The organism is Enterobacter cloacae complex sp. IR5402 (assembly GCF_049238125.1).
Taxonomy (GTDB): domain Bacteria; phylum Pseudomonadota; class Gammaproteobacteria; order Enterobacterales; family Enterobacteriaceae; genus Enterobacter; species Enterobacter hormaechei_C.
The window spans coordinates 1-57,264 of record NZ_JBMKHO010000018.1; the positions used below are offsets into that span (position 1 = coordinate 1).

The following is a 57,264-nucleotide window of genomic DNA, read 5'->3' on the forward strand; positions in this document are numbered from 1 at the left end:
AGTATTCGGTGGAGCGGTAGTTCAGTCGGTTAGAATACCTGCCTGTCACGCAGGGGGTCGCGGGTTCGAGTCCCGTCCGTTCCGCCACTTATTAAGACATTAAGCCTGCCCTTTCGGCATGCTTAATGGCAAAAACTCTAGGGGCGTAGCTCAGTTGGTAGAGCACCGGTCTCCAAAACCGGGTGTCGCGAGTTCGAGTCTCTCCGCCCCTGCCATATAGAATCCTTTGCTTCGGCAAAGGATTTTTTTTTGCCTGCAAAACAGCTCAACACCTTCCTGAAGAATAAGCAGCCTGCGTTTCCGCAGGCTTTTGCGTTAATCCAGTATGCTGGTTTTTAACAGATCTTTTATCTGCGACTGCTTATCGCTGTTTTGCAGCCAAATGGCATACAGCGGCCTGGAGAGAGTTGTCGAATCGGTGACAACATGGAGTGCGGGTTTATTATCCGCCCAGCGAACAGGTAACCATGTACAGCCTTTCAATGCGGGAAGATGCTGGCATGCGATCTCCGCAGAGCTTGTCGTGAGTTGCGGGATATCATCGCTGGCAATTAACCCCGTCTCGTGCTGCTGAAAATCAGGCCCCCATTCCAGGCGTAAATAATTCAGGTCGGCCTTCATCATTGCAGGCTCGGATGCATAGAGCGCCAGGCTAAACTGTCCAACAATCTGGCTGCTAAATTCGTCCATCTTGGGCGCTTCTGTGGTGATCAGGAGATCAAGCTGCCGCTCGTGGAGTTGCTTAACCAGCGACTGGCGTTGCGCAATCCTCGCCTCAAATTGCAGATGGTTGTGTGAGCGATATAGCCGCATAAGCCACTGGCTGAGCATGCATTCCCATAGTGAAGCGCTGGCACCGATTGAGAATTCATTATGCCGGGAGGTGTGCGCAACCTCCTTCCGCGCTGCCTGCCAGGTATTCATCAGGGTTTCTGCATAAGGCAATAGCTTTTCACCGGCCGGGGTTAAACGAATATTGTTGCGATGGCGGGTAAAAAGGTTCACACCCAGTTGATTTTCCAGCTGTCGAATACGAAAACTGACTGCTGACTGCGTCAGGTAGAGGGCTTCAGCTGCTCGCCCAAAGTGTCGCGTTCTGCTCACTTCGAGGAAAGTTTTTAGCAATTCCGTATCCACATCTTTCTCCGCAAAATTATTTGTCGTTATGATTTAAATGTTTTGTTTTACACTCTGTCAAGCGTAACTAATACTCCGCGCCATAAATAGCTCGGCCAAAGAATTAGGAGCGTGTAGGATGGCGGAAAGCTTTACGACGACTAATCGTTTTTTCGACAATAAACATTATCCGCGCGGGTTCTCTCGTCACGGCGATTTCACTATCAAAGAAGCTCAACTTCTTGAGCGCCATGGTTATGCCTTTAACGAGCTGGATCTGGGTAAACGTGAACCGGCAACCGAAGATGAAAAACAGTTTGTCTCTGTTTGCCGTGGTGAGCGTGAGCCGCAGTCTGATGCAGAACGTGTATGGATCAAGTATATGGCTCGCATTAAGCGTCCTAAGCGTTTCCATACGCTGTCTGGCGGCAAGCCGCAGATGGAAGGTGCAGAAGACTACACCGAGTCTGACGATTAAGAAGAGAAGGGGCTACGGCCCCTTTTTTTTACGCCAGCATTTTTTGCAGATGCAACAGCAGCCGATCGATCGCACGGTAACTTAATGCCTCCTGCAAATGCCGCCTCTCTATTCCGGGGCAGCCTTCCACGTCGGCGACCGTGCGCGCAACTTTCAACAAACGCTGCCACGCGCGAATGGATAGCCCAAACCGCGTCAGTGTCTCTTCCAGCCAGCCCGCATCTTCAGCGTTGAGAGAACAAAACTGTCGGATCCCGCTGTTATCCAGCCGGGCATTCAGCCTGTTCTGACGAACATACTGCCGCGCCTGCGCCGCAATAACCCGTTCACGCACAGCTGCTGAGCTTTCGCCTTTGATACCGGTTTGCCTCAGCAGACCGGGCGGGGGCAGGGGGATCTCGAGAGATAAATCAAAACGGTCGAGGAAGGGGCCGGACAGCTTACTTAGATAGCGCAGCGTCTGCTCCGGCGTACAGCGGTTATGATTGCCCTGATAATGACCCGTAGGGCTAGGGTTCATCGCGGCGACCAGCTGAAACTGCGCAGGGTAGCTTAATTTGGCCCGTGTACGAGACAAATGGATTTCGCCGGATTCAATCGGCTCCCGCAATGCATCCAGCACGCGGCGTTCAAACTCTGGCAATTCATCCAGAAACAGAATGCCGTTGTGCGCCAGTGAGATTTCACCCGGCCCGGGGATCGAACCCCCGCCCACCATCGCGGTAAGAGACGCACTGTGGTGTGGAGAGCGGAAGGGACGGCGGCGCCACTGTTTATGCAGCGACGTAGAACTGACCAGGCTAAATATCGCGGCGCTTTCCAGCGCTTCGTGATTATTGAGGGGTGGCAACAGGCCGCTCAATCTGCTCGCCAGCATCGTTTTCCCCGTGCCTGGCGGACCTATCAGTAACAGGTTATGCCCACCCGCGGCCGTTATCTCTAACGCTCGTTTACCCTGTTCCTGACCCATAATATCGCTGAGATCCTCGGGCGAATCTGGCGCCACCTCGTCATTCTCCTGCGGCTCGGCAAGCTCGTGTCGGCCTTCCAGCCAGGCGCAAACCTCCTGCAAATGTCCCGCGACAAGACATCCCTTTTCGGCGATAAGGCTTACTTCAGAGGCATTTTCATTGGCCACAATGATTTGTCTTCCCGCGCGTATGGCTTCAAGCGCACCCGAGATTGCTCCGGGAACGCCTCTTAACGCGCCTGTAAGCGCTAATTCACCCACGAACTCGCACGAGCTTAGCCCTGGCGTATTGAGCTGTTCAGAAGCCGCGAGAAGCGCTATAGCAATAGGTAAATCATATCGCCCTCCCTCCTTTGGCAAATCGGCGGGCGCAAGGTTGATGGTGATCTTCTTCGCCGGAAAAGCATAACCGCTATTAATAATTGCGCTGCGCACGCGATCCCTCGCCTCTTTAACGGTCGTTTCTGGTAAGCCGACCAGCGTCAGTCCGGGCAGTCCATTACTTAAATGAACCTCTACAGAAATAAGCGGTGCCTTCACGCCGATGGCCGCGCGTGTATAAACAACTGACAGTGACATAAGCCCTCCTTGGCGGTGACTATGCCAGCATCATTTTTTCCTGTTTAGCGCTAATTCACTGAATTACGGCGCTCGTTCCAGCCTTTTAGCGCCTAAATGTAATCATTACATGTCGGTGGAATCGGCCTCGCAGAAAAGGAATCATGCGCGCCTTGCCTGATGAAACAGGACAAAAAAAATGAAAAATCTTCATTTCTATTTTTTCCCTATATAAAACAACGATTTTGAAAGAAATAGTTCGCCTGCTACAGAAACAGGTCATAAAAAAATCTTGTGTCAGATGAAATATCTGTGGTAACTCTTTAGGTATTCCTTCGAACAAGATGCAAAAAGAACTGAAAATGACAGCCCTTCTACGAGTGATTAGCCTGGTCGTGATTAGCGTGGTGGTGATTATTATCCCACCGTGCGGGGCTGCACTTGGACGAGGAAAGGCTTAGAAATCAAGCCTTAACGAACTAAGACCCCCGCACCGAAAGGTCCGGGGGTTTTTTTATGACTAAAAAACGGAAATGAGGAGCAGAGAATGACAAGTAGCACAAAATTCTGTTTCTCCCGATTTATGACGGGGAACTAACTATGAATGGGGCACAGTGGGTAGTACATGCGTTGCGCGCGCAGGGAGTCGAGACAGTATTCGGTTATCCGGGTGGCGCAATTATGCCGATTTACGATGCACTGTATGACGGCGGCGTGGAGCACCTGTTGTGCCGACACGAGCAGGGCGCAGCGATGGCCGCCATCGGTTATGCCCGTGCCACCGGTAAAACCGGTGTCTGTATGGCGACCTCAGGTCCGGGCGCAACGAACCTGATCACCGGTCTGGCTGATGCACTGCTGGATTCTGTTCCCGTTGTTGCCATCACCGGACAGGTTGCCTCTCCGTTCATCGGCACCGATGCCTTCCAGGAAGTGGATGTGCTCGGTTTATCGCTGGCCTGCACCAAACACAGCTTCCTCGTTCAGTCTCTCGAAGAGCTGCCGCGGGTGATGGCCGAAGCGTTCGAGGTTGCCAGCTCTGGCCGTCCTGGCCCGGTTCTGGTTGATATCCCGAAAGATATCCAGGTTGCACTCGGCGATCTGGAACCGCATTTCTCTACCGTGAAAAGCGATGATGCGTTCCCGCATGCACAGGTGGAAGAGGCGCGTCAGATGATGGTGCAGGCCAAACAACCGATGCTGTACGTTGGTGGTGGCGTAGGTATGGCGCAGGCGGTTCCTGCCCTGCGCGAATTTATCGCGGCAACGCAAATGCCTGCCACCTGCACGCTGAAAGGGTTGGGTGCGGTAGATGCTGATTACCCCTACTATCTGGGCATGCTGGGGATGCATGGTACCAAAGCGGCAAACCTGGCGGTGCAGGAGTGTGACCTGCTCATCGCCGTCGGCGCCCGTTTTGACGACCGCGTCACCGGCAAGCTGAACACCTTCGCGCCAAACGCCAAAGTGATCCATATGGACATCGACCCGGCGGAGATGAACAAACTGCGTCAGGCGCATGTCGCGTTGCAGGGCGATCTTAACGCGCTGTTACCGGCCCTGGAGCAGCCGCTGGATATTAACCCATGGCGTCAGCACACCGCCGATATGCGCGCTGAACACGCCTGGCGTTACGACCACCCCGGCGAGGCCATCTACGCGCCGCTGCTGTTGAAGCAGTTGTCCGACCGTAAGCCCGCCGACAGCGTGGTGACGACCGATGTCGGCCAGCATCAGATGTGGTCTGCCCAGCACATGACCTACACCCGTCCGGAAAACTTCATCACGTCCAGCGGGTTAGGGACGATGGGCTTCGGTCTGCCAGCCGCCGTTGGTGCACAGGTTGCCCGCCCGAACGATACCGTTATCTGTATCTCCGGTGACGGCTCCTTCATGATGAACGTTCAGGAGCTCGGCACCGTGAAGCGCAAGCAGTTACCGTTGAAGATCGTGTTGCTCGATAACCAGCGTTTAGGGATGGTTCGCCAGTGGCAACAGCTGTTCTTCCAGGAACGTTACAGTGAAACCACCCTGACCGATAACCCCGATTTCCTCACCCTGGCCAGCGCCTTCGGCATTCCTGGCCAGCACATCACCCGTAAAGACCAGGTTGAAGCGGCACTCGACACCATGCTGTCAAGCGAAGGCCCATACCTGCTTCATGTCTCAATCGATGAGCTTGAGAACGTCTGGCCGTTGGTACCGCCCGGTGCCAGTAACTCACAAATGCTGGAGAAATTATCATGATGCAACATCAGGTCGCCGTGCAGGCTCGCTTCAACCCGGAAACATTAGAACGCGTTTTGCGTGTGGTGCGTCATCGTGGTTTTCAGATTTGCTCTATGAATATGGAAACGGCCACCGACGCGCAAAACATCAGTATCGAATTAACCGTTGCCAGCCCGCGGCCGGTCGACTTACTGTTTAGTCAGTTATCAAAACTGGTAGACGTTGCCCATGTTGCCATCTGCCAGAGCACAACCACATCACAACAAATCCGCGCTTAAGCGTGACAGGACGAAAAAATGACGACAAAAAAAGCTGATTACATTTGGTTCAATGGTGAGATGGTTCGCTGGGAAGACGCGAAAGTTCACGTGATGTCCCACGCGCTGCACTACGGCACCTCCGTGTTTGAAGGGATCCGTTGCTACGACTCTCACAAAGGACCAGTGGTGTTCCGCCACCGTGAACACATGCAGCGTCTGCATGACTCAGCCAAAATTTATCGTTTCCCGGTCTCCCAAAGCGTTGATGAGTTGATGGAAGCCTGCCGCGAGGTGATTCGCCAGAACAAACTGACCAGCGCCTATATTCGTCCGCTGGTCTTCGTGGGTGATGTCGGCATGGGCGTCAACCCGCCCGCTGGCTATAACACCGATGTGATTATTGCTGCGTTCCCGTGGGGCGCCTACCTGGGCGCGGAAGCACTGGATCAGGGGATCGACGCAATGGTTTCTTCCTGGAACCGCGTGGCGCCAAACACTATCCCGACTGCGGCTAAAGCGGGCGGTAACTACCTGTCCTCACTGCTGGTCGGCAGCGAAGCGCGCCGTCACGGTTACCAGGAAGGTATCGCGCTGGATGTGAATGGCTACATCTCCGAAGGTGCGGGCGAAAACCTGTTTGAAGTAAAAGACGGCATTCTGTTCACCCCGCCGTTTACCTCGTCCGCGCTGCCAGGCATCACCCGTGACGCCATCATCAAGCTGGCAAAAGATCTGGGTATCGAAGTGCGCGAGCAGGTGCTGTCCCGCGAATCCCTGTACCTGGCTGACGAAGTGTTTATGTCCGGTACCGCGGCTGAAATTACGCCGGTGCGTAGCGTCGATGGCATTCAGGTGGGCGAAGGCCGCTGTGGCCCAGTGACCAAACGCATTCAGCAAGCGTTCTTTGGCCTCTTCACCGGCGAGACAGAAGATAAATACGGCTGGTTGGATCAGGTTAATCACTAAATATAAATTTGGGACGGCACGCACCGTCCCATTAAATAGTCAGACGGGAGTAAATAAAGCATGCCTAAGTATCGTTCAGCCACCACCACCCACGGCCGTAATATGGCGGGTGCCCGCGCACTGTGGCGCGCCACCGGAATGACCGACGCCGATTTCGGCAAGCCAATTATCGCCGTGGTGAACTCCTTCACCCAGTTTGTGCCGGGCCACGTGCACCTGCGCGATCTCGGTAAGCTGGTTGCCGAGCAAATCGAAGCCTCCGGCGGCGTGGCGAAAGAGTTCAACACCATTGCGGTGGATGACGGTATCGCAATGGGCCACGGGGGGATGCTCTATTCGCTGCCGTCGCGCGAGCTGATCGCCGACTCGGTGGAGTATATGGTTAACGCCCACTGCGCCGATGCGATGGTCTGTATCTCCAACTGCGACAAAATCACCCCGGGGATGCTGATGGCCTCCCTGCGTCTGAACATTCCGGTGATCTTCGTTTCCGGCGGCCCGATGGAAGCGGGGAAAACCAAGCTTTCCGACAAAATCATCAAGCTCGACCTGGTCGATGCGATGATCCAGGGCGCGGACCCGAAAGTCTCTGACGAGCAGAGCGACCAGGTGGAACGCTCCGCGTGCCCGACCTGCGGCTCCTGTTCCGGGATGTTCACCGCCAACTCCATGAACTGCCTGACCGAAGCGCTGGGCCTTTCTCAGCCGGGCAACGGCTCGCTGCTGGCGACCCACGCCGACCGTAAACAGCTGTTCCTTAACGCGGGCAAGCGCATCGTTGAGCTGACCAAACGCTACTACGAGCAGGACGATGCCAGCGCGCTGCCGCGCAACATCGCCAGTAAAGCGGCGTTCGAAAACGCCATGACGCTGGATATCGCCATGGGCGGCTCCACCAACACCGTTCTCCACCTGCTGGCCGCCGCGCAGGAAGCTGAAATCGACTTCACCATGAGCGACATCGACAAGCTCTCCCGCAAAGTGCCGCAGCTGTGTAAAGTCGCGCCGAGTACCCAGAAGTACCACATGGAAGATGTCCACCGTGCGGGTGGTGTGATTGGTATTCTCGGCGAGCTGGATCGCGCCGGGCTGCTTAACCGCGACGTGAAAAACGTGCTCGGCCTGACGCTGCCGGAGTCGCTGGAGCAGTACGACGTGATGCTGACCAAAGACGACGCGGTGAAAAACATGTATCGCGCCGGTCCGGCGGGCATCCGTACCACCCAGGCGTTCTCGCAGGATTGCCGTTGGGACACGCTTGATGACGATCGCGCCGAAGGCTGCATTCGCTCGCTGGAACATGCCTATAGCAAAGACGGCGGCCTGGCCGTGCTGTACGGTAACTTTGCGGAAAATGGCTGTATCGTGAAAACCGCTGGCGTGGACGACAGCATCCTGAAATTCACCGGTCCGGCAAAAGTGTATGAAAGCCAGGACGAAGCGGTAGACGCCATCCTCGGTGGCAAAGTGGTAGAAGGCGACGTGGTGGTCATTCGCTACGAAGGACCGAAAGGCGGTCCCGGCATGCAGGAGATGCTCTACCCGACCACCTTCCTGAAATCGATGGGCCTCGGCAAAGCCTGCGCGCTGATCACCGATGGTCGTTTCTCCGGCGGCACGTCTGGTCTCTCCATCGGCCACGTCTCCCCGGAAGCGGCAAGCGGCGGCAACATCGCGATCATCGAAGATGGCGACCTGATCGAAATCGACATTCCGAACCGCGGCATTCAGCTGAAGCTGAGTGACCAGGAGATTGCGGCCCGTCGTGAAGCGCAGGAAGCCCGCGGCGACAAAGCCTGGACGCCGAAAGATCGCCAGCGCGAAGTCTCCTTCGCCCTGCGCGCCTACGCGAGCCTTGCAACCAGTGCAGATAAAGGCGCGGTGCGCGATAAATCTAAACTGGGGGGCTAACGATGGCCGAGTCACAACCCTTATCCGCCGCCCCTGAGGGGGCGGAATACCTGAGAGCGGTGCTACGCGCGCCGGTCTATGAAGCCGTGCAGGTCACGCCCCTGCAAAAAATGGAAAAACTCTCTTCGCGTCTCGACAACGTCATTCTGGTGAAGCGTGAAGACAGGCAGCCGGTGCACAGCTTCAAGCTGCGCGGAGCCTACGCGATGATGGCCGGGCTGACGGACGAGCAGAAAGCGCGCGGGGTGATTACCGCGTCGGCGGGCAACCACGCGCAGGGCGTGGCGTTTTCCTCGGCGCGTCTGGGGCTGAAGGCGCTGATCGTGATGCCGGTTGCTACCGCAGACATCAAGGTCGACGCGGTGCGCGGTTTCGGCGGAGAAGTCTTGCTCCACGGGGCTAACTTTGACGAAGCCAAAGCCAAAGCGATTGAGCTGGCGCAGCAGCAGGGGTTCACCTGGGTGCCGCCGTTCGACCACCCGATGGTGATTGCCGGGCAGGGTACGCTGGCGCTGGAGCTGTTGCAGCAGGACGCCCATCTCGACCGCGTTTTCGTCCCGGTGGGCGGCGGCGGCTTAGCCGCTGGTGTGGCGGTGCTGATCAAACAGCTCATGCCGCAGATCAAAGTCATTGCCGTGGAAGCGGAAGACTCCGCCTGCCTGAAAGCGGCGCTGGATGCCGGGCATCCTGTGGATCTGCCGCGCGTCGGGCTGTTTGCCGAGGGCGTGGCGGTGAAGCGCATTGGCGACGAAACGTTCCGCCTGTGCCAGGAGTATCTCGACGATATCGTCACCGTCGACAGCGACGCTATCTGCGCGGCGATGAAAGATCTGTTCGAAGACGTGCGTGCGGTGGCGGAACCCTCCGGCGCGCTGGCGCTGGCGGGGATGAAGAAATACATCGCCCAGCACAATATCCGCGGCGAGCGTCTGGCGCACGTGCTTTCCGGTGCCAATGTGAACTTCCACGGCCTGCGTTACGTGTCCGAGCGCTGCGAGCTCGGCGAACAGCGTGAAGCCCTGCTGGCGGTGACCATTCCGGAAGAGAAGGGCAGCTTCCTGAAGTTCTGCCAGCTGCTGGGCGGCCGTTCGGTAACGGAGTTCAACTACCGCTTTGCCGACGCCAAAGATGCCTGCATTTTTGTCGGCGTGCGTCTGAGCCGTGGCGTGGAGGAGCGCAAAGAGATCCTCAGCCTGCTGCACGACGGCGGCTACAGCGTGGTCGATCTCTCTGACGATGAGATGGCGAAGCTGCACGTGCGTTACATGGTCGGCGGCCGTCCTTCCAAGCCGCTGAAGGAACGCCTGTTCAGCTTCGAGTTCCCGGAATCACCGGGCGCGCTGCTCAAGTTCCTGCACACGCTCGGCACGCACTGGAACATCTCCCTGTTCCACTACCGCAGCCACGGCACCGACTACGGGCGCGTGCTGGCGGCGTTCGAACTGGGCGAGCACGAGCCGGATTTCGAAACGCGCCTGAACGAACTGGGCTATGAATGTCATGACGAAACCCATAACCCGGCTTTCAGGTTCTTTCTGGCTGGTTAGTGGTTCGGCAATATCGTCCAGAACGCATCAATAAGCGGCTCATGCAGCCGCTTTTTTTGTGCGCACACGCCCAGCTCAAACGGCGTCTTCTCGTCGCTGCGCTCCAGAATCATCACGCGGTTGCGCACCGGTTCCGGGCTGTTTTCCAGCACCACTTCCGGCAGCAGCGCCACGCCGCAGCCAAGCGCCACCATCGACACCATCGCCTCATGGCCGCTGACGGTAGCGTAAATCGACGGGTTGCTGATTTTCTGACGGCGGAACCACAGCTCGATGCGGCGGCGCACCGGCCCCTGATCGGCCATGATAAACGGCACCGTCGACCAGTCCGGTTTCTCCACCGAGACCTGGTTGCGCACCGGGCAGGGCAGCGCCGGGGCAATCAGCACCACCGCCAGATTCTCCAGCATCGAGAACGCCACCGCCCCCGGCAGGGTTTCCGGTTTCCCGGCAATCGCGAGATCCGCTTCGCCCGTGACCACTTTTTCCATCGCGTCGGCGGCATCGCCGGTGGTGAGCTTAATTTCAACCGACGGATGTTCCGCGCGGAAGCGGTCAAGAATGGGGGGAAGATGGCTGTAGGCAGCGGTCACGGAACAGAAAATATGCAGCTCGCCGGAAAGCGACGGCCCCTGCTGGTCGATGGTGTGCCGCAGCTGCTGATACTGCAACAAGGTTTGCTGGGCAAAGATGCGCAGCTCTTCGCCGGCTTCCGTGAGGGTGACGGTGCGGTTATCGCGCACGAACAGCGGCTGGCCGAGGTCTTCCTCAAGGCGCTGGATCTGGCGCGAAAGCGTGGACGGGCTGACGTGCATCGCCCGGGCGCTGCGGCCAAAGTGACGGCTTTCCGCCAGGTGCAGGAACATTTTCAGATCGCGTAAATCCACCGATTCCACTCCCTCTTTTTACATTGCATAAATTGCAATGTGACGTTGTGAATATATCAATTTCCGCAATAAATTTCCTGTTGTAATGTGGGTACATTGTCGCTGAAAGGCGAACCGAACAATAAGACACACAACATCACGAGGTATCACCCATGGCTAACTACTTTAATACACTGAACTTGCGCCAGCAGCTGGCGCAGCTGGGCAAATGCCGCTTCATGGCGCGCGATGAATTTGCTGATGGCGCGAGCTACCTTCAGGGTAAAAAAGTGGTCATTGTCGGCTGTGGCGCACAGGGTCTGAACCAGGGCCTGAACATGCGTGACTCCGGGCTGGATATCTCCTACGCCCTGCGCAAAGAAGCGATTGCCGAGAAGCGCGCTTCATGGCGTAAAGCGACCGAAAACGGCTTCAAAGTAGGTACCTACGAAGAGCTGATCCCGCAGGCGGATCTGGTGGTGAACCTGACGCCGGACAAGCAGCACTCTGACGTTGTGCGTTCCGTACAGCCGCTGATGAAAGACGGCGCCGCGCTGGGTTACTCCCACGGCTTCAACATCGTTGAAGTGGGCGAGCAGATCCGTAAAGACATCACCGTGGTGATGGTGGCACCGAAGTGCCCGGGCACCGAAGTGCGTGAAGAGTACAAACGTGGCTTCGGCGTACCGACGCTGATCGCCGTTCACCCGGAAAACGATCCGAAAGGCGAAGGCATGGCGATTGCCAAAGCCTGGGCAGCGGCCACCGGCGGCCATCGTGCGGGCGTACTGGAATCTTCCTTCGTTGCGGAAGTGAAATCTGACCTGATGGGCGAGCAGACTATCCTGTGCGGCATGCTCCAGGCTGGCTCTCTGCTGTGCTTCGACAAGCTGGTGGAAGAAGGCACCGACCCGGCATACGCGGAAAAACTGATTCAGTTCGGCTGGGAAACCATCACCGAAGCGCTGAAGCAGGGCGGCATTACGCTGATGATGGACCGTCTGTCCAACCCGGCAAAACTGCGCGCGTTCGCACTCTCTGAACAGCTGAAAACCATCATGGCGCCACTGTTCCAGAAACATATGGACGACATCATCTCCGGCGAGTTCTCCTCCGGCATGATGGCAGACTGGGCGAACGACGATAAGAAACTGCTGACCTGGCGTGAAGAGACCGGTAAAACCGCGTTCGAAACCGCACCACAGTACGACGGCAAGATCACCGAGCAGGAGTACTTCGATAAAGGCGTCCTGATGATTGCGATGGTGAAAGCAGGCGTTGAGCTGGCGTTCGAAACCATGGTGGATTCCGGCATCATTGAAGAGTCTGCGTACTACGAATCGCTGCACGAGCTGCCGCTGATCGCAAACACCATCGCCCGTAAGCGTCTGTATGAGATGAACGTGGTGATCTCCGATACCGCCGAGTACGGTAACTACCTGTTCTCTTACGCCTGCGTACCGTTGCTGAAAGAGTTCATGACCACCCTGCAAGCGGGCGATCTGGGCCAGGCGATTGCGGAAGGTGCGGTTGATAACGCGCAGCTGCGTGACGTTAACGAAGCGATTCGCAGCCACGAAATCGAGAAAGTGGGCCAGAAACTGCGTGGCTACATGACCGATATGAAACGTATCGCGGTAGCAGGCTAAACACGATGAATCGGGTGGCGCAAGCCACCCGAACTGTTTTAGCTACGCAGTATCGCGCCGGGATAACCCAGCTGGCGCCACGCCTCATACACCACCACCGACACCGCATTCGACAGGTTCATGCTGCGGCTGTCCGGCATCATCGGAATACGAATTTTCTGCTCGGCTGGCAGGGCATCCAGAATGGTGGCCGGCAGGCCGCGGGTTTCCGGACCAAACATCAGATAATCCCCGTCCTGATAGCTTACGGCGCTGTGTGCTGGCGTGCCTTTGGTGGTCAGGGCGAACATGCGCTGCGGCTTCTCTGCGTCCAGAAACGCGGCGTAATCGTGATGACGAACGACGGCGGTAAACTCATGGTAGTCCAGCCCCGCGCGGCGCAGACGTTTGTCGTCCCACGTAAAGCCCATCGGCTCAATGATGTGCAGACGAAAACCGGTGTTGGCGCACAGGCGGATAATATTGCCGGTGTTCGGCGGAATTTCTGGTTCGAATAAGACGATGTTAAGCATGCTGCCCCCTTAATTGCGGGGGCAGAATAGCAGAAAAGAGAGGGACTAGGCGACGCCCGGCTCCTGCGCGCGGCTATACAGCATTTTGTAAACGGTTGCCGCCGCGGCCACGAGAGCAGGCACGCTGAGGATCATTAAAATACTGTCTGCCTGCCACTGCATGGAAAGAAGCTGGGCGCTGGTCATGGTGCCCGCCACGCCGCCGAAGCGGCCGATCCCCTGCATCCAGGCGATACCCGTCGCGCGGCACTCGGTAGGGTAAAAGGTGGCAGCCAGGGTCTGCATGCCCGACTGCGCGCCGTTCATCGCGATCCCCATCAGGAAAATTAACCCGCCAAACAGGGCGATATGGTTATGCTCAATGCCGAGTAAAAGAATCAGGCCCATCGTCAGCACGAAACCACACGCGACCACCTTGTGCGCTTCCCAGCGATCCATCATCCAGCCCGCGAGCAAAATGCCAGCGGTGCCGCCGAAGGTGAACAGCGAGGTGAGCCAGGCGGATTCCGCCAGCGCATACCCCATCCCCTGCATCAGCGTCGGCATCCAGCTCAGCAGGACGTAATAAATCACCAGTCCCATAAAGTAGGTGACCCACAGCATCAGGGTGCCGGGTAGCCAGGGCATGGAAAACAGCGGCGACACGCTGCCTTTTTTCGACGCGACTTTCTCCTCTGTCAGGAAAAAGCCCGTGACGCTATCCAGCGTGCTGCGGGCGAACCGGCTGGCGATGCGGCGAACCTGGGCGATGTCTTTCCCGCGCTGCACCAGAAACTTCACCGACTCCGGCAACAGCAGCGCCAGCAGCACCGTTAAAATCAGCGGCGCAATCGCGCCGGTCAGCAGCACGCTTCGCCAGCCATGGTGAGGGATAAGCCAGGACGAGATCGCCCCGCCGCCCGCCGCACCCAGCGGAAAGCCGCAGTACATGGTGTTAATTGCCATGGCGCGGCAGCGCTGGGGGGCAAACTCTGAGATCAGCGTGATGGCGTTAGGCATCGCGGCGCCCAGCCCGAGACCGGTCAGAAATCGCCATAGCGTCAGGGTATTCAGACTTTGCGCCCAGGCCGTGCCCAGGCTCGCCAGGCCGAAGAACAGACACGAAAAGACCAGCACGCGCTTGCGTCCCATCCGGTCCGATACCGGACCTGCAATCAGGGCTCCCAGCGACAGCCCCAGCAGCGCCGCACTCAGCACCGGCCCCAGATCCTGTTTATGTATTCCCCACTCCGTCGACAGCGTAGGCGCAATGTAACCCATCGCTGCGGTATCAAACCCATCGATCGCCAGCACCAGAAAGCCCAGCACAATAAGAAGCCAGTGAAACCCTGAAAAGGGACTTTCATCGATCACCTGCTGAATATCCACCCGACCTGAATACGTCATACGTTCCCCTCCGATGTGATGTTGTTTTTGTGTTCTTGTATTTGCTTGTCTATACAATTGCGGAGGGGCGGGGTGTGTCAAATTTTCTTATCAAGAATGTTACGAAGGTGTTATTTTCGACAAAAAAAGCGCCCGAGGGGAAAGTCGGGCGCGGAAGAAGGGGAGGCTAACCGGGGGAGATCAGGCCGCGTTTCCCTGAGAAAGAGGGGCCAGCGCCGCAGGCAGCTTACTGAGCTCCTGCACCAGCGAGTCTTTTTTGATTTCGCTAATCGACTTCGCCCCGGTCAGGGTCATCGCTACTTTCATCTCTTTCTCGATCAGGTTCAGCAGATTCGCCACGCCCGCCTGGCCGCTGGTGGCCAGCGCGTACAGGTAAGCACGGCCCAGCAGCACGCTGTCGGCGCCGAGCGCAATCATGCGCACCACGTCCAGCCCGTTACGGATGCCGCTATCGGCCAGGATCGCAATATCGCCTTTCACCGCATCGGCAATGGCCGGCAGGGCGCGGGCGGAGGAGAGCACCCCATCAAGCTGGCGGCCACCATGGTTAGAGACCACGATCCCATCGGCGCCAAAACGCACCGCGTCGCGGGCATCTTCCGGGTCGAGGATCCCTTTGATCACCATCGGGCCGTCCCAGAATTCGCGGATCCACTCCAGGTCTTTCCAGGAGATCGACGGATCGAAATTGTTCGCCAGCCAGCCAATGTAGTCCTCCAGCCCGGTCGGTTTACCCAGGTAGGCCGAAATATTGCCCAGATCGTGCGGACGGCCGTTCAACCCGACATCCCACGCCCACTGCGGGTGCGTCACCGCCTGCCAGTAACGGCGCAGGGCCGCGTTAGGGCCGCTCATGCCGGAGTGGGCGTCGCGGTAGCGCGCGCCGGGGGTCGGCATGTCGACGGTAAAGACCAGGGTTGAGCAGCCCGCCGCTTTGGCGCGCTCCAGCGCGTTGCGCATAAAACCGCGATCGCGCAGGACGTACAGCTGGAACCACATCGGGCGCTTGATGGTCGGGGCGACTTCTTCAATCGGGCAGACGGACACGGTGGAAAGGGTAAACGGAATGCCTTTGGCATCTGCGGCGGCGGCGGCCTGCACTTCACCGCGACGGGCATACATGCCACATAAACCGACAGGTGCGAGCGCTACCGGCATGGAGAGCGTCTCGTTAAACAGCTTCGTCTCAAGGCTCAGGTCAGACATATTTTTCAGCACGCGCTGGCGCAGGGCCACTTCCGACAGATCCTCCACGTTACGGCGCAGGGTATATTCGGCATACGCCCCGCCGTCGATATAGTGGAACAGGAACGGGGGCAAAATGCGCTGCGCCGCGGCGCGATAGTCACTGGCTGCTGAAATAATCATGCTTTGTTCTCCCTGGAAATATCACTCTCGTCAGGCAGACGGGTAATACGCGCCTGTCGGGCCTGATCTTCATCGAATCGTTTAATGGTGGTATGCACGAAGCCGAGATGCGCCATCATCGCCTTGCGCGCGGCTTCGGCATCTCCGGCCAGAATGGCGTTGAGCACCGCCTCGTGCTGTTCGGTCAGCTGGGCAAACACCGGCGGCACCAGATACATGCGCTGGCGGCTCTGCTTGACGGAGGATTGCAGCAGGTCGAAGAACCCGCGCATGGTTTGCAGCAGCACCACGTTGTGCGAGGCCTCGGCAATCGCCAGATGGAACCGCACGTCCGCCTGGGAGGCGATGTCCGGGTCGCTGCTTTGCGTGGCTTCAAAACAGGCTTTGAGCTTCTCTTTGTCGGCGTCGGTTGCCCGCATCGCCGCGTGCCACGCGGTGCTGGTTTCGATGGCGTGACGCGCTTCGAGGATGTCGAAGCTGTAGTCCGGGTCGTTTTCCATCAGCGTCTTCAGCGGCTGCACGATGTTTTGTTCGGACCAGTCGTCATGCTGCCAGCGCACGAAGGTGCCGCCGCCGCGACGGCTCAGCAGCACCCCTTCACTAACCAGCGTCGCCAGCGCCTCGCGCAGTGAGTTGCGCGACACGCCAAGCTGAGCGGCAAGCTGACGCTCGGCGGGCAATCTCATGCCCGCTTCCAGCTGTTGTTCTTCTATCAGCGCCCGTACGCGAGTGGCAATCTCGTCGGACAGGCGTCTGGGCATCACTATCATGGAATCATCCAGGTTAAGACATAGGCCTGCAATGTGGTGATCACACCCACCATGCAGGTAAATATCAGGCTGTGTTTAACGGTAAAGCGGAACAGATCCGACTCTTTGCCTACCAGCCCCACCGCAGCACAGGCAATGGCGATGGACTGCGGTGAGATCATCTTCCCGGTCACGCCGCCGGTGGTGTTCGCAGCGACCAGCAGCACGTCCGAGACGCCAATCTGCTGCGCGGCCGTGGCCTGTAGGGCAGCAAACAGGGCGTTAGATGACGTATCTGAACCGGTCAGGAACACCCCCAGCCAGCCGAGGAACGGCGAGAAGAAGGTAAACGCGTGGCCGGTATGCGCCAGCGCTAACGCCAGCGTCGACGACAGGCCGGAGTAATTCGAAATAAACGCGAACGCCAGCACCATGCCGATGGAGTAAATCGGCAGCATCAGCTCTTTAATCGTCGCCGCAAAGGTCTGTACCGCGGCGGCAGGCTTCATGCGCAGCCACACAACGGAAAGGATAGCGGCAAACAGGATGGCCGTACCGGTGGCTGAGAACCAGTCGAACTTAAACACTGCCGCATACGGCGTGGCGTCGTGCACCACCGGCGGCATACGGGCGACCATTTTGTCGAGGAACGGCACGGAGATATTAATCACCATGTCGTACAGCGCGCCGCCCGGGGCGAACAGGGCTTTAAACGGCGGAATGCTCCACAGCGTCACGGTGGCGGTCAGGAACAGGAACGGTGACCACGCGCGCACAATCTGTCCGGCGGTATAGCCGGTGCGCGCCAGCGTCTGATCCACGTGCGATGCGCCCATGTCAGCAAAGCGGAAGATACGTACCGGCTGCCAGCGTTTCAGGAACAGCGTCAGGCAGACCAGCGACACCAGGGAAGAGATGATGTCCGGCAGTTCCGGGCCGAGGAAGTTGGAGCTGAGATACTGGGCAATGGCGAACGAACCGCCCGCTACCATCACCGCAGGCCAGGTCTCCTTCACGCCGCGCCAGCCGTCCATAATCGCCATGATCCAGAACAGCACGATAATGGTCAGGAACGGCAGCTGGCGGCCCACCATCTGGCCGATCTCGAAGCTGTCCAGCCCGGTCACCTGGCCCGCCACCAGAATCGGAATGCCCATCGCGCCAAACGCCACCGGGGCGGTGTTCACAATCAGGCACAGGCCAGCGGCATACAGCGGATTAAAGCCCAGCCCGACCAGCAGAGCGGCGGTGATCGCCACCGGCGCGCCAAATCCTGCCGCCCCTTCAAGGAACGCCCCGAAGGAGAAACCGACAATCAGCATCTGTAAACGCTGGTCCGGTGTAATAGAGAGAATCGACGAGCGAATAATGTCGAACTGCCCGGTTTTCACCGAGATTTTGTAGACAAAGACGGCGGCGATGATGATCCACGCAATCGGCCACAGGCCGTAGAAGAAACCATACACCACGGAGGCCAGCGCGCGATCGACCGGCATTTTATAGAAGAACAGCGCCACCAGCAGGGCGATGGCAACGGTGTACGTTGCGGCAAGGTAGCCCTTCAGCTTGAGTTTTATCAGCGCAAAGAAGAAGAACAGGATCGGTAGCGATGCGATCAGGCTCGACAGCCAGATATTCCCGGCCGGATCGTAGTTTTGTTGCCAGAGGCTCATGCAGGTCTCCTGAGGACCACACGGGTGTTCGTCGGGTGAGTCTCTGCTCATCTCAGCGTCACACTTAGTGTAAAAGTGGTCCTTCCAATATTGTGATGTAGGGTTAATGGCAATAAATGGTTAACCAAGTGTTGCTATTCAGCAATGCTTTTGTGAAGTGGAGCATCGAAACTGTGAACGATGGATAGCTTTACGCATGATTGGTAGGACCAAAACCGCAAGTTCAACTCACCGCGTGCGTTGGGAGCGGTAGTCAGGTGGAGGGCATTACATTCGCCTTTTGAGCAGATACGGCGCGTAAAAGAGGTTGAATAAAATGGGTATGTGATAATATTGCGTGAATCAAATGAGGTTTGTTTGTTTTATTTATGTTTTTGAAAATCTGTATATGTGTGATCAGAGTGATATATTTCCAATAAATAAAAAATTTTTTTGGTTAAAAATGCGAAATCGAAGCTGTAGCAAAAAATTTTAATTAAGGTAAATTTCACATATAGATTTTAACAGTGTATTACAAACGATCAATTGCTGATCGATAAGGAAATATCCTGTTTAACCGTGATTTTTCAGGATAAAGTGAAAGAATTTTTTGCTGAAGTGACATTTTTTGGCTAATAATATTCTGAAATAAATTGATCAAACAATGATCAGTTAACTCTCTTGTAATTTAGTTGCGGTATTAAAAGCAGATTAATAATTATTAGGGCAATGGAAAGGGGTTAAATTTGTTAGCTGAGTGTTAATTTCAGAATGTTTACAAGCGCGGCGTATTACTTTTCAATACGTAGACGTTAAAAGGCATTTGATTTACTATTTATTCAGAAGCAACGTAACAGAAGATTTTAAATTTATTACTAACCACAACGTATTCAGTGTTATTTTCGGCCAGAAGTCATTCCTCAGTTGAAGGATATCTGTGTATGGCCTTCTGAAAATATACGGATTATCACCATGGGATGGACCCTGCTTTATTCTATAAGGTCGCGTCACCCATTCTGCTAAAACCCTTTCGGTGGCGTTTTTAAATCCTTATAGCGGTTATTGTACCTGGTACAACAAGTCTATATCTGTTTAATTTACAGAGGGGAAAGTGTTCCAAATGAAAATCAAAAATGTGGCGCTGGCGATTGCCGCGGCGGGGCTGCTGTTATCTTCTCAATCGGTACTGGCAAGCAGTGATTCTGGCGTTAATGCTTCTCTGGATACCGGTGCGGGTTCGCAAAGTACGGGCGGGGTGATCAATTTTACCGGGAAGATCACCCTTATTTCCTGTGATATTACTCCGGCCTCAAAAAACAAAACGGTAGACCTTGGGGCGTGGGCAAAAAGCTACTTTGACGATCACAACGAAACGACGCCGCGCGAGTTCAAAATCAACGTGGAAAACTGCCCGGATACGGTTGAATCGGTTGCGGTACTGTTTGACGGAACCAAAGATACGGTGAATGACACACTGCTACAGGTTACGCCAGGCGAGGGTATGGCGACGGGTGTCGGCGTGAAGCTTTATAACAGCGATCGCAGCACCGCGATTAAACCGGGTACGGTATCTGAAACAACCGCACCGGATGATGAAGGCAATGCTGAATTAACATTCTATGCCGCACTTGACAAAGATGGCACAGAAATCAACGCCGGCGATGTTAACGCCGTTTCTAACTTCCTGATGGTTTATAACTGATTTCACTGTCAGCCACCTCCAGAGATAATAATGATGAAACGTTTATCGTATATTATGCTCACTGCATTAATGGTTAGTTCTGCGTCAGTTTCCGCTGGCGTTGTAATGGGGGGAACACGGATCGTATACCCACAACACAGCAAGGAGGTGGCATTTTCTGTTTCTAATATGGAAAGTGCGGTTCCCTATCTTATTCAGTCGTGGGTTGAAGGCGATGGGCAGGGTAAAAATAACGCTGCGCCATTTATTGTCACGCCACCTCTGTTCAGACTTGATCCGGAGCAGAACAACACGCTGCGTATTCAATATACCGGCGCTCCGCTGCCCACAGATCGTGAATCTGTATTCTGGCTCGATATTAAAGCGATTGCGCCAAAGCCAAAAGAGAGCAGCAACGAATTACAAGTTAACGTTAAATCGAAATTTAAAATTTTCTATCGCCCGGACAATCTGAAAGGGGACGCTGCCACTGCCTGGCAGAAAATAACGTTTTCGCGGACGGGAAAAGGGCTTAAGGCCGCTAACCCGACGCCATACTACGTCTCTTTTTATCGGCTGACCGTTGGCGGGCATAAAATTGAGCAGCCGGGCATGATCGGTCCAGGGGAAACCCGTGAATGGCCTGTGTCCGCCTCCGGGGGCGTAAGCTGGTCGGCTATTAATGATTTTGGTGCCATCACCGCCACCCACACCCAGCCTCTTTAAGATCATGCCTTTTCGCCTGTTTCGTTACGCGCCGCTTTCAGTGTTGCTGCTTAGCTTCAGCCGTGCGGGGATGGCCGAGGATTACTTTGATCCCGCCGCGCTGGAGCTTTCCTCTACTGAACAGAAAACGGCGGATCTGCACTATTTCTCTGAAAAGGGCGGGCAGATGCCAGGCACCTGGCTCGTGACGCTGGAGATTAACGGACGCGAGGAGCGGCATCAGGAGATCACCTTCGTCAATGAGAAAGGCAGCCTGCAACCCGTTTTTAGCGTATCGCTGCTGGAAGCGCTTGGCGTAAATGTAGGGGCCATTCCTGCATTCTCCCGGTTGCAGGAGGGAGAAACGTTCACGCACCTCGAGGATTTTATTCCGGCAGCGCGAACCTCCTATGATTTCAACCAACAGCGCCTTTTTCTCAACCTGCCGCAGGCGGCGATGAAACACCGCAGCCGTGGCTACGTGCCGCAGTCGCAGTGGGACGATGGTATCCCGGCGGCATTTACTGATTACAGTCTGTCGGGCGGTCAGGCCCGTCATCAGAGCGGGGTCACGACATCCAGCTATCTGAGCCTGCGTAACGGCATCAATCTGGGGGCGTGGCGGTTGCGCAACACTTCGGCCTGGAGCCACAGCGACGCGGGCGGCAACCATTTTCAGTCGCAAAGTAGCTGGCTGAGCCGGGATATTCGCCGTCTTAACAGCCAGCTACGGATCGGCGATGCCTGGACCGCAGGCGACGTCTTCGATAGCGTGGCGTTTCGCGGGGTTCAGCTCTCGTCCAGCGAGAGCATGTTACCCGACAGCCAGCGCGGCTTCGCACCAACCATCCGCGGCGTTGCACACAGCTTCGCTAAAGTCTCCGTTTCGCAAAATGGCTATGTGATCTATGAAACCTGGGTGGCCGCCGGGCCATTTATCATTAACGATCTGTTCCCCGGCGCACAAAGCGGCGATCTACAGGTTACGGTCACGGAAAGTGACGGCTCAACGCGCGTCTTTACCCAACCCTATTCTGCGGTGCCGTTTATGCGACGCCAGGGCAGCCTGAAATACAGTCTCAACGCCGGACGATTTCACTCCGGCTCCGGCGATGCGCGTTCGCCTGAGTTTGTTGAAGGCGCTTTTTTCTACGGTCTGCTCTCCAGGATGACGGTGTATGGCGGCTTTCGTACGGCGAGCAACTACCAGGCCGGTGCAATTGGCATAGGCAGAGGGTTTGGCGCATTTGGCTCGCTGGGCATTGACGATACGCTGGCAAAAAGCCATTTACCCGACGGCAAAAACGCGATAGGGCAGGCGTGGCGCATTCAGTATCAGAAAGATTTCAGCGCTACCGGCACCGCCTTCAACCTGGCGAGTTATCGCTATGCCTCGCGCAATTACTATGAATTTAGTGAACTGAATCAGTCTGACAGCCAACAGCTGCAACTCAATAATCGCCGTAGCCGCTCGCAGGTCACCTTTTCACAGACGCTGGGTCAGTTCGGCAGCCTCAGCGTCTCGGCATGGATGCAGGATTACTGGCATACGTCCGGGCAGGATAAAACCATCCACATTGGCTGGTACACCAGCTGGCGGGGCATTTCCTGGGGCGCGGGATATGATTACACCGACTCAGCGCGTGAGCAGCATCCCGATCGCACCGTGTCGTTTAACGTCAATGTTCCGCTTGGCCACTGGTTACCGGACAGCTCGGTCAGTTACTTCATCAACCACAACAATCGTGGAATGACCACGCAGCAGATGTCTCTCAACGGCAGCGCGCTGGCGAATCGCAACCTTAATTACAGCGTTCAGCAGAGTAAGGCCAGCGAGGGACAAGCCGACAGTACCAGCCTGGCGCTGCAATACAACGGTGGCTACGGCAACGTCAGCCTCGGTTATGACCACAGCCGAAGCGGTAGCAACGCGAGCCTCGGACTCGCCGGAGGCGTTATCGCCACGCAGTATGGCGTCACGCTTAGCGAGCCGCTGGGCGATACCGTCGCCCTGCTGCGCGTGCCCGGTGCGGCGAACGTTGAGCCGGAGGGTTACAACGGGATCCATACCGACAGCCGCGGCTATGCGGTCATGCCAACGCTCTCGGCGTATCGCAAAAATACCGTCAGCCTTGATACGGCGACGCTGGGTGAGAACGTCGACGTTGAGCAGAGCGGTCTGACGCTCATTCCCACCAGCGGCGCGGTGGTGCTGGCCAATTACAAAACCCACATTGGTTATCGCGTTCTGTTTTCCCTGCGCTACCACGGTGAACCGTTGCCGTTTGGCTCGCAGGCTGAAGTGGTGGAGCAGAACCGCCATTCTGCAAACCGAAGCATGGTCGCTGACGGCGGTCAGGCCTACCTGAGCGGAGTACCCGAGCGCGGCACCCTGCGCGTCACCTGGTATGAAAACGGGGAGCAGCAGCAATGCCAGACACCTTTCAGACTGGGGAAAGCTCATATGGCCCCCGGCATCGCTACGCTGTCTCTTGAGTGCCACTAGAGGAATATCATGCGTCGTTTTATTCACTGGTTTTTCTATCTCAGTCTGCTTTCGCTTTTTGGCATGCTGAGTTTTCATGCCCATGCCCAGACTTCAACCTGCCGCACCACGCGCGATCAGTGGGTCGTTCAGGTGCCTTATGCCATTGGGTATGCGCCCGGCACGTCTGACTGGACGCCGATATCTGCGCCGATACAGTCTACCGGGGCGGATTTCTACAGCTGTGATGGCGGGAATGACGCCTGGCGTAGTATCGGCTTTGTCGACATGGATAACCCCGTCGGCACCGTGGTGGGGGAAGACGGCGCGTCACGTCACGTCTATAAAACTCAGATCGACGGCATCGGCTACGCGCTGGGGTTCCGGGAACAGCAGTACTGCGGCGCCGATGCGGTACGCTATATTGACGGCACAAGTCAGGTGAATGGCAAAGAGTCCCGGCGTATCTGCGATGCCTCACAGAATCCTGCCTTTGCCAGCGCCCCAACGTATAAATTGCAGTTCTGGGTGGTGTTTTACAAAATCCCGACGACCAGCCCCATGCCTGACGATAACGCCAACTCCCAGGAGCAAAATGTCGGATCGCTGATATTGCAGGCGGGAGAAAATCAAGCCAGCGCCACCAACGTGGCGACACCAGTACAGATTCATCTCGCCAGCTTCACCGTCAGGCGTACCAGCTGTTCAGTGGGCTCTCGCAGCATTCTTGTTCCCATGGGGAGCGTGAGCCAGCGTGAATTTCACGGCATCGGCTCCCGCGCCGGGGGCGGACGCTTCAGCATTCCGGTGACTTGCGAAAATAACACGGCGGTGAAGATGGGTTTCTTTGGCGATACCACGCCGGGCAACGATCGGGCGCTGGCGTTGACGAAGCAGGAGGATAGCGCCAGCGGTGTCGGGATCGAACTGCTTTACGGTGACAATACCGGTTCGGTTCAGGGGCAGGTGGTACCGTGGAACACCCCGCAGGTGTCAGCGCTTGGGCAAGTAGGGGATAACCAGACGCAAACCTTCTGGTTTGATGCGCATTACATTCAGACGGAAGCGAACGTGACGGCGGGAAAAGCGGATGCGATGGCCACGTTTAACCTGATTTACAACTGAGTTTCCCCTGCCGCAGCGGCAGGGGAGGACGATCAGAACGCGGTCTTACAAAAACCCGTCATCTCTTTCAGGCCCATTTCGCGACCAAGCTCAGTCATCGGGTGCACCACCACCAGGCCACGGACGCTTTTCTTCAGCTTGCCCATGTCGGCCTGCTCTTTTTTGGTGATCGCGCGGCGATGCGGCATGTTCATCAGCTTCTGCGCTTCTTTACTCAGCTTCTGGCCTTTCACTTCGCGCAGGCGTTCAATTTCCGCCTCCAGCTTCACGGACTCTTTTTCCAGCTCGGCATATTTCTCGGCGGAATCAACAAGGGAGAGGCCGGCCATCTGATGGCGGATCATATCCAGACGGTCGCTCAGGCGTTTAATTTCGTTCTTTTCGACTTCTTTCATGACAAATAACTCTGAAAACGGGGAATTTACAGGGAAGGATACACCAATGTGTGCGGGCTTACTTCTGAAACGCTTTTTTTAAGCTGATTTTAGAAATCAGCTCAGTCAGGGAAAGCACCATGGTGGAGCGGACAACCTGTTGATAACGCAGCTTTTGCATCGCATACAGCTCTGGGTCGCTGTTATCAAACTGAGGTGCGGGAGGGAGCGCGGATACGCAGTGCAGTTCGCCGAAGGGCCCCAGTATCTCATCATCGGTAAAGGTGTACTCATTGCCGTCATGATTGAGCTCTTCGCGCAGCGCCATTAACAGCTCGGCGTCTTCATACTCCTGACGGTTCAGCACGCCGAGACCGTAAATCAGCTTCAGCCGTACCGATAAATCGCCCAGCGGTCCGTCTCCGTCCAGTAACGGTTCTACAGCATACTTTACCGCGTAGTCGTCTTTGCGAAACACCTGAAGCACCAGAATGTTTACCGCCTCGGTTAACAGCTCGACAGCGGTAATCAGGAAACTTCGTACGGTTTTGCCAGCATTCAGACGCTCAAGCACACGATTTTCAAAGGCCTGGGTTTGTTCCATTATTGCCTGCATATCTGACAATCTGTTATTCGGGCGCAGGCTCACCTGCGCCGGACTCTGCATCATTTGGTTGCGTTGTATGCGCTGACCGCCTCCGCAACTACGTCACTGTTGGCATCCAGACCGGAGATCTGCGCCAGCGCAGCCTGCGCGCCTTTGTCATCAATCAGCTGAGCCAGCTCAATTGCCTGCGGGTCCTGCTCGCTGCGGTAGTGCATTGCGGCAGCGATTCCCTTCACCAGGTTAGCGTGCGGCAGGCCGTATTCCAGCGTGCCCAGCAGCGGTTTAATCAGGCGATCGCCCGCGCTCAGTTTACGCAGCGGCTGACGACCCACGCGCTCAACGTCATCTTTCAGATACGGGTTTTCAAAACGACCGAGGATTTTCTGGATGTATGCTGCGTGTTTATCAGCATCAAAACCGTAGCGTTTGATCAGCACCGCGCCGCTCTCTTCCATTGCCCCTTTGACCACCGCACGGATGTTCTCATCGAGGATCGCGTCACGAATGGTCTGATGACCGGCCAATTTTCCGAGGTACGCGGTTATAGCATGCCCGGTGTTCAGCGTGAAGAGTTTACGTTCGACAAATGCCATCAGGTTATCGGTTAATTCCATTCCCGGAATGGTCGGCAGCGCGCCCTTAAACTGGGTTTTATCAACGATCCACTCGCTGAAGGTTTCCACGGTCACTTCCAGCGGGTCGTTGGTGGCGGATGCTGACGGCGGAACGATGCGATCCACGGCGGAATCAACAAAACCTACGTGCGCTTCAACCCAGGCTTTATCTTCGTCGGCGACGGCCGCAAGAACGTGGCCTTTCAGCTGCGTGGTGCCGCGCACCATGTTTTCACAGGCGATGATGTTCAGCGGCGTTTCAACGCCCTGTGCTTTACGCTTCGCCAGGCCTTTCGCGACCGCCGGGGCGATACGCTCAAGCACCACCGGACCCACGGCTGTGGTGACCAGATCAACGCTGGCAATAAGATCGATAACATCGTCGCCAATGCTGCTTACCGCGTTGACGCCAGAGACCGTTTCAACCTGTTCGTTTTCACCCACCACGTGAACCTGATAGCTATGACGGGCATTCAGGGCATCCAGAATCACCTGATTCACATCGGCGAATGTCAGGGTAATGCCCGCGTCTGCCAGCAGTTTACCGATAAAGCCACGACCAATATTACCTGCGCCAAAATGTAATGCTTTCATAGTGTTAACCTTCATCAATGTTTTTACCCGAGAGGGCTGGGGTGAGGAACGTTTTCCCCTCACCCTAGCCCTCTCCCCGGGGGGAGAGGGAGGAGTACCGTTATTTGTTAAGCAGGGCCAGAACTTCTTCAACGCTGGTGGTGTTGGCCAGACGCTCAATAACCGTTTCGTCATCCAGCGCGTTGGTCAGGCTGGTAATCACCTGGATATGCTCGTTGTTGCGAGCGGCGATACCAATCACCAGACGGGCGATGTCGTCCTCTTCTTCACCGAAGCGCACGCCATCAGGATACTGACAGAACACCACGCCGGTTTTCAGCACGCGGTCTTTGGCTTCCACCGTACCGTGTGGAACCGCGATGGATTCACCCAGGTAGGTTGGGGTCAGCTTTTCACGCTCCAGCATCGCCTCAACGTATTCCGGCTGAACGTAGCCACCTTTCACCAGCTGCTCACCGGCGAAGCGAATGGCCTCTTCTTTATTGGTCGCCGTGCGGCCAAGGAAGATGTTTTCTGCGCCCAGTTTGAACAGATGCGCGTTGCTCTCGTCGAAGCTGTCTTGCAGGCTGGTACGTACTTTCACTTCGTTATCTTCATGGCGCTGCGCCGCCACCAGACGTTCGGTCAGGCTCGTGTACAGGCCGCTGTCGAGGAAGTTGGTCAGGGAAATGTGCTGCGCCTGCGGTACCTGACGCATAGCGCGTTCGGTCAGATCGCGGTGCGTGATCACCAGGTCAACGTCCGGCGGCAGGCTGTTAATCGCGCTGTTGGTGACGGAGATGTTGGTCAGACCCGCATCCTGCACTTTCTTACGCAGCACGCCCGCACCCATTGCGCTGGAGCCCATACCGGCATCACAGGCCACGATGATTTTACGAACGTGGCTCAGGTCGTTAGAGACATCGCCTGCCGCCAGCGGCGTTGCGCCTTTGGATTCGGCTTTCATGTCATGCATACGACGGGTTGCCGCTTCGATATCGTCGTCTTCTTTCACCTTGCTGGTTTTCAGCAGGATAGCGGAGGCCACGAAGGAGACCGCCATGGCCGCACAGATCGCCGCGATGTTCGCGAAGTAGGCGCCTTTTGGGGTCATCGCCAGCACCGCCAGGATAGAGCCCGGAGAAGCAGGAGAGACCAGACCGCCGCCCAGTACACTCAGGGTGAACACGCCGGTCATACCGCCGAGGATAACGGCCAGGATCAGGCGTGGGTTCATCAGCACGTACGGGAAGTAAATTTCGTGAATACCGCCCAGGAAGTGGATGATTGCCGCGCCGCCAGCAGACTGCTTCGCGCTGCCGCGACCGAAGAACATATATGCCAGCAGAACGCCCATACCCGGACCCGGGTTCGCTTCAATCAGGAAGAAGATGGACTTGCCGAGATCGTGAGACTGCTGAATACCCAGCGGCGAGAAGATACCGTGGTTGATGGCGTTGTTCAGGAACAGGATTTTCGCCGGTTCAACGAAGATTGACGCCAGCGGCAGCATGTCATGCGCCACCATGAAGTTAACGCCCGCCGCCAGCAGCTTGGAGAGCACTTCAACCGCAGGGCCAATGCCGAGGAACGCCAGAATCGCGAGGATCATCCCGATGATGCCCGCAGAGAAGTTGTTCACCAGCATTTCGAAGCCGGATTTGATCTTGCCATCAACCCAGACGTCAAATTTCTTGATTGCCCAGCCGCCCAGAGGACCGGCAATCATCGCACCGAGGAACATCGGCATATCCGCACCGACGATCACCCCCATGGTTGTGATGGCACCCACGACGCCACCACGGTCACCGCCCACCAGACGACCACCGGTATAACCGATGAGCAGCGGCAGCAGGTACGTAATCATTGGGCCAACAAGTTTCGCCAGCGTTTCGTTAGGCAACCACCCTGTCGGAATAAATAATGCGGTGATAATACCCCACGCGATAAACGCGCCGATATTTGGCATCACCATGTTGCTGAGGAAACGACCAAAGCTTTGCACTTTGATCTTTAAATCGGATGACATAAAACACCCCTTCTTATGTTTACGCTTAGGCTTGTGGCCCGAGGTTTATCGTTAATGTGCGGCGGCAGAGGTAGCCGGGCCCTGTTCTGATGCTGTGAAATCTGGCACTGAATCGTTCAACTGTCCAGACAGCGAAATTTTGTGTGATCTGAATCACATGAATGTAGGGGGTGAGGACATTAATGAAGTGATCGCGATCACATAATGAGTGTGTAAAAAAAATACATCGTTCAGAATTACGCCAAAATGGGCGGGTTTTTGTGATTAATATCACAATGTTAAGTTGGCTGTTTGTTTTCAGATTGTGATTTGATTCACAAAATATTTTTATGCAGATTTCTCCCGTATCCCCTCACGACAGGAATGCGATACGCACACCTGCCTTTTACCACGGCTTGATCCATACTGACCTCTTTGTGGGCATTAAGGATAGGCAATGAAACTCATCGGCAGTTATACAAGTCCTTTCGTGCGTAAGATTTCGATTCTCCTGCTGGAGAAAGGGATTGAATTTGAATTCGTAAATGAACAACCCTACAACGCAGAGAACGGCGTTGCGCAGTACAACCCGCTGGGGAAAGTCCCGGCGCTGGTAACGGACGAGGGCGACTACTGGTTTGATTCCCCGATCATTGCGGAGTACATCGAGCTGCTTGGCGTTGCGCCAGCCATGCTGCCGGCGGATCCAAAAGCAGCGCTGGCGATGAAGCAAATTGAAGCCCTGGCGGATGGCATTATGGATGCGGCATTAACGTCCGTACGCGAGCAGGCAAGGCCCGCCGCCCAGCAGTCAGAAAATGAGCTGCTGCGCCAGCGCGAAAAAATCAGCCGCAGCCTGGATATGTGCGAACAGCTGATCCGCGACGGGAAAATTCAGAGCGATAGCCTGAATCTGGCGACGATCGCCATCGCCTGCGCCATCGGTTACCTCAATTTCCGCCGCGTCTCGCCGGGCTGGTGCGTGGATCGTCCGCTGCTGGTCAAACTGGCGGAGACGCTCTTCCAGCGCGAAAGTTTCGCCCGGACTGAACCGCCAAAGGCTTGATGCGGGTTATAACACTTCCTGGCGGGAGGCGGTACAATCCCCCCACATGTTAACTCCCTCTCCCGTCGGGAGGGGGGAAGATATTTACTCGCCAGGCGCATTCATGACTACTCATCATTCCCTCTACAGCCAGATCCCCGCTACCGATCGTCTGCTTCGTGACCCGCGCATCACTGCGGTGCTGGAGCAGTTTGGCCATACTGCAACGGTCGACATGCTACGCCAGCTTCAGGACGATGCGCGTCGCCATATTCAGGCTGAGAACGCGCTACCCGGCTGGTGCGAGGCATGGGCGCAGGAAGTTGAAAGGAGGTTGAGCAAGCACGCGCAAAGCGCGTTGCGCCCGGTTATTAACCTGACAGGCACGGTTCTGCACACCAATCTGGGCCGGGCACAGCAGGCAGAAGAGGCAATAGAGGCCGTCACCCGGGCCATGCGCTCGCCGGTGACGCTGGAGTACGATCTGGACGGCGCCGGGCGCGGACATCGCGATCGCGCGCTGGCGGATCTTCTCTGCCAGATCACCGGCGCGGAAGATGCCTGCATTGTGAATAACAACGCGGCGGCGGTGCTGTTAATGCTGGCGGCCACCGCAAGCGGAAAAGAGGTTGTCGTCTCTCGCGGCGAGCTGGTGGAGATCGGCGGGGCGTTTCGTATTCCGGACGTCATGCGGCAGGCGGGCTGCACGCTGCATGAAGTGGGCACAACTAACCGTACCCATGCAAAAGATTATCGCGCGGCGGTGAATGAAAACACCGCCCTGCTGATGAAAGTGCATACCAGCAATTACCACATTGAGGGTTTCACCAAAACGGTGGAAGAGGCTGAACTGGCCGCCATCGGGCGCGAGCTAAACGTGCCGGTGATTGCCGATCTTGGCAGTGGGTCGCTGGTGGATATGCGCCAGTATGGTCTGCCAAAAGAGCCAATGGTGCAGGAAATGGTTGCCGCGGGCGTAAGCCTGGTCAGTTTCTCTGGCGATAAACTGCTGGGCGGGCCGCAGGCGGGTATTATCGTCGGCAGGCGCGAGCTGATTGCGCAGCTACAGCAGCATCCGCTGAAGCGCGCCCTGCGTGCCGATAAAATGACGCTGGCCGCGCTGGAAGCCACGCTGCGGCTCTATCTCCACCCGGAGAAACTGGCTGACCGCCTGCCCACGTTGCGTTTGCTGAGCCGTGATGCGGCCTCTGTTCGCGCGCAGGCGGAAGCGCTACTGCCGCAGGTTGCTCCTCATTACCCTGAGTTTGAAGTTCGTATCGAGCCTTGCCTGTCGCAAATTGGCAGCGGCTCGCTGCCGGTGGACAGGTTACCGAGCGAAGCGCTGACGTTCACCCCGCGCGACGGACGCGGAAGCCAGCTTGAGGCGCTGTCGGCGCGCTGGCGCGCATTACCGACGCCGGTGATTGGCCGGATCGGTGACGGGCGCATGTGGCTGGATTTACGCTGTCTGGAAGATGAAGTGCGGTTTCTGGAGATGATGTTGAAATGATTATTGCCACCGCCGGTCACGTTGACCACGGCAAAACCACGTTATTGCAGGCCATTACGGGCGTGAATGCCGATCGCCTGCCGGAAGAGAAAAAGCGCGGCATGACCATTGACCTGGGTTACGCCTACTGGCCGCAGCCCGACGGTCGCGTGCTGGGCTTTATCGACGTGCCCGGCCACGAGAAGTTTCTTTCCAATATGCTCGCGGGCGTGGGCGGGATCGATCACGCCCTGCTGGTGGTCGCGTGCGATGACGGGGTGATGGCGCAAACGCGCGAGCATCTGGCGATCCTCCAGCTGACGGGAAACCCGCAGTTGACCGTCGCCCTCACCAAAGCGGACCGTGTGGAGGAGGCGCGTATCGACGAGGTGCGTCAAGAGGTGCTGGCGGCGCTGAGTGAATACGGTTTTAAGGATGTCGCACTGTTTGTCACCGTAGCGACAGAAGGCCGCGGTATCGATGCTCTTCGCAACCATTTGCAGCAGATCCCGTCTCGTGAACAGGCCAGCCATCACCGCTTCCGTCTGGCGATCGACAGGGCGTTTACCGTGAAAGGGGCTGGGCTGGTGGTGACCGGTACCGCGCTGAGCGGGGAAGTGAACGTGGGCGATACCCTGTGGCTGACGGGCGTGAACAAACCGATGCGCGTGCGCGGGCTTCATGCGCAAAACCAGCCGGTGGAACAGGCCCACGCCGGGCAGCGTATCGCGCTGAATATTGCCGGTGATGCCGAAAAAGACCAGCTTAACCGCGGCGACTGGTTGCTGGCCGACGCGCCGCCGGAGCCCTCTGAACGGATTATCGTTTCTCTCCAGACCCATACGCCGCTGACCCAGTGGCAGCCGCTGCATATCCACCACGCGGCCAGCCACATCACCGGACGCGTGTCGCTGCTGGAAAACGATCTCGCCGAACTGGTGTTCGACTCCCCGCTCTGGCTGGCGGATAACGACCGCCTGGTTCTGCGCGATATTTCGGCGCGGGAAACGCTGGCGGGCGCGCGCGTGGTCATGCTGGATCCGCCCCGTCGCGGCAAGCGTAAGCCCGAGTATTTACAGTGGCTGGCCGCGCTGGCCCAGACCCGCGATGATAAGTCTGCGTTAGATATCCACCTTGAGCGTGGCGCGGTGGATCTGGCGGCGTTCGCCTGGGCGCGCCAGCTCAGCGGCGAAGGATTGCGTCTTCTGACGCAGGAGCCAGGTTTTATTCAGGCCGGAAACAGCCTGCTGAACGCGCCGGTGGCGGCGCGCTGGCAGCGCAAAGTGCTGAGCACGCTGGCGACCTACCATGAACAGCATCAGGATGAGCCCGGTCCGGGTCGTGAACGTCTGCGGCGCATGGCGTTGCCCATGGAAGACGACGCGCTGGTGCTGTTGCTGATTGAAAACATGCGTGAAAGCGGCGTGATTGCAAGTCATCACGGCTGGCTACACCTGCCGGAACACAAGGCCGGTTTTACCGCTGAGCAGGACGCGGTCTGGCAAAAAGTGGCGGCGCTGTTTGGCGATGAACCGTGGTGGGTGCGCGATCTGGCGCGTGAAACCAATACCGATGAGCAGCTGATGCGTCAGGTACTGCGCCATGCGGCACAGCAGGGGATGATTGTGGCGATCGTGAAAGATCGTTATTACCGCAACGATCGGATCGTAGCGTTTGCGAACCTGATCCGGGAGCTGGATCAGGCGCGCGGATCAACCTGCGCCGCAGACTTCCGCGATCGGCTGAATGTGGGACGCAAACTGGCGATTCAGATCCTGGAGTATTTCAACCGCATCGGGTTTACGCGTCGTCGTGGCAATGACCATGTGCTACGCGACGCGCAGTTATTTCCGTAAGCGTTAAGCGCTGCGCGCCTGTTTCTGCTTAGCCAGCCAGACCGCGCCCAGCCTCCCCGCCTGGTTACCCAGCTCGCAGGGAAGGATGGGCACCCGGAGCGCCTCCCACTCCTCGAATCGCTGTAGGTATTTATCCAGCAGGAGATAGATTTTCTCCTGCTCGCTAATGCCGCCGCCAATCAGCACCGCCTGCGGATCAAACATGGAGATCACGCTGTAGATGCCCCGCGAGAGGAAATGCGCCCACTCTTCTATGGCCTCACGCAGATGCACGTCGCTGTCCATGCGTTTAAACAGCTCCTCACCGTCAGGCATCTCATCTTCCGACACGGCCAGCGCACGGCGGCAGGCTTTCATCAGGCCGCTGGCGGACGCTACTTCGTGCATCGGCTCGCCGTTGTTGCCAACGGGCAGCACGCCAAACTCACCCGCCCGGTAGTGCGACCCACGGTAGAGATCGCCCTCCATGACGATACCGCCGCCGATGCCGGTGCCGATGGTGATGCAGACAAAATGCTCATAGTCCTTGCCGGCGCCCTGCCAGCGTTCGCCCAGCGCCGCGCAGTTGGCGTCATTTTCGGTTGTTACGGGGAGATCGGTCAGCTGTGCGAAAAGCTCGCACAGGTTTTCACCGTCAAGGTAATCCAGCGCCCCGGCCTTGGCCGCTTCGCCGGTATGGTGATTGATGTGGCCCGGAAAACTCACGCCGATGCCGACGATCTCATGCTCCTGGCGGTACTTATCCACCACCGCTTTCCACTTCTGTTTGAAGGTGCTTTCATCGTCAGGCGTATCATATTCATCGGATGTCAGTTCTTCGCCGTTTTCGTTAATCACGCCGTGTTTGATGTGGGTTCCGCCCACGTCAAAGCCGATAAATAGCTGCATTGCATCGTTCCTCATGAGCCCCTGAGCTATTAAGTATGGCTCTGGCGGCAGAAACGAAACGTAAAGTACGGTAATCCGTGATACGGCTCGTAAACCCGTTACCGACAGGCGAGAAAACCACCAGCCGGAACTACCCTTGTTGTACACCTACTGCAAGGAGACGGTCATGACAAACAATCCTCCCTCATCGCGTATCCAGCCAGGCGAGTATGGTTTTCCCCTTAAGCTGAAGCCCCGCTATGACAACTTTATTGGCGGCGACTGGGTGGCGCCCGTCGACGGTGAATACTATTCCAACCTGACGCCCGTTACCGGCCAGCCGTTGTGTGAAATTGCCAGTTCGGGCAAGCGGGATATCGATTTAGCGCTGGATGCGGCGCATAAGGCGAAAGATAAGTGGGGACAAACGTCCGTTCAGGACAGAGCGGCCATTTTGTTCAAAATCGCCGATCGGATGGAGCAGAATCTGGAGCTGCTGGCGACCGCAGAAACGTGGGACAACGGCAAGCCGATCCGGGAAACCATGGTGGCGGACGTGCCGCTGGCGATTGACCATTTCCGCTATTTTGCGTCCTGCATTCGTGCCCAGGAGGGGGGAATAAGTGAAGTTGACAAAGATACCGTGGCGTATCACTTCCACGAGCCGCTCGGCGTGGTGGGGCAAATTATTCCGTGGAACTTCCCGCTGCTGATGGCGAGCTGGAAAATGGCGCCCGCGCTGGCGGCGGGTAACTGCGTTGTGCTGAAACCCGCTCGCTTAACGCCGCTTTCGGTACTGCTGCTGATGGAGGTGATTGGCGACCTGTTGCCGCCGGGGGTCATTAACGTGGTCAACGGGGCCGGGGGAGAGATCGGCGAATATCTGGCTACCTCAAAACGTATCGCCAAAGTGGCGTTCACCGGCTCAACGGAAGTGGGCCAGCAGATCATGCAGTACGCGACCCAGAACATCATTCCGGTCACGCTCGAGCTGGGCGGCAAATCGCCGAACATCTTCTTTGCCGACGTGATGGACGAAGAGGACGCCTTCTTCGACAAAGCGCTGGAAGGGTTTGCGCTGTTCGCGTTCAACCAGGGTGAAGTCTGCACCTGTCCGAGCCGCGCGCTGGTGCAGGAATCCATTTATGAGCGCTTTATGGAGCGGGCGATTCGGCGCGTGGAGTCGATTCGCAGCGGTAATCCGCTGGATAACGTTACCCAGATGGGGGCGCAGGTATCGCATGGCCAGCTGGAAACCATCCTCAACTATATTGATATCGGTAAAAAAGAGGGGGCCGATGTGTTGACCGGCGGTCGTCGTAAGGTGCTGGGCGGCGATTTGCAGGAGGGCTACTACCTTGAGCCGACTATCCTGTTCGGTAAGAACAACATGCGCGTTTTCCAGGAGGAAATTTTTGGACCGGTGCTGGCCGTCACCACGTTTAAAACCATGGACGAGGCGCTGGAGCTCGCCAACGACACGCAGTATGGCCTGGGGGCGGGCGTCTGGAGCCGTAACGGTAATCTGGCCTATAAAATGGGCCGGGGCATTCAGGCCGGACGCGTATGGACAAACTGCTATCACGCCTATCCGGCTCATGCGGCGTTTGGCGGCTACAAGCAGTCGGGCATCGGGCGTGAAACCCATAAGATGATGCTGGAGCACTACCAGCAAACGAAATGTCTGTTGGTCAGCTACTCCGATAAACCGCTGGGGTTGTTTTAATCTCCGGGCTCAGGCCGTCCCGGGTGGCGTGGCCTGAGCCGGGTTAAAGCCGGGTGGCGGCTTCGCCTTACCCGGCCTACTTTTTACTCCCTCTCCCGTGGGAGAGGGCTGGGGTGAGGGCAACAGGCCGCAGTTATTCAGCTTTCATCCACCCATATCCGCATTTCCCCTTCCCCCCGGTTTGCCCAGCTGAACCACGGAATAAAGGTCAGCGTCCGGGGCTGACGTTCTACCGGTGAGTGGTCGTACTGCCACAGGGCATCAGTGTCCTTCGCCTGACACCCGATCCCTTCCGCCTGAATCAGCATCTTGTGCGCGAAAATGCCTTTGCCTTCAAATACCCGAAACGCGCTGTCCTGGGGCAAAGAAAGGTTATGCAGATTTGCGCCGTTATCGGCTTCTTCCAGGCAGTAAATCAGCGGCCCACGCTGCAATGCGACTTTCCCCGCCTGCTGGCGCACCTGCGGGTTGCCGTACACGCGGCGGACCGGCATCGGTAACGTCAGCGTCAGCGTGTCGCCTTCCTGCCAGCTGCGGTTGAGGTATAAGTATCCACGGGAGACCTCGCCTGTAATGGCCTGACCATTGAGCGAAACAGCCGGTTCCGCACACCAGTCCGGCAGCCTCAGGGCCAGCGTGTGAGTCACCGGAACTGGTGAGGTAATCTCGATTTTCACCTGCTCATGCCACGGATAGTTCCCGCTAATCCGCAGCTGGAGGATGTTATCCCCAACCGGAATGGCGACGTCGTTCCCCACGTACAGGTTGATCAACAGCGCGTCCGGGCGAACGGTATAAATGTAGTGCCCCAGCGAGGTCAGCACGCGCGCAATATTCGGCGGGCAACAGGCACAGCCGAACCAGCGCTGGCGCACCGGTTTGACGTGGTCATAGATATGGTTAAAGGACAGGGTTTTCGGGTGCACTTCCAGCGGATTCACATAAAAGAAATGCTTACCGTCCAGCGCCATGCCGCCCAGCACCGTGTTGTACAGCGCGCGCTCCATCACGTCGGCGTAGTGGCCGTCCGCCTCCATCTCCAGCATCCGGCGGGCAAACATCATCAGGCCGATGGAGGCGCAGCTTTCGGCGTAGACCGTATCGTTGGGCAGATCGTAATCGCTGCTGAACGCCTCGCCGCTGCTTTGGGAGCCAATCCCGCCGGTGATGTACAGCTGGCGCTGTGCCATGTTGTTCCACAGCCGCAGGCAATCCTGACGTTTCCCCTCGTCGTTGCTCAGGCGCGCCAGATGCGCCATGCCCGCCATCAGATAGACAAAACGCACGGCGTGGCCGATGGCCGTTTGTTGTTCGGCAAGCGGCTGATGTGCCTGGCTGTAGGCTTTGTCCTTGACCATCCACGCCGGGCCATAGGTGTTCCAGTATGACGTTCTGCCGCGCTTCTCGTATTCGATATCGTAGAAGTGAGGCTGCGCGCCGCGTTCCTCAATAAAGTATTTCACCAGATTGAGATAGCGTGGCTCCTGCGTGACGTCGTACAGCCGCATCAGCGCCAGCTCGATTTCCGGGTGGCCCGGATAGCCGTGCAGCTGGTTTTCGCCCGGGCCAAACACGCTGTCGATATGATCCGCCAGCCTGCACACCACGTCCAGCAGGCGGCGCTTTCCGGTTCCCTGGAAATACGCCACGCCCGCTTCAATCATATGCCCGGCGCAGTACAGTTCGTGGCATTCGGCCAGATTGGTCCAGCGCTCGGCCGGTGCTTTCACCGTGAAATAGGTATTGAGATAGCCATCTTCACACTGCGCCGCTGCGACCAGCTCGATCACCTCGTCGGCGGTTTTTTCCAGTTCAGCATCCGGCTTCTGGCACAGCGACCACGCCACGGCTTCGAGCCATTTCGCCACGTCGCTGTCCTGAAAGACCATCCCGTAGAACTCCCCCTGTTCCAGACCGGCCGCGATGCGGAAGTTGGCGATGGCGTGGCTGGGTTCGGCCTCTGCCACGCGATCGTTAAGCGCATCCCACTGGTAGGGGATCACCACATCGCGGACCAGCCGTTGGTACTGACCAAGAAACGGGTCGTTGATTTTCAGCTGATGCAGGTCGGCTTCCATTATGGTCATATCGTTCTCCTCAGGACTGTACATGACGCTGGCGCAAATCGGTGGCAATGCGCGACATCACGGGATTGTTAAGCCTGCACCAGCGGATAGCGACCGCCAGCAGCAGGTGGAAAAGGGCAGGGAGCAGCGTCTCCATGGCGGTGATGCCCTGCAATGAGGCGGGCGTCTGGTTACCCGCGCCTGGCTGATAGGCCACGGCAATAAACACCAGGCTGATGATCCCGGCGCTGGATGCCCACGCGAGCTTGATGAAAAACAGATTGAAGGCGAAGTTCATCCCCGAGGAGCGCACGCCGGTTTTCCATTCGCCGTAATCATCGGCAAAGGCCATCAGTGAGAAGTGCAGCGGCAGGGTGAAGCCCAGGATCACGCCGTTACTTAAAATCACGATCAGCCAGAGCGTCTGGTGCGCCGGGCCACCCGGCAGGAACCACATTCCCACCGCAAGCGCAGCAAGTACCAGGTTGGTGTAGTAGTAGAGTTTGACGGTATCAATCCGCCGCGACAGCGGGCTGACGATCACCGCGCCCAGAATGGCAGCAAAGGTCACCATGGTGAAAAACAGCGAGGTGTACGCCGTGCTGCCCTGAAGCACGTAGGTGATGAAATACATGTATCCGCCGCCGCGAATGTTGAAGACGTTGATCAGCAGAAACGACATCACCAGCATCAGCAGCAGCTGATCGTTTTTCCGCAGGCCAGCCAGGTGCTCGCGCAGGGTGAATTTACCCATCAGCGCAAGCGGGACGCGCTCGCGCACCCAGAAGAAGCAGCACAGGAACATCACCACAGCGATGGCGCACAGCACGCCAACGCCCAACTGATAACCCCGGGCGGTATTGCCCTGTCCCAGCTCTGACACCAGCCACGGCAGGCCAACGGAGACCAGAAAGCCCGCCACGCCGCACAGTACGAAGCGCCAGGACTGGCAGGATATAACCTCGTTGTGGCGGGTGGTCATGGTGTTGATCAGCGCGCAATACGGCACGTTGATGGCGGTATAGCCCACTGAAAGCAACAGATAGGTGCCGAACGCCCAGGCGATTTTCACGCCCATGCTGGCGTCCGGGACGGTGAAGGTCAGCACGCCGACGATCCCGATAGGAAGCGCGACCCACAGCTGCCACGGACGAAAACGCCCCCAGCGGCTCTGCGTGCGGTCGGCAATCACGCCCATCACCGGATCGGAAATCGCGTCAAATACCCGAAGGGCAATAAACAGCGTGCCCACCAGCGCGGGCGTCAGGCCAAATACATCGGTATAGAAAAAGGTCAGGAAGTTCATGATCAGGCAGGTAATTACCGTGCCGCCCGCGTCGCCCAGGCCGTAGCCAATTTTCTCGCGGACTGACAGCCGTTCATCGGCTGCCTGTTTTGCAACTTCTGCGTCTGTAATCGGTGTGGAAGTCATGGGGTAACTCCTCGATAAACGATTTTTTTATCGTATTTGTGCAAGGTACCCCATTTATTCTGCATTCAACGGGCAGACCAACAAGGGAAGGGAAAAGTATAAAAAGGTGACAATTCCGACCTGATGATAAAACTGTGAGTTTGATCGAGCCGTTCTGCTGATATTTATTAATAATCAAGGGATAAAGACAATATTAGCCACCATAAAAGCGGAAAAATGAATATCCATGCTTGAATTATCCATAGCACTTCCGATCAGGGTTCAAAATGGCGGGTTATTTATCTCCCGGGGCGTGGGCCGTCATCCCGCACGAAAATTATCTTCATGGGAGATAATTTTTGTCGAAAAAGGGACATTAACGATCCAGGAGGAAAATACGCTGTTTGAGGTAAACGCTGGCGAGAGTTTATTACTTTGGCCGAAGCGACGGCATGTCGGCGTGGAAGATTTTCCGGACGATCTCAAATTTTACTGGCTGCATTTTGAGGTGGATGAACGCTTGCCGGTGTTGCCAGGCGCGACGCCGCTGTCGATTGAGCAACACTGTAGCGTGCGGGATCCGCAATATGTTATTGCGTTATTCCGTCAGTTTTTAAGCGAGCAGGAAAAATTACAGCGTAGCCAGGCGCTGGAGATAATTTTGCTGTTAATTTTGCAGCAGATATCGCTCTCGCCGGGATATGAAGATAAAGCGGATGATGCGGGCGCAGCAATGGCGTGGAAGGCCAAGCAGCTTATCCGCACGCACTTTCATTTGCCCCTGTCCACTTCACAGCTGGCGAAAGAGCTGCACTGCAACGCCGATTATCTGGGACGAGTATTTCGCCGGACGTTTCATTTAACCCTGACGGAGGCAATTCACCGCCAGCGCGTCAGGGCCGCTGAAAAACTGCTGCTGAACGATGCGGCCTCATTAACTGAAGTGGCCGCCCGGTGCGGTTTTAATGACGTGGGTTATTTCCGGCAAATATTCTCGAAACATACCGGGTTAACGCCCGCCGTCTGGAAACGGCGGTATTGTAAAGAGCATATTAATTCTGGATGATCACTGGCCGTAATAGGCATTTGCGCCATGCTTGCGCAGGTAATGCTTATCCAGCAATTCCTGCTGCATAACCGGAAGCTGTGGTGCAAGCTGGCGTGAGAAAAGCCCCATATAGGCGCACTCTTCCAGCACCACGGCATTGTGTACCGCATCGGCAGCGTCTTTGCCCCAGGCAAACGGGCCGTGAGAATGAACCAGCACCGCCGGGACCTGCATCGGGCTTATGTCGCGCTCCTCGAAGGTTTTGATAATGACTTCCCCCGTCTGGTATTCATATTCACCCGCGATTTCAGCCGGGGTCATCAGCCGCGTGCAGGGGATCGCACCGTAGAAATAGTCCGCGTGCGTTGTGCCCCACGCGGGTAAATCCTGCCCCGCCTGCGACCAGATGGTGGCGTGGCGGGAATGGGTATGCACAATGCCGCCAATTTCCGGGTAACGACGATACAGCGAGAGATGGGTCGGGGTGTCGGAGGAGGGTTTTTTACTCCCCTCGACCACTTTACCCGTGGCGATATTTACCACCACCATATCTTCTGCGGTCATCACGTCGTACTCCACGCCGGATGGTTTGATCACCATCATGCCGCTGTCACGGTCAACAGCGCTGACGTTGCCCCAGGTGAACGTCACCAGCTGGTGGGCGGGCAGGGCGAGATTTGCCGCCAGCACCTCGGCTTTGAGTTGTTCTAACATGTCATGCCTCCTTCCTGCATTCGGGCTTCAATCCAGCGGCGCGCCTGGATGATCTCCAGTACCGGCTCTTTGGCTTTCTCGGTCCACATTTCAATCAGAAATGCGCCGCGATAGTTAAGTTGATTCAGCGTGTTAAACACGCCAACGAAATCGACGCAGCCCTCGCCAAACGGCACGTCGCGGAACTGGCCGGGGCTTTTTTCGGTTACGGGCCGGGTATCTTTCAGGTGGATAGCGGCGATGCGGTCAATGCCCAGCGTCAGCTCGGCGGTGACGTCGTTGCCCCACGCGCTCAGGTTGCCGACGTCCGGGTAAACGCTGAACCACGGCGAGGCGAGCATGTCGTCCCACTTTTTCCACTTGCTGATGGAGTTCATAAACGCGGTGTCCATGATCTCTACCGCCAGCATTACCTGTGCGGCGGCAGCCTGCTCCACGGCCCACGCCAGCCCTTCGGCAAAGCGCTGTTGCGTGCCCTCGTCATGCTCCTCGTAGTACACGTCATAACCCGCAAGCTGGATGGTGCGAATACCCAAATCACGGGCCAGCCGGATGGCTTTGGTCATGATCTCGCGGGCACGTTCGCGCACGATTTCTTCGCGGCTGCCAAACGGGAAGCGACGGTGGGCAGACAAGCACATCGACGGGATCGCCACGCCGGTCTCCAGCATCGCTTCCACCAGAGAGGCGCGCTGCGTGGTACTCCATTCAAGGCGCGATAAACGCTCGTCGGTCTCATCCACCGACATCTCCACAAAATCGAAGCCGCAGCTTTTTGCCAGAACCAGGCGCTCCGGCCAGGAGAGATCTTTTGGCAGCGCTTTTTCGTAAATGCCTAACGGATGCTGACGCATGGTTACTCTCCCCAGATGTCGCGGATTTGCGAATGGAATGCCTGTGCCACCTGCGGCGGATTATCGGCGCCAGCCAGCGCGCGACCGGCAATGAAGGCTTTGACGTTGATCTGCTTAAACAGCGGCAGGTCAGCGGGGGTGATACCGCCAGTGATGGAAAGCTGTAGCCCGATATCGGACAGCGCCTTCATTTTGCTGAGATCCGCCTCGTCCCACTGCTGGCCGCTGGCCTGTGCGTCGCGCCCGCGGTGGTATATCGCCTGCTTCACCCCGATGCGGTGCCACGCGCGCGCGTCGTCCAGCGTCCAGTTGCCAAACAGCTCCATCTGGATCTCGCCGCCGCCGCGCAGTGCGACCTCGTGGCCACGTTCAACGGTGGCCAGCGGGGCGGCACAGATGATGGTCATCCAGTTTGCGCCTGCGCCAAACGCCTGTTCAGCCAGCGTTTCTCCGGCATCGGCGACTTTCCAGTCCGCCACGATAATTTTATCCGGACACTGCGCACGCAGGGCGCGAACGGCGTTTAGCCCTTCGGTCAGGCACAGAATGGTGCCAGCTTCGACGATGTCGACGTGCTCGGAAAGCGTCGCGACATCGCGCTGCGCGGCCTGAAGCGAGGTGTGGTCGAGCGCCAGCTGCAATAATGGTCGGCTCATAGGTCGTACTCCTTAACGCGGGCGTGATAGCCCTGTAATGCTGAAATCAGTAGCTGGTAACGGTGATATTTGCGCTGGTAGGCGGCATGGGCACGCATGTCAGGTTCAATCATCCGGATGTCATGCCTGAGGGCGCGCTGAGCGGCGTAAAAATCAGGATAGAGACCTGTACCGACGAGCGCGGCCAGCGCCGCACCGGAACAGCCGGTCTCTTCCACCTGCGGGAGTTCAATCGCCAGGCCGCTGACGTCGGCGAGCATCTGCATCCACACGTCCGAATGGGTTGGGCCGCCCGTCACGCGCAGGGCCTGCACATGGGGAAAGCGTTCGAGCATACGGTTGAGGTGGGTCATGTGGCTGAATACCACCCCTTCATAAACCGCCTGGAGGAGGTGCGCGCGGGTATGCAGCGCCTGCAAACCATAGAAACCGCTGGTCATCTCCAGCCCGGCGTTGCTGCCGTAGAGGAAAGGCAGGAAGAACACATCGCTTTCAGCTTTTGGCAGGCTGGCCACGGCGTGGTTAATCTCATCAAATGACATATCGCCCCATTGGGCCGTCAGCCATTCCAGGTTGCCGGACGACGTGGGGCTGGCTTCATGAACGATGAACTGCTGCGGATGGACGTAGCGGCCATAGACGTAGGGGAACGGCTCGTTGTCGCGGATGCCGTGGGCAATCCCACTGGTCACGGCCCAGGTCCCCATTACGGCATTCAGCGTATGTTCGTCATGCAGCCCGGCGCAGATCGCGGTGGAAACCACATCAAACAGTCCACCAACGACGGGAGTACCCGCCGTGAGACCGGTTAGTGCGGCTGCCTGAGCGGTGATTTCCCCGCAAATTTCTGCTGAACCGATAATGGACGGCAGGGCACCGTCAATGTCGCTGATGCCGAGCCAGCGCGTGAGCTGCGGATCGTACTGCCCGGTATTCATGTTGTAGAGATTGGATTCCGAGATGTTGCTCTCTTCGCAGCCTTTGACCCCGGTCAGACACCAGCGCAGGTAATCGTGCGCCATCATCACGCTGCCAATTTGCTGATACCGCTGCGGCTCGTTCTCTTTAACCCAGCGCAGGAGCGAGGCCGGATGCCCCGTCCACAGCGTCTGGCGAGTATGCGGATAGAGCTTTTCGGGTATACCGTCCTGCTGCCAGCGTTGCACGATCTCCAGCGCACGGCGATCGGAGGAGAGTATGGCGTTACCCAAGGGGCGATCCTGTTTATCGAGCAAAAACAGCCCCTTCCCCTGGGCTGAAATGCCAACGCCTTTGATCTGACCGCCGTCAGCGCCTGAATTTTTGAGCAGCAGGGCGACCGTTATGTGGCAGTGCTGCCAGAGCTGGTGCATATCCCGCTCGGCGTAGCCGGCGCGTGGGCTGAGCGTGGCCACTGAGCGGCGTTCAATACAGACTTCTTTGCCCTGACTGTTGTATAAACCGGCTTTCAGATAAGTACCGCCACAATCGATACCCAGCCAGAAGGGCTCTTTTTCACTCATCTTCTTCTCGCTTAATTGCCGGGTGCTTCGCTTACCCGGCCTACGGTTCGGTTTTCTCCCTCTCCCCGTGGGAGAGGGCTAGGGTGAGGGCATCAGGCCGCACGTTTATGTGGAGTCACCGTGGGATTAGGCTCTGCTCCGGCATCGCATTTCGCCGGTAACAGCAGGGCCAGCAGCGATGCCAGCGCCAGCGAAACCGCCAGGCAGTAAACGCCTGCGTCTTTGCTGTACAGGGTGATCAGTACGCCTACCGCATAAGGACCGCAGAACCCGCCGAGGTTGCCCAGGGCATTGATCACGCCGCGAGCGCCACCCGCCATCTCAGCGCTGAACAGACGCGCCGGGATAGTCCAGAACACGCCCGCTGCGGATTGCAGGAAGAAGCCACAGCCCACCAGCGCGGCATAGGCCAGCCAGGTGTGCTCTTTCAGCGCCACGGAGAGGAACATGCAGAGCGCAAAGCCAATCAATGGCAGGGAGACAAACAGCTTGCGCTTGCCGGTGCGGTCAGAGAGTGAAGAGAACAGGAACATACCGGCAATGGCGCCGATGTAAGGCAGAATAGCGAGCATTCCCACCTGGCCGATGCTGGTGTGCGTCAGTTCTTTCAGAATGGTGGGCAGCCAGAGGGTGTAACCGTATATGCCAGTCTGGTAGAAGAAGTTGAGGGCGATCAGCTGCCACATGGTTTTGTCAGACAGCACCGCGCTGAGCGAGGCGTTTTTCACCTCTTTACCCGCAATGGCCTGCTGCTCTGCCGCCAGCGTTTGTACCAGGTAGTTTTTCTCGGCCTCAGAGATCCAGCGCGCTTCCTGCGGCCGGTCGTAGACGGTGAACGCCCACAGCACCAGCACAACAACGGACATCAGACCTTCAATAATGAACAGCCAGCGCCAGTCGAGAGCGGTAATAATCCAGCCCGACAGCGGGGCGGTGATGATCCCGGCGATGGGCACGAACATGATCACAATCGCGTTGGCGCGGCCGCGCTCGGCATCCGGGAACCAGTTACTGATCATCGTGAGCACAACGGGCAGCATCCCGCCTTCCGCCACACCGAGTAAGAAGCGCAGCACCAGCAGCTGATACTGGTTGGTCACAAGCCCGGTCAGAACCGAGATCACCGCCCAGGCAACCAGCGACCAGCCGATAAACTTCTTACCGCTGCCGTGCACGGCAATTTTGCCGCCGGGAACTTGCAGGAACAAATAGCCGATAAAAAAGATCCCCCCCGCCAGGCCCGCCATCGTGGCGGAAATGCCCAGCTCTTCATCCATACCGCCGGGCATCGCAAAAGCTATATTTACGCGGTCCATATAGGAAATAATGCAGGCGATAAGAATAGGGGGAATGATCCTTAGCCAGCGTTGACGCGGAATGTCCGCGTGTAGAGCATTAGAAGAAATATTCATAGTTAATATCTCAGTGAAGGTAACCGGAAAATGTATTCTTTATTTTTATTGTGATGCTTTATTCATAGCGCTAATGCCGTCGCGCAAAATAGCGATGCGATGGCTGACGTCAGCATTAGCATTTATTTCCAGTAATTTAATACCGGAGAATTTCAATGTTGCGGCGCTCGCCGCAGTAAACAGCGCTTTTACATGTTCAATGGACATGAGACTGTCGGCGCAGAACGAAGAAAACGGCGCGTGCAGATCCTGCCATTCTCCATACTCACCGTGAGGGGTCGTGCCCGAAAACATCAGCGCCCCCAGTTTCCCGGCAGCGAGTGCCGCCTGAACATGTTCCAGCGGAAGGGCGGTGTTGCGACCTTCAATAGCCGAACGTGCCCAGTTGATACAGACGCTGATATCGGTCTCTTTCACTACCTCCAGCACCTGCTCTAAGGGCAAGAACCCTTTACGCGGCGCCGGGCCATTCATCGCATCACAGTGTTCCAGCACCAGATCGCAGCCCCAGTCCCAGCTCGCGATTTCCCGTACCGAGCGGGAGAATGCTTCTGTCGCTTGCTCGACAGATTCATTACCCGCCTGCGGTGCGGCCTGCATTTCCAGAGCGACCACTTTCCCGGGAAAGCGGGTGTGAACGGCATCAATCTTTTGATGCAGATGGCGGTAATATTCAATGCACGCTTTACGCTGTTCTTCGTCCGCGGACGCCAGGCCAAACGCGCCGTTGCTGCCGCGGCGGCGCATGGTTTCCATAACGGCTGTGACAACGATCTGCCAGTTGCCCGGCGTATGACGAAACAGCCATTCATCACCAAACGGATGGAGATTTTCAAGGCAAGGTTGTTCCAGCCCGCGAATATTTGGCGTGTCGGAAAGTTCCCGCCAGAAGGTGTATTCTTCCTGCTCCCCTTTCTGGTGAAACGAGGGTGCGCAGGGGTACGCACCAATAATAAAACCGGTGTTGGTCATTTCGCATTCCTGTATTTATCAGAAAATTAATCTAATTCGCTGATGGCCACTTTCACCACAATTTTACGAATTGCGGATCCCTTGTTTTTAATACAGGCAGGACGGTGAACATCCTGCGGGAAAAATATGGCGTAGCTGCCAGGTATCATTTCGATAAACGACTCGTGTTCACTGTCGTGATAAAAAATAATATCCCGTTGCTCCAGCAATGATTCGCTGATTTTGTTATTCCCGGTATCAATAGCAATACCGATTTTTTCTTCACCCCAGGCCAGAAACTGGATATCCAGATAGCGGCGATGGACTTCAGGGCGGTTCTCGTGCTGCTCCTTTGTGGTGAGGTCGAGAACCTGGGCAAAAATGTTGCGGCCTTCAATTTCGATCACGCCCGGTGCCAGGGTGGTGAAATCCGTGGTACGCAGAAAATTAAGCGCCTTTTCTATCGCCAGTGGCAGGCGACATGGATTTGGCTGTGCAATATGTCCGAATATCATGACCCACTCCTTACAGAGACTGGATTTTCGCCCACACGCTGTCGTCGATGGTGATGCCGTCCCGGCGGTTTTCTTCCAGCAGGCGAGTAAATTCATGTCCAGGCAGACGGACGGCGACATTTTCATCAGCGCGTTCTGCGGTGGTGATGAAGTCCATGATGCGCTGTAGTTTGGCATCGCGGGTTGGACCGTCGATCAGGCGATCCACTTCGACGGCGATAAAGATCTGCGATACGCCGTATTCGTCGCTGTTGTCCTGGGTCACTTCCGCAACGGACGCGCCGTCAGAGAGCAGGGTGGCGATCATGTCGAGCACAATCGATAAGCCAGAACCTTTCCAGTAGCCCATGGGCAGAATGCGACGGTTTTTCTCAATCACGCCCGGCTCTCTGGTCAGATTGCCTTCATCGTCAAAGCCGCCGTCGACCGGTAATTCGCGTCCGGCCAGGCGATTCACCTCCAGCATGCCGTAGGAGAACATCGACATCGACATATCGACCATGGTGATTGGATTCGACGGGATAGCGACGATCAGCGGGTTTGTGCCGATGCAGCATTCTTTTGATCCCCACGCGGGCATCACGGCAATAGAGTTGGTCCAGCAGATGCCGATATAGCCTTTCTCCGCCGCCTGCCAGCCGTAGCTGCCGCCGCGCATCCAGTGGTTCGCGTTACGCAGCGCCACCAGGCCGATCCCGTGATCGGACGCCAGCTCGGTAGCACGGTCCATCATCTTCTTCGCCGTCAGGTTGCCGATGGAACGCTGCGCATCCCACTGTTCGATGGCGCCTAATGTCGTTACGCGTTTCGGCTGGGCGTCAGGGATGATGTCGCCTGCGTCAAGCTGCTGAATAAATCGCGGGAAGCGGTTGACGCCGTGTGAATAAACGCCGGACTCCGTGGTGCGGGCGAACATCTCGGCGCAGGCGTCAGCGGTATCCGCTTTTACACCGCGATCGAGCAGAACCCGATTGAACGCCGCTTTCAACTCTTGGAAGGTCACTTTCATCCCTGTTCTCCTGTTTTTTTAGGGGCAAGTGCGAGTGCTTTTTTATCACTAAATTTCACTATGCGAAATCTGATTTCAAATATAACGATCAAATTTTGTCAGATCAACGACATTCACGTTTTTCAAAATCGATTAAAATCAAATGGTTGTGTTTTTTCTGTTGAGATCGTGAACTAAACCACACTTTGCGCTACCATCAGGGCGCAATAAACAGGAGCTATTTGATGAGCATAAAAGAGAGCGAAATGACGCAAGAAAAAGAGAGGCCAGCAGGTAGCCAGAGCTTGTTTCGCGGCCTGATGCTGATTGAAATCCTCAGTAACTATCCGAACGGGTGTCCGCTTGCGCATTTATCAGAACTGGCGGGGCTGAATAAAAGTACCGTGCACCGGTTATTGCAGGGGTTGCAGTCGTGCGGGTACGTGACGCCAGCGCCGGCGGCAGGGAGCTATCGTCTGACCACCAAATTTATCGCCGTCGGGCAAAAGGCGCTTTCATCTCTCAATATTATTCACGTGGCGGCGCCGCACCTCGAGGCGCTGAACATTGCCACCGGCGAAACGGTCAACTTCTCCAGCCGTGAAGATGATCACGCGATCCTGATTTATAAGCTTGAGCCGACAACCGGTATGCTGCGCACGCGCGCATATATCGGCCAGCATATGCCGCTCTATTGTTCTGCAATGGGCAAAATCTATATGGCGTTTGGTCATCAGGATTACGTGGCGAGCTACTGGGAAAGCCACCAGGAACAGATCCAACCTTTGACCCGCAACACCATCACCGAACTGAGCGCGATGTATGATGAGCTGGCGGAAATTCGCGATCACAGTATGGCGATGGATAAAGAAGAGAACGAGCTGGGTGTGTCATGTATCGCCGTGCCGGTCTTTGATATTCACGGGCGCGTACCCTATGCCATCTCCATTTCGCTGTCGACGTCGCGCATGAAGCAGGTGGGTGAGAAAAACTTGCTAAAACCGCTGCGTGACACGGCGGAAGCTATCTCGAAAGAACTGGGGTTTAACGTGCGCGAGGCGTAACTGATGAACCAATTTATCCTGGCGGATCCTGAAAAATGTATCGGGTGTCGTACCTGTGAGGTAGCGTGCATGATGTCGCATCAAAGCAGCGCCACGCCAGTAGCGTTTACGTCACGGATCCGCGTGGTTAAGGGGGGAACCTTCACTACGGCGGTGGGCTGCCACCAGTGTGAAGATGCGCCCTGCGCGAATGTCTGCCCGACGGGGGCCATTCACCACGCTGCGGGAGCCTGGCTCGTTAAGCAATCGCGCTGTATCGGCTGCAAAAGCTGTATGGTGGCGTGCCCGTTCGGGGCAATGCAGGTTCGGGTCGTGGAAGATCGCGTTCAGGCGCTGAAATGTGATTTGTGCGCGCATCGCGAGAGCGGTCCCGCCTGCGTCGAAGCCTGTCCCACCCACGCGCTGCGCTGCATAGACCCCGCCAGATTACGCGCGGAACGGCTGCGTAATCTGGCCTGAGGTTTTATTAACCGGCCTCGCGCCAGGCGTTCTCAATCTCTTCGGCGAGAATTTTCACACCCGCTTCGATTTTTTCCGGGTCCGGGACGTAGTTCATACGCATGCACTGGTGCGTGTGCGGCCACGGCTTATCCAGCCCCGGGAAGAAGTAATCCCCTGGCACCATCAGTACGCCACGTTTTTTCAGACGCTGATAAAGCAGCTCTGTCGTAATGGGCAGATCCTTAAACCACAGCCACAGGAAAATTGCCCCTTCCGGTTTATGGATCAGGCAGCGTTCTTCCGGTAAGTAGCGGCGAAGGATGGCTATAGTTTCCTGAACGCGCTGAGAGTAAAACGGCTTAATCACCTCATTCGACAGGCGCAGCAGGTCGTTACGCCTGATCATCTCGCACATCATCGCCGGACCGATGCCGCCAGGCGAAAGGCTGATAATGCCGTTCATGTTGGTAATGGCGGTGATGATTTTCTCGTTAGCAATGATAATGCCGCAACGGCTGCCCGGCAGGCCCAGCTTGGAGAGGCTCATGCAGAGGATGATATTCGGGTTCCATAGCGGACGCGCTTCGCTGAAAATGATCCCCGGGAACGGTACGCCATAGGCGTTATCGATCACCAGCGGGATGCCGTGCTGATTCGCCAGCGCATCCAGCTTCATCAGCTCGTCGTCGGTGATCACGTTGCCCGTCGGGTTGGTGGGACGTGATACGCAGATCATGCCCGTCTCTTCACCGATATGCAGATGTTCAAAATCGACGTGATATTTGAACTGGCCCTCTGGCAGCAACTCGATATTCGGACGTGCGGAAACAAATAGGTCTTCTTCGAGGCCGGCATCGGCATAGCCAATATATTCCGGTGCCAGCGGGAACAGCACTTTTTTCGTGGTGCCATCGGCGCGGCGTCCGGCGAACAGATTGAATAAGTAGAAAAACGCGCTCTGACTGCCGTTTGTCAGTGCAATATTCTGTGGTTCGATATCCCAACCCAGCGCTTCCCGCAGCATTGCCGCCAGAAGCGTCAGTAGTTCTGTTTTACCCTGAGGGCCGTCGTAATTACATAGCGCATCGGTTGCTTTACCGTTTTCCAGCATCTCTGCCAGCAGCGTCTGGAAGTAGGTGTTCATCTCCGGAATTTGAGCCGGGTTTCCGCCGCCAAGCATGATAGCGCCTGGGGTGCGCAGCCCGTCGTTGAGGTCCTCCATCAGGCGGGTAATGCCTGAATGGCGGGTAAATTTGTCGCCGAAAAGTGAAAACGTCATAGCAGGTGATCTGTCGGGCTTAATATGAAAGGCAGTAACCATAACGCCAGCACCGTGTTGGTGCAAATCGGCGGATGTGGTCGGATTTGTTGTTTTATGTGGCGGGTTTGTATTTGTGTGGTGAATTGTTCTGGTGAATGCCCCTCACCCCAGGCCTCTCCCCTTTGGGGAGAGGGTTAGGGTGAGGGGGTCTATTGATTACCCGCCCACACCACCATCACCTTATCGCCCTTGTGCTCGCGCACAAAGCCGTAGCCTTCTTTCATCGACAGCGTTGTTTGCTTGCCTTCACCCACCGCCGGATGACGGGCGCGGAACTGCCCCAGAAGCTGCCAGTGGGCGACAGTTAACGCCTGTTTACCCGTGACGTCATGCCAGTTCATATCCGAACGGGTTCCCTGTAGCGGATCGGAGCCCGTCGGGCCGAAAGGACGCTCTGATTCATCGCCGTAATAGATCTGCACGCTTCCCGGTGCCAGCAGCAGTAACTCAGCGGCGCGCTGGCCTCCTTCACGGAACAGACGCGTATCATGGGAGGAGAGATAGCTCAGCACATTAAAACTTTGCAGCTTTTCTGCCATTTGCTGCCAGGTCAAATCCATATCGGCCAGGCAGTCCACCGCTTTTGCCGCCTGCTCCTGATAGTCAAAATTGATCATCGCATCGAAGCCGTGGCGGTAATAATCGCTCTGCATCACGCCGTGGCCCCAGGATTCACCGGTCATCCAGAATGGCGCATCGTCGAGTTTTTTGTCCGGGTTGGCGGCTTTCCACGCGGCCAGCGCCTGGCTGGCCTGGTTTTTCAGTTGCAGCCAGGCTTCAGGCTCAACGTGCTTAGCGGTATCGACCCGGAAACCGTCGATGCCGTAGTCACGTACCCACTGGCTAAGCCAGTGAGTCAGGTAATCTCGCGGCGTGAAATTCGTCATCACTTTCGCGTTGGTGTCGGGCTTGTGTTGATAAAAGTTCGGCAAACCTGACGGGATCTTAGATTCCGTTTTCAGATCAGGCAGGAAGGCCAGCGACATGGTCAGATCGTCAAAGCCCGGGTTGTCGTAATCACCGATATCGGTACGGATCCATTTTTTACCCCACCATTTTTCCCATGCGGCTTTGTCACTGAAGTTGATGTAATCGTTGAAGCTGTGCCAGCTTTGACCCGCGCCTGGCTTCCAGTCAGTCCAGCGCTCGCCGAGGGTTTTTTTCAGCTCATCGCCCTGCAAATAGAGCGCGCCAAACTGATACTCCTGCATATCTGCAAGCGTCGCATAACCCGCGTGGTTCATGACAATGTCAAACAGGACGCGGATACCGCGCCTGTGCGCGTCGTCGACAAGCTGGCGTAAATCATCTTCGTTGCCCATGTTGGCGTCGAGTTTCGTCCAGTCCTGAGTGTAATAGCCGTGATAGGCGTAGTGGGGGAAATCCCCTTTGGTGCCGCCGCCAACCCAGCCGTGGATCTGCTCCAGCGGCGAGCTTATCCAGAGCGCATTCACGCCCAGCTGCTGAAGGTAATCCAGTTTGCTGGTAAGCCCTTTCAGATCGCCGCCGTGGAAAGTACCAATCTCCTGCATACCGTCTTTATGACGGCCATAGCTGTTGTCGTTGGTGGGGTCGCCATTCACGAAGCGATCGGTCAGCACGAAATAGACGGTGGCGTTTTGCCAGCTGAACGGCGCGGGTTTGTCCGTCTCGGCGCGCTCAAGCAGCAGCAGGCCATTGCTGTTGGCGGCTGGCTGAAGAGTTACTTTGCCGTTTTGAACGGTCGCGGTCTGTTTGCTGTAAAAATCACGCACCACCGTGCCTTCCGGGAAGGTGTTAACGACGTCGATCGTCAGCGGTTTGCCGTCCCACTTCGGGCACTGGCGGGTGACGTTTGCGACAGGCTGTGGCGCCGCACTTTGCACCGTCAACATCAGCGTCGGCGTTCCCGAGCGCGTATCAATACGCATCTGATAAACGCCGTCACGGAATAACCGCCACTGCGGTGGGGTGCCTTCGCACGGTTTGAGCGACAGCATCTCGTTGAGCTTAATGGCACCTGTCGGCTGCCAGCACGCGTTGTCAAGACTCAACGTCAGCGGGCGGGTACCCTTCGCAAGCGTTGCCTGGCTGGTAAAGACGCCGGTACCTTCAGCGCTAAACGCGTTAAATCCCGGCGATGACCAGTCGGCATGCGCGAATGCGGGTAACATCAGAACAGCTAATGCAGTGCGTTTCATTCCATTTTCCTGTCGCGGCATTTTTGACCAGTGTGCCATTCGGCTCAGGGGAAAAACTCCTCCTCTACGGCTTTCTGCAAGGAGGACGCGAAGGGATGAGTGATCCCGCGCAAAATTAGGCAGTTATCTGCGATATCGCGCACATTTTTCCAGCGTTGATGCTTTAATGAGCATGTTCCGGATGACATAGTTTCGGAATTGGACTATTTATAGACGTGCTCTTGAAGACTATTTTTGGTACGATTTGAGATTCCGCTCTCAAATTTTTGAAGAAAATAAGGTGTTGGAATGTTTATATCCGACCAGGAGACCTAATGATATCGACTCCCATTCGACGATATGGGGCCGCGATACTCATGTTACTCACCATGGCATTTTCAGGTGAGGTGCTTGCAAAGACGCACACGGATACAACGAGTAAGAAAGCCCACGTAATAAAGACGACAAGCAGTAAGGTTAGCAGTAAACAAGAGTATTCTCGCAATAGTGCAAAGAGTAGTTCACTTCCTGATTTGCGAAAATACCCTTCCGGGACACCAAGGAAAAAAGCGTTTCTCCGGACGGTAATGCCTTACATTAAAAGCCAAAATGCCGCGATTACTGCGGATCGTAACTGGCTGATCTCCAAACAGTACGACAGCCGCTGGTCGCCGTCTGAGCGCACTCGCCTGAAAGATATCGCCAAACGCTATAAAGTGAAGTGGAGCGGGAACACGCGTCGCGTGCCTTGGAACTCACTGTTAGAACGTGTGGACATCATTCCAGGCAGTATGGTCGCGACAATGGCCGCCGCCGAAAGCGGTTGGGGCACCTCGAAGCTGGCGCGCAACAACAACAATCTGTTTGGCATGAAATGCGTAAAAGGTCGTTGTACTAACGCGCCCGGCAAGGTGAAGGGCTATTCACAGTTTGAATCGGTGAAAGATTCCGTGAATGCCTACGTGGTGAACCTGAACACCCACCCGGCCTATTCCTCGTTCCGTAAGTCACGCGCTCAGCTGCGTAAGGCGGATCAGGAAGTGACGGCCACGGCGATGATCCATAAGCTGAAAGGTTATTCCACTCAGGGACAGCGTTATAACAATTACCTGTTCTCCATGTACCAGGATAACCAGCGTCTGATTGCCGCACATATGTAATGAAAAACGCCTTCCACTGGAAGGCGTTCTTTTTTCTAGAGCAGGACTTCACTGTACCGTTCCCGGTACTCCTTCGGCGTGGTGTCATACTCTTTCCTGAACACCGAATAGAAATACTGAAGCGACGGATAGCCACACATCTGTGAAATCTCGTTGATCGACAGCGAGGTGGAGATCAGCAGACTGCGCGCTTTCTCCAGCTTTTCCGCATGGATCACGGCGTGGATCGTCTCACCCACTTCCTCTTTAAACCGCTTCTCCAGATTCGAACGTGATATGCCGACCGAATCGAGCACCTGATCGACCTTAATCCCTTTGCAGGCATGATTGCGAATGTAGTGCATCGCCTGAATCACGGCCGGATCGTTTAATGAGCGGTAGTCAGTTGAGCGACGTTCGACCACGCGAACGGGAGGAACCAGCAGACGCTGGAGCGGCAGGGATTCGTTGTCTAACAGTCTGTGCAGCAGCTTTGCGGCCTGATAGCCCATCTGACGGGTACCCTGAGCCACGGATGAGAGCGCCACGCGCGACAGATAGCGCGTAAGCTCTTCGTTATCAATACCAATCACGCACAGCTTTTCAGGCACCGGAATATGCAAATGTTCGCACACCTGTAATACGTGGCGGGCGCGGGCGTCCGTCACGGCGATAATCCCTGTCTGGGGCGGCAGCGTTTGCAGCCAGTCAGCCAGACGATTTTGTGCGTGCTGCCAGTTTTCTGGCGCGGTTTCCAGCCCCTGATAAACGACGCCGCGATACTTCTCCTGGGCAACCAGCTGGCAGAAGGCATACTCACGCTCCATCGCCCAGCGCTTTCCGCTCGTGGCGGGCAATCCGTAAAACGCAAAACGATGGACGCCTTTCTCCTTTAAATGGAGGAAGGCAGTCTCGACCAGAGCATGGTTATCCGTGGCGATGTAGTGAACGGGAGGATAATGTTCCGGTGTATGATAAGAGCCGCCAACGCCCACGATAGGCACGTCAACGCCACTCAGCAACTGTTCAATCACGGGGTCGTCAAAGTCAGCGATGACCCCGTCGCCCAGCCAGTCTTTGATGTTCTCCAGACGGGTACGGAAATCTTCTTCGATGAAAATATCCCATTCGGATTGCGACGCCTGCAAATATTCGCCAACCCCTTCAACCACCTGCCGGTCATAGGCTTTGTTGGCATTGAATAACAACGTAATGCGGTGACGCTTTTCAAACATGGCTTATTTCCCAAATTAGTCACGATACTGTTATCAGGCGCGCCGCTTGGTGGCAGAGTCCATCCAGACTGCCAGCAAAAGAATGGCACCCTTGACGATATACTGCCAAAACGTCGGCACGTCCATCATACTCATCCCGTTATCCAGCGAAGCCATAATAAATGCGCCCATCACCGCCCCCGCCACGCTGCCAATGCCCCCGGCGAGGCTGGTCCCGCCAATCACGCAGGCGGCGATGGCGTCCAGCTCGGCAATATTACCGGCAGAGGGGGAGCCCGCCCCCAAACGTGAGCTGAGGATCAGCCCCGCGATGGCCACCATCAGGCCGTTGATGGCAAAGACGGCGAGTTTGGTGCGTTCTACGTTAATGCCGGACAAACGCGCGGCTTCGAGATTGCCACCGATGGCATAAATACGGCGACCGAATGCGGTACGCGTGGCCATAAACATCCCACCTAACAGCAACAGCGCCAGCAGCAGAACGGGCGTTGGGACGCCGCGATAATCGTTTAACAGCCAGATGGCGCCCAGTACAATCACCGCAGTAAGCGCCTGACGGCCGACAACCGAGGTTGAAGCAGGCGAGGCCAGCCCCAGCGCCTGGCGACGCATGCGTCCTCGCCATTGCCACGCGACAAACGCCATCAGCCCAACCACGCCGATCGTAAAACCGACGCCATCAGAGAGGTAGCTTTGGCCAATCTGGGACATCGAGGCGCTGGTCGGGGAGACGGTAGTGCCGTTGGTGATCCCAATCAGAATGCCGCGGAAGGCCAGCATCCCCGCTAAGGTGACGATAAACGACGGGACCTTACGGTAGGCCACCCACCAGCCATTCCACGCCCCCAGCAGCAGACCCAGTACCAGCGTGACCGCAATCGTCAGCGGCAGCGGCCAGCCGAGCCAGACGTCAAAAATTGCCGCCACGCCGCCGAGCAGACCCATCATCGACCCTACTGACAGGTCAATTTCCGCTGAGATAATCACAAAGACCATCCCCACCGCCAGGATCCCGGTGATGGCGGTCTGACGCAGCAGGTTAGAAACGTTACGTGCGCTCAAATAGGAGCCATCGGTCATCCAGGTAAAGAACAACATGATCACGATAATGGCGGCAATCATTACAAAAACTTGCAGATTCAGCGATTTAAGTCCTGCGAACGCACCGGGCGTCGGAACAGCGACTTTGATATCAGACGGGTTGCTTTTCGACATGGCGTTCGCTCCTTAAGGCAGCTTCCATCACCTGCTCTTGCGTCAGGTTCTGGTTGTTCAGGTTGGCTTTGAGTTTCCCTTCATGCATGACCAGTACGCGGTCGCTCAGCCCCAGCACTTCAGGCAATTCGGACGAGATAACAATGACGGCAATCCCTTGCTGCACAAGCTGGTTGATCAGCTTGTAGATTTCATACTTCGCGCCGATATCGATCCCGCGCGTGGGTTCGTCCAGAATTAAAATGCGCGGATTAAGCAACAGGCAGCGCGCCAGAATCGCTTTCTGCTGGTTGCCGCCGCTCAGGCGACCTATCGCCAGTTCCGGCGAGGAGGTTTTCACCTTGAGCCTGGCAAGTGACTGAAGAATACACTGCTGTTCTGCGGCATCATCCAGGCTGCTCAGCGCGCCGGAAAACTGGCTGAGCGCCGCCAGCGTGATATTTTTTCCCACCGCCATGACCGGCACGATGCCGTCTTTTTTGCGGTCTTCGGGCACCATAGCAATGCCTTTGGCAATGGCCTGCTGGCAGTTGTCGATTTTTACCGGCTGACCGTCGATATAAATTTTGCCTTCCCAGCGCCCCGGCCAGACGCCAAACAGACACTGCACGGCCTCGGTTCTTCCGGCACCCACTAAACCCGCAATACCGAGAATTTCGCCGCGGTGCAGCGAGAAGGAGAGGTTATCCACGCGCTTGATGTGGCGGTTAACGGGATGCCACGCCGTCAGGTTTTCCACGCGCAGGAGTTCTTCGCCTATGGTGTGTGGTTCGTTGGGATACAGTGCGGTGAGTTCGCGACCCACCATCATGGTGATGATGTCATCTTCGCTCATGCCTTCTGCTTCACGCGTGCCAATGTGCTGCCCGTCGCGGATGACGCAGATGGTGTCGGAAATAGCTTTCACCTCATTGAGCTTGTGCGAAATATAGATGCAGGCGATACCGTGGTTTTGCAGGTCGCGGATGATATTGAGCAGAACGGCGGTTTCCTGTTCGGTGAGCGAGGCGGTTGGCTCGTCGAGGATCAGCAGGCGTACCTGCTTGTTCAGCGCCTTGGCGATCTCCACCAGCTGCTGCTGGCCCAAACCTAAGTCGCCCACGCGCGTATCCGGTGAGATAGCCAGGCTCACCTGGGCCAGCAGTTTTTCGCAGCGCAGCGTCATGGTGTCGTAATCCAGTACGCCGTGGCGTGAGAGTTC

The 57,264-nt window shown here is 56.6% G+C and carries 49 protein-coding genes and 2 tRNA genes (1 of these 51 only partly in view); 23 read left to right on the forward strand and 28 right to left on the reverse strand.

The annotated features are described in order from the left end of the window. The first annotated feature begins 10 nt into the window (after positions 1 to 10). Both ACOTXL_RS21025 and ACOTXL_RS21030 read left to right on the forward strand, forming a co-directional pair. Positions 11 to 87, forward strand: a tRNA-Asp gene (locus ACOTXL_RS21025). Positions 88 to 139: 52 nt separating this feature from the next. Next, positions 140 to 215, forward strand: a tRNA-Trp gene (locus tag ACOTXL_RS21030). Positions 216 to 315: 100 nt separating this feature from the next. On the opposite strand, the gene hdfR is transcribed toward ACOTXL_RS21030, so the two are convergent. Beyond that, positions 316 to 1,137, reverse strand: coding sequence for an HTH-type transcriptional regulator HdfR (hdfR, locus tag ACOTXL_RS21035; protein WP_003860190.1), 822 nt, complete (start codon positions 1,135 to 1,137; stop codon positions 316 to 318). Positions 1,138 to 1,255: 118 nt separating this feature from the next. Between hdfR and ACOTXL_RS21040 the strand changes: the two genes are divergently transcribed. Then, on the forward strand, positions 1,256 to 1,594 hold the full coding sequence (locus ACOTXL_RS21040) for a DUF413 domain-containing protein (protein ID WP_006808641.1): 339 nt from the start codon (positions 1,256 to 1,258) through the stop codon (positions 1,592 to 1,594). A gap of 28 nt (positions 1,595 to 1,622) precedes the next feature. Here ACOTXL_RS21040 and ACOTXL_RS21045 read toward each other — a convergent pair whose 3' ends face one another. Next, on the reverse strand, positions 1,623 to 3,143 hold the full coding sequence (locus ACOTXL_RS21045; protein ID WP_045350922.1) for a YifB family Mg chelatase-like AAA ATPase: 1,521 nt from the start codon (positions 3,141 to 3,143) through the stop codon (positions 1,623 to 1,625). Between the two features lie 341 nt (positions 3,144 to 3,484). Here ACOTXL_RS21045 and ilvL point away from each other — a divergent pair, with 341 nt between their 5' ends. From ilvL to ilvA, 7 genes are all read left to right on the forward strand, one after another. Next, positions 3,485 to 3,583 (forward strand): ilv operon leader peptide, encoded by a 99-nt coding sequence (gene ilvL / locus ACOTXL_RS21050; protein WP_001311244.1) that lies wholly within the window; start codon positions 3,485 to 3,487, stop codon positions 3,581 to 3,583. An 86-nt stretch (positions 3,584 to 3,669) separates the two neighbouring features. Continuing rightward, a complete protein-coding gene (ilvX, locus tag ACOTXL_RS21055) occupies positions 3,670 to 3,720 on the forward strand; it encodes a peptide IlvX (RefSeq protein WP_192930497.1) in 51 nt (16 codons plus the stop codon). Between the two features lie 2 nt (positions 3,721 to 3,722). Continuing rightward, positions 3,723 to 5,369 carry an acetolactate synthase 2 catalytic subunit gene (gene ilvG, locus ACOTXL_RS21060; protein WP_032608559.1) on the forward strand — a complete coding sequence of 549 codons (1,647 nt, stop codon included), beginning with the start codon at positions 3,723 to 3,725 and terminating at the stop codon, positions 5,367 to 5,369. Then, positions 5,366 to 5,629: an acetolactate synthase 2 small subunit gene (ilvM, locus tag ACOTXL_RS21065; RefSeq protein WP_003860184.1), complete on the forward strand. Its 264-nt coding sequence runs from the start codon at positions 5,366 to 5,368 to the stop codon at positions 5,627 to 5,629. Before ilvG ends, ilvM begins: the two co-directional genes overlap by 4 nt. Positions 5,630 to 5,647: 18 nt before the next feature. After that, on the forward strand, positions 5,648 to 6,577 hold the full coding sequence (gene ilvE, locus ACOTXL_RS21070; RefSeq protein WP_003860182.1) for a branched-chain-amino-acid transaminase: 930 nt from the start codon (positions 5,648 to 5,650) through the stop codon (positions 6,575 to 6,577). 60 nt (positions 6,578 to 6,637) lie between these two features. After that, positions 6,638 to 8,488, forward strand: a complete 1,851-nt coding sequence (gene ilvD / locus ACOTXL_RS21075) for a dihydroxy-acid dehydratase (protein WP_008501574.1) — start codon at positions 6,638 to 6,640, stop codon at positions 8,486 to 8,488. Between the two features lie 2 nt (positions 8,489 to 8,490). Then, positions 8,491 to 10,035: a threonine ammonia-lyase, biosynthetic gene (gene ilvA / locus ACOTXL_RS21080; protein WP_032608562.1), complete on the forward strand. Its 1,545-nt coding sequence runs from the start codon at positions 8,491 to 8,493 to the stop codon at positions 10,033 to 10,035. Here the strand turns inward: ilvA and ilvY are convergent. Beyond that, positions 10,032 to 10,922, reverse strand: a complete 891-nt coding sequence (ilvY, locus tag ACOTXL_RS21085; RefSeq protein ID WP_022652050.1) for an HTH-type transcriptional activator IlvY — start codon at positions 10,920 to 10,922, stop codon at positions 10,032 to 10,034. The genes ilvA and ilvY overlap by 4 nt on opposite strands. Before the next feature lie 152 nt (positions 10,923 to 11,074). Between ilvY and ilvC the strand changes: the two genes are divergently transcribed. Further along, positions 11,075 to 12,550: a ketol-acid reductoisomerase gene (gene ilvC / locus ACOTXL_RS21090; protein ID WP_006808634.1), complete on the forward strand. Its 1,476-nt coding sequence runs from the start codon at positions 11,075 to 11,077 to the stop codon at positions 12,548 to 12,550. Positions 12,551 to 12,588: 38 nt separating this feature from the next. Here the strand turns inward: ilvC and trmL are convergent, their stop codons facing one another. The 5 genes from trmL to lldP form a co-directional block, all read right to left on the reverse strand. After that, a complete protein-coding gene (trmL, locus tag ACOTXL_RS21095; protein ID WP_022649772.1) occupies positions 12,589 to 13,062 on the reverse strand; it encodes a tRNA (uridine(34)/cytosine(34)/5-carboxymethylaminomethyluridine(34)-2'-O)-methyltransferase TrmL in 474 nt (157 codons plus the stop codon). Positions 13,063 to 13,107: 45 nt separating this feature from the next. Continuing rightward, positions 13,108 to 14,448: an MFS transporter gene (locus tag ACOTXL_RS21100; RefSeq protein WP_045350923.1), complete on the reverse strand. Its 1,341-nt coding sequence runs from the start codon at positions 14,446 to 14,448 to the stop codon at positions 13,108 to 13,110. A 180-nt stretch (positions 14,449 to 14,628) separates the two neighbouring features. Then, on the reverse strand, positions 14,629 to 15,816 hold the full coding sequence (lldD, locus tag ACOTXL_RS21105) for a quinone-dependent L-lactate dehydrogenase (protein ID WP_045350924.1): 1,188 nt from the start codon (positions 15,814 to 15,816) through the stop codon (positions 14,629 to 14,631). Continuing rightward, a complete protein-coding gene (lldR, locus tag ACOTXL_RS21110; protein WP_045350925.1) occupies positions 15,813 to 16,586 on the reverse strand; it encodes a transcriptional regulator LldR in 774 nt (257 codons plus the stop codon). Before lldR ends, lldD begins: the two co-directional genes overlap by 4 nt. After that, a complete protein-coding gene (gene lldP / locus ACOTXL_RS21115; protein ID WP_003860175.1) occupies positions 16,583 to 18,238 on the reverse strand; it encodes an L-lactate permease in 1,656 nt (551 codons plus the stop codon). The genes lldR and lldP overlap by 4 nt, the downstream gene beginning before the upstream one ends. A gap of 1,099 nt (positions 18,239 to 19,337) precedes the next feature. Here lldP and ACOTXL_RS21120 point away from each other — a divergent pair. Genes ACOTXL_RS21120 through ACOTXL_RS21135 form a run of 4 tightly spaced genes read left to right on the forward strand, consistent with a single transcriptional unit; the run spans position 19,338 to position 24,213 of the window. Next, positions 19,338 to 19,919 (forward strand): fimbrial protein, encoded by a 582-nt coding sequence (locus ACOTXL_RS21120; RefSeq protein ID WP_032660742.1) that lies wholly within the window; start codon positions 19,338 to 19,340, stop codon positions 19,917 to 19,919. A gap of 30 nt (positions 19,920 to 19,949) precedes the next feature. Then, positions 19,950 to 20,624: a fimbrial biogenesis chaperone gene (locus ACOTXL_RS21125; RefSeq protein ID WP_045350926.1), complete on the forward strand. Its 675-nt coding sequence runs from the start codon at positions 19,950 to 19,952 to the stop codon at positions 20,622 to 20,624. 4 nt (positions 20,625 to 20,628) lie between these two features. Continuing rightward, positions 20,629 to 23,109, forward strand: coding sequence for a fimbria/pilus outer membrane usher protein (locus ACOTXL_RS21130; protein WP_052686671.1), 2,481 nt, complete (start codon positions 20,629 to 20,631; stop codon positions 23,107 to 23,109). A 9-nt stretch (positions 23,110 to 23,118) separates the two neighbouring features. Beyond that, complete coding sequence (locus tag ACOTXL_RS21135) at positions 23,119 to 24,213, forward strand: fimbrial protein (RefSeq protein WP_032608569.1); 1,095 nt, start codon at positions 23,119 to 23,121, stop codon at positions 24,211 to 24,213. A 32-nt stretch (positions 24,214 to 24,245) separates the two neighbouring features. Here the strand turns inward: ACOTXL_RS21135 and ACOTXL_RS21140 are convergent, their stop codons facing one another. The 4 genes from ACOTXL_RS21140 to ACOTXL_RS21155 all read right to left on the reverse strand — a co-directional run bounded on the left by ACOTXL_RS21140 (position 24,246) and on the right by ACOTXL_RS21155 (position 28,410). Continuing rightward, a complete protein-coding gene (locus ACOTXL_RS21140; protein ID WP_022652042.1) occupies positions 24,246 to 24,608 on the reverse strand; it encodes a YibL family ribosome-associated protein in 363 nt (120 codons plus the stop codon). A 58-nt stretch (positions 24,609 to 24,666) separates the two neighbouring features. Further along, positions 24,667 to 25,257, reverse strand: coding sequence for a mannitol operon repressor MtlR (mtlR, locus tag ACOTXL_RS21145; RefSeq protein ID WP_023315021.1), 591 nt, complete (start codon positions 25,255 to 25,257; stop codon positions 24,667 to 24,669). Further along, the gene (gene mtlD, locus ACOTXL_RS21150) at positions 25,254 to 26,402 is read right to left on the reverse strand and encodes a mannitol-1-phosphate 5-dehydrogenase (RefSeq protein WP_045350927.1); all 1,149 of its coding nucleotides are present in this window, start codon (positions 26,400 to 26,402) and stop codon (positions 25,254 to 25,256) included. The genes mtlR and mtlD overlap by 4 nt, the downstream gene beginning before the upstream one ends. Positions 26,403 to 26,502: 100 nt before the next feature. Then, entirely contained in the window at positions 26,503 to 28,410 is a 1,908-nt protein-coding gene (locus tag ACOTXL_RS21155) for a PTS mannitol transporter subunit IICBA (protein ID WP_023323873.1), read from the reverse strand. Between the two features lie 436 nt (positions 28,411 to 28,846). Here ACOTXL_RS21155 and ACOTXL_RS21160 point away from each other — a divergent pair, with 436 nt between their 5' ends. The 3 genes from ACOTXL_RS21160 (at position 28,847) to selB (ending at position 32,779) form a co-directional block, all read left to right on the forward strand. Beyond that, entirely contained in the window at positions 28,847 to 29,455 is a 609-nt protein-coding gene (locus ACOTXL_RS21160; RefSeq protein WP_015572763.1) for a glutathione S-transferase, read from the forward strand. 103 nt (positions 29,456 to 29,558) lie between these two features. Further along, on the forward strand, positions 29,559 to 30,944 hold the full coding sequence (gene selA, locus ACOTXL_RS21165; RefSeq protein WP_022652040.1) for an L-seryl-tRNA(Sec) selenium transferase: 1,386 nt from the start codon (positions 29,559 to 29,561) through the stop codon (positions 30,942 to 30,944). After that, positions 30,941 to 32,779 carry a selenocysteine-specific translation elongation factor gene (gene selB / locus ACOTXL_RS21170; protein ID WP_045350928.1) on the forward strand — a complete coding sequence of 613 codons (1,839 nt, stop codon included), beginning with the start codon at positions 30,941 to 30,943 and terminating at the stop codon, positions 32,777 to 32,779. The genes selA and selB overlap by 4 nt, the downstream gene beginning before the upstream one ends. Before the next feature lie 3 nt (positions 32,780 to 32,782). On the opposite strand, the gene ACOTXL_RS21175 is transcribed toward selB, so the two are convergent. Further along, complete coding sequence (locus ACOTXL_RS21175; RefSeq protein WP_003860164.1) at positions 32,783 to 33,667, reverse strand: ROK family protein; 885 nt, start codon at positions 33,665 to 33,667, stop codon at positions 32,783 to 32,785. A gap of 166 nt (positions 33,668 to 33,833) precedes the next feature. On the opposite strand from ACOTXL_RS21175, the gene aldB reads away from it, so the two are divergent. Beyond that, positions 33,834 to 35,372 carry an aldehyde dehydrogenase AldB gene (aldB, locus tag ACOTXL_RS21180; RefSeq protein WP_022652038.1) on the forward strand — a complete coding sequence of 513 codons (1,539 nt, stop codon included), beginning with the start codon at positions 33,834 to 33,836 and terminating at the stop codon, positions 35,370 to 35,372. A gap of 137 nt (positions 35,373 to 35,509) precedes the next feature. On the opposite strand, the gene ACOTXL_RS21185 is transcribed toward aldB, so the two are convergent. Together ACOTXL_RS21185 and ACOTXL_RS21190 are read right to left on the reverse strand one after the other, a co-directional pair. Continuing rightward, entirely contained in the window at positions 35,510 to 37,459 is a 1,950-nt protein-coding gene (locus ACOTXL_RS21185; RefSeq protein WP_045350929.1) for a glycoside hydrolase family 127 protein, read from the reverse strand. Positions 37,460 to 37,469: 10 nt separating this feature from the next. Beyond that, positions 37,470 to 38,870, reverse strand: a complete 1,401-nt coding sequence (locus ACOTXL_RS21190) for an MFS transporter (protein WP_045331993.1) — start codon at positions 38,868 to 38,870, stop codon at positions 37,470 to 37,472. 226 nt (positions 38,871 to 39,096) lie between these two features. Here ACOTXL_RS21190 and ACOTXL_RS21195 point away from each other — a divergent pair, with 226 nt between their 5' ends. After that, a complete protein-coding gene (locus ACOTXL_RS21195; protein WP_022652035.1) occupies positions 39,097 to 39,915 on the forward strand; it encodes an AraC family transcriptional regulator in 819 nt (272 codons plus the stop codon). Here the strand turns inward: ACOTXL_RS21195 and araD are convergent, their stop codons facing one another. The 8 genes from araD to yiaK all read right to left on the reverse strand — a co-directional run bounded on the left by araD (position 39,916) and on the right by yiaK (position 47,510). After that, complete coding sequence (gene araD, locus ACOTXL_RS21200; protein WP_045350930.1) at positions 39,916 to 40,611, reverse strand: L-ribulose-5-phosphate 4-epimerase; 696 nt, start codon at positions 40,609 to 40,611, stop codon at positions 39,916 to 39,918. It lies immediately after the preceding gene. After that, positions 40,605 to 41,465, reverse strand: a complete 861-nt coding sequence (locus ACOTXL_RS21205; RefSeq protein ID WP_022652034.1) for an L-ribulose-5-phosphate 3-epimerase — start codon at positions 41,463 to 41,465, stop codon at positions 40,605 to 40,607. The genes araD and ACOTXL_RS21205 overlap by 7 nt, the downstream gene beginning before the upstream one ends. 2 nt (positions 41,466 to 41,467) lie before the next feature. Next, a complete protein-coding gene (gene ulaD / locus ACOTXL_RS21210; RefSeq protein WP_045350931.1) occupies positions 41,468 to 42,121 on the reverse strand; it encodes a 3-keto-L-gulonate-6-phosphate decarboxylase UlaD in 654 nt (217 codons plus the stop codon). After that, positions 42,118 to 43,623, reverse strand: a complete 1,506-nt coding sequence (locus ACOTXL_RS21215; protein WP_045331999.1) for an FGGY-family carbohydrate kinase — start codon at positions 43,621 to 43,623, stop codon at positions 42,118 to 42,120. The genes ulaD and ACOTXL_RS21215 overlap by 4 nt, the downstream gene beginning before the upstream one ends. A 92-nt stretch (positions 43,624 to 43,715) precedes the next feature. Beyond that, positions 43,716 to 45,035, reverse strand: a complete 1,320-nt coding sequence (locus ACOTXL_RS21220) for an MFS transporter (protein ID WP_022652031.1) — start codon at positions 45,033 to 45,035, stop codon at positions 43,716 to 43,718. Between the two features lie 45 nt (positions 45,036 to 45,080). After that, the gene (locus ACOTXL_RS21225) at positions 45,081 to 46,007 is read right to left on the reverse strand and encodes a DUF4862 family protein (protein ID WP_045350932.1); all 927 of its coding nucleotides are present in this window, start codon (positions 46,005 to 46,007) and stop codon (positions 45,081 to 45,083) included. 26 nt (positions 46,008 to 46,033) lie between these two features. After that, a complete protein-coding gene (locus ACOTXL_RS21230; RefSeq protein WP_015572753.1) occupies positions 46,034 to 46,501 on the reverse strand; it encodes a YhcH/YjgK/YiaL family protein in 468 nt (155 codons plus the stop codon). 10 nt (positions 46,502 to 46,511) lie between these two features. Further along, positions 46,512 to 47,510 carry a 3-dehydro-L-gulonate 2-dehydrogenase gene (gene yiaK, locus ACOTXL_RS21235; RefSeq protein WP_045350933.1) on the reverse strand — a complete coding sequence of 333 codons (999 nt, stop codon included), beginning with the start codon at positions 47,508 to 47,510 and terminating at the stop codon, positions 46,512 to 46,514. Positions 47,511 to 47,734: 224 nt separating this feature from the next. Between yiaK and yiaJ the strand changes: the two genes are divergently transcribed. Together yiaJ and ACOTXL_RS21245 are read left to right on the forward strand one after the other, a co-directional pair. Further along, positions 47,735 to 48,553, forward strand: a complete 819-nt coding sequence (yiaJ, locus tag ACOTXL_RS21240) for an IclR family transcriptional regulator YiaJ (RefSeq protein WP_015572751.1) — start codon at positions 47,735 to 47,737, stop codon at positions 48,551 to 48,553. 3 nt (positions 48,554 to 48,556) lie between these two features. Further along, positions 48,557 to 49,012 carry a 4Fe-4S dicluster domain-containing protein gene (locus ACOTXL_RS21245; protein WP_023315013.1) on the forward strand — a complete coding sequence of 152 codons (456 nt, stop codon included), beginning with the start codon at positions 48,557 to 48,559 and terminating at the stop codon, positions 49,010 to 49,012. A 7-nt stretch (positions 49,013 to 49,019) separates the two neighbouring features. Here ACOTXL_RS21245 and avtA read toward each other — a convergent pair whose 3' ends face one another. Both avtA and ACOTXL_RS21255 read right to left on the reverse strand, forming a co-directional pair. After that, positions 49,020 to 50,273: a valine--pyruvate transaminase gene (gene avtA, locus ACOTXL_RS21250; protein WP_015572749.1), complete on the reverse strand. Its 1,254-nt coding sequence runs from the start codon at positions 50,271 to 50,273 to the stop codon at positions 49,020 to 49,022. A gap of 191 nt (positions 50,274 to 50,464) precedes the next feature. Continuing rightward, the gene (locus ACOTXL_RS21255) at positions 50,465 to 52,495 is read right to left on the reverse strand and encodes an alpha-amylase (protein ID WP_045350934.1); all 2,031 of its coding nucleotides are present in this window, start codon (positions 52,493 to 52,495) and stop codon (positions 50,465 to 50,467) included. 314 nt (positions 52,496 to 52,809) lie between these two features. On the opposite strand from ACOTXL_RS21255, the gene ACOTXL_RS21260 reads away from it, so the two are divergent. Further along, the gene (locus ACOTXL_RS21260; RefSeq protein WP_022652025.1) at positions 52,810 to 53,634 is read left to right on the forward strand and encodes a protein bax; all 825 of its coding nucleotides are present in this window, start codon (positions 52,810 to 52,812) and stop codon (positions 53,632 to 53,634) included. A gap of 35 nt (positions 53,635 to 53,669) precedes the next feature. On the opposite strand, the gene xylR is transcribed toward ACOTXL_RS21260, so the two are convergent. The 3 genes in view from xylR to ACOTXL_RS21275 are tightly spaced (at most 33 nt apart) and all read right to left on the reverse strand, a layout consistent with a single transcriptional unit that may run on beyond the window. Beyond that, positions 53,670 to 54,848, reverse strand: coding sequence for a D-xylose utilization transcriptional activator XylR (gene xylR, locus ACOTXL_RS21265; protein WP_003860152.1), 1,179 nt, complete (start codon positions 54,846 to 54,848; stop codon positions 53,670 to 53,672). A 33-nt stretch (positions 54,849 to 54,881) separates the two neighbouring features. Continuing rightward, complete coding sequence (xylH, locus tag ACOTXL_RS21270) at positions 54,882 to 56,063, reverse strand: xylose ABC transporter permease XylH (RefSeq protein WP_003860151.1); 1,182 nt, start codon at positions 56,061 to 56,063, stop codon at positions 54,882 to 54,884. Continuing rightward, positions 56,041 to 57,264, reverse strand: partial view of a xylose ABC transporter ATP-binding protein gene (locus ACOTXL_RS21275; protein ID WP_015572746.1) — the 3' portion only. The gene runs 318 nt beyond the window's last position; the window shows 1,224 of its 1,542 coding nt (coding positions 319-1,542); its start codon lies beyond the right edge, outside the window — the gene reads right to left on this strand; its stop codon occupies positions 56,041 to 56,043. Before ACOTXL_RS21275 ends, xylH begins: the two co-directional genes overlap by 23 nt.

What these genes read in the sequence shown, in the direction of transcription:
- avtA (WP_015572749.1), bottom strand. Translation starts at nt 50,273, where the DNA reads ATGACGTTTTCACTTTTCGGCGACAAATTTACCCGCCATTCAGGCATT.
- ACOTXL_RS21140 (WP_022652042.1), bottom strand. Translation starts at nt 24,608, where the DNA reads ATGAAAGAAGTCGAAAAGAACGAAATTAAACGCCTGAGCGACCGTCTG.
- ACOTXL_RS21190 (WP_045331993.1), bottom strand. Translation starts at nt 38,870, where the DNA reads ATGACTTCCACACCGATTACAGACGCAGAAGTTGCAAAACAGGCAGCC.
- trmL (WP_022649772.1), bottom strand. Translation starts at nt 13,062, where the DNA reads ATGCTTAACATCGTCTTATTCGAACCAGAAATTCCGCCGAACACCGGC.
- ACOTXL_RS21255 (WP_045350934.1), bottom strand. Translation starts at nt 52,495, where the DNA reads ATGAAACGCACTGCATTAGCTGTTCTGATGTTACCCGCATTCGCGCAT.
- yiaK (WP_045350933.1), bottom strand. Translation starts at nt 47,510, where the DNA reads ATGAAAGTGACCTTCCAAGAGTTGAAAGCGGCGTTCAATCGGGTTCTG.
- ACOTXL_RS21185 (WP_045350929.1), bottom strand. Translation starts at nt 37,459, where the DNA reads ATGACCATAATGGAAGCCGACCTGCATCAGCTGAAAATCAACGACCCG.
- ACOTXL_RS21100 (WP_045350923.1), bottom strand. Translation starts at nt 14,448, where the DNA reads ATGACGTATTCAGGTCGGGTGGATATTCAGCAGGTGATCGATGAAAGT.
- ACOTXL_RS21040 (WP_006808641.1), top strand. Translation starts at nt 1,256, where the DNA reads ATGGCGGAAAGCTTTACGACGACTAATCGTTTTTTCGACAATAAACAT.
- ACOTXL_RS21225 (WP_045350932.1), bottom strand. Translation starts at nt 46,007, where the DNA reads ATGACCAACACCGGTTTTATTATTGGTGCGTACCCCTGCGCACCCTCG.
- mtlD (WP_045350927.1), bottom strand. Translation starts at nt 26,402, where the DNA reads ATGAAAGCATTACATTTTGGCGCAGGTAATATTGGTCGTGGCTTTATC.
- ACOTXL_RS21045 (WP_045350922.1), bottom strand. Translation starts at nt 3,143, where the DNA reads ATGTCACTGTCAGTTGTTTATACACGCGCGGCCATCGGCGTGAAGGCA.
- selA (WP_022652040.1), top strand. Translation starts at nt 29,559, where the DNA reads ATGACTACTCATCATTCCCTCTACAGCCAGATCCCCGCTACCGATCGT.
- ACOTXL_RS21260 (WP_022652025.1), top strand. Translation starts at nt 52,810, where the DNA reads ATGATATCGACTCCCATTCGACGATATGGGGCCGCGATACTCATGTTA.
- ilvC (WP_006808634.1), top strand. Translation starts at nt 11,075, where the DNA reads ATGGCTAACTACTTTAATACACTGAACTTGCGCCAGCAGCTGGCGCAG.
- lldR (WP_045350925.1), bottom strand. Translation starts at nt 16,586, where the DNA reads ATGATAGTGATGCCCAGACGCCTGTCCGACGAGATTGCCACTCGCGTA.
- selB (WP_045350928.1), top strand. Translation starts at nt 30,941, where the DNA reads ATGATTATTGCCACCGCCGGTCACGTTGACCACGGCAAAACCACGTTA.
- ilvA (WP_032608562.1), top strand. Translation starts at nt 8,491, where the DNA reads ATGGCCGAGTCACAACCCTTATCCGCCGCCCCTGAGGGGGCGGAATAC.
- ACOTXL_RS21125 (WP_045350926.1), top strand. Translation starts at nt 19,950, where the DNA reads ATGATGAAACGTTTATCGTATATTATGCTCACTGCATTAATGGTTAGT.
- xylH (WP_003860151.1), bottom strand. Translation starts at nt 56,063, where the DNA reads ATGTCGAAAAGCAACCCGTCTGATATCAAAGTCGCTGTTCCGACGCCC.
- ulaD (WP_045350931.1), bottom strand. Translation starts at nt 42,121, where the DNA reads ATGAGCCGACCATTATTGCAGCTGGCGCTCGACCACACCTCGCTTCAG.
- araD (WP_045350930.1), bottom strand. Translation starts at nt 40,611, where the DNA reads ATGTTAGAACAACTCAAAGCCGAGGTGCTGGCGGCAAATCTCGCCCTG.
- ACOTXL_RS21220 (WP_022652031.1), bottom strand. Translation starts at nt 45,035, where the DNA reads ATGAATATTTCTTCTAATGCTCTACACGCGGACATTCCGCGTCAACGC.
- ilvD (WP_008501574.1), top strand. Translation starts at nt 6,638, where the DNA reads ATGCCTAAGTATCGTTCAGCCACCACCACCCACGGCCGTAATATGGCG.
- ilvG (WP_032608559.1), top strand. Translation starts at nt 3,723, where the DNA reads ATGAATGGGGCACAGTGGGTAGTACATGCGTTGCGCGCGCAGGGAGTC.
- lldD (WP_045350924.1), bottom strand. Translation starts at nt 15,816, where the DNA reads ATGATTATTTCAGCAGCCAGTGACTATCGCGCCGCGGCGCAGCGCATT.
- lldP (WP_003860175.1), bottom strand. Translation starts at nt 18,238, where the DNA reads ATGAGCCTCTGGCAACAAAACTACGATCCGGCCGGGAATATCTGGCTG.
- ACOTXL_RS21205 (WP_022652034.1), bottom strand. Translation starts at nt 41,465, where the DNA reads ATGCGTCAGCATCCGTTAGGCATTTACGAAAAAGCGCTGCCAAAAGAT.
- ilvM (WP_003860184.1), top strand. Translation starts at nt 5,366, where the DNA reads ATGATGCAACATCAGGTCGCCGTGCAGGCTCGCTTCAACCCGGAAACA.
- mtlR (WP_023315021.1), bottom strand. Translation starts at nt 25,257, where the DNA reads ATGATGCAGAGTCCGGCGCAGGTGAGCCTGCGCCCGAATAACAGATTG.
- ACOTXL_RS21245 (WP_023315013.1), top strand. Translation starts at nt 48,557, where the DNA reads ATGAACCAATTTATCCTGGCGGATCCTGAAAAATGTATCGGGTGTCGT.
- ACOTXL_RS21130 (WP_052686671.1), top strand. Translation starts at nt 20,629, where the DNA reads ATGCCTTTTCGCCTGTTTCGTTACGCGCCGCTTTCAGTGTTGCTGCTT.
- ACOTXL_RS21195 (WP_022652035.1), top strand. Translation starts at nt 39,097, where the DNA reads ATGCTTGAATTATCCATAGCACTTCCGATCAGGGTTCAAAATGGCGGG.
- ACOTXL_RS21135 (WP_032608569.1), top strand. Translation starts at nt 23,119, where the DNA reads ATGCGTCGTTTTATTCACTGGTTTTTCTATCTCAGTCTGCTTTCGCTT.
- ACOTXL_RS21215 (WP_045331999.1), bottom strand. Translation starts at nt 43,623, where the DNA reads ATGAGTGAAAAAGAGCCCTTCTGGCTGGGTATCGATTGTGGCGGTACT.
- ACOTXL_RS21160 (WP_015572763.1), top strand. Translation starts at nt 28,847, where the DNA reads ATGAAACTCATCGGCAGTTATACAAGTCCTTTCGTGCGTAAGATTTCG.
- ilvE (WP_003860182.1), top strand. Translation starts at nt 5,648, where the DNA reads ATGACGACAAAAAAAGCTGATTACATTTGGTTCAATGGTGAGATGGTT.
- aldB (WP_022652038.1), top strand. Translation starts at nt 33,834, where the DNA reads ATGACAAACAATCCTCCCTCATCGCGTATCCAGCCAGGCGAGTATGGT.
- yiaJ (WP_015572751.1), top strand. Translation starts at nt 47,735, where the DNA reads ATGAGCATAAAAGAGAGCGAAATGACGCAAGAAAAAGAGAGGCCAGCA.
- xylR (WP_003860152.1), bottom strand. Translation starts at nt 54,848, where the DNA reads ATGTTTGAAAAGCGTCACCGCATTACGTTGTTATTCAATGCCAACAAA.
- ilvL (WP_001311244.1), top strand. Translation starts at nt 3,485, where the DNA reads ATGACAGCCCTTCTACGAGTGATTAGCCTGGTCGTGATTAGCGTGGTG.
- ACOTXL_RS21230 (WP_015572753.1), bottom strand. Translation starts at nt 46,501, where the DNA reads ATGATATTCGGACATATTGCACAGCCAAATCCATGTCGCCTGCCACTG.
- ACOTXL_RS21120 (WP_032660742.1), top strand. Translation starts at nt 19,338, where the DNA reads ATGAAAATCAAAAATGTGGCGCTGGCGATTGCCGCGGCGGGGCTGCTG.
- ACOTXL_RS21175 (WP_003860164.1), bottom strand. Translation starts at nt 33,667, where the DNA reads ATGCAGCTATTTATCGGCTTTGACGTGGGCGGAACCCACATCAAACAC.
- ACOTXL_RS21155 (WP_023323873.1), bottom strand. Translation starts at nt 28,410, where the DNA reads ATGTCATCCGATTTAAAGATCAAAGTGCAAAGCTTTGGTCGTTTCCTC.